The sequence below is a fragment of the Bacteroides sp. K03 genome, assembly GCF_019734355.1.
Taxonomy (GTDB): domain Bacteria; phylum Bacteroidota; class Bacteroidia; order Bacteroidales; family Bacteroidaceae; genus Bacteroides; species Bacteroides nordii.
In genome coordinates this window covers 57672-115342 of sequence record NZ_JAASHC010000007.1, presented here as the reverse complement: position 1 = coordinate 115342, position 57671 = coordinate 57672, and the positions used below count along the sequence as shown (strand labels likewise).

At 44.2% G+C, this 57671-nt stretch carries 30 protein-coding genes and 1 tRNA gene (2 of these 31 cut by a window edge); 16 read left to right on the top strand and 15 right to left on the bottom strand.

The window, feature by feature from the left end:
- From HCG69_RS07650 to HCG69_RS07640, 3 genes are all read left to right on the top strand, one after another.
- Positions 1 to 463: the final stretch of an alpha-galactosidase gene (locus HCG69_RS07650; RefSeq protein WP_221649557.1), read on the top strand. 1529 nt of this gene lie to the left of the window's left edge; 463 of the gene's 1992 nt are visible here — the last part of the coding sequence; its start codon lies off the left edge, out of view; the stop codon is at positions 461 to 463.
- 12 nt (positions 464 to 475) lie between these two features.
- Positions 476 to 5812 (top strand): FG-GAP-like repeat-containing protein, encoded by a 5337-nt coding sequence (locus HCG69_RS07645; RefSeq protein WP_221649556.1) that lies wholly within the window; start codon positions 476 to 478, stop codon positions 5810 to 5812.
- A gap of 248 nt (positions 5813 to 6060) precedes the next feature.
- On the top strand, positions 6061 to 8403 hold the full coding sequence (locus HCG69_RS07640) for a GH92 family glycosyl hydrolase (RefSeq protein WP_221649555.1): 2343 nt from the start codon (positions 6061 to 6063) through the stop codon (positions 8401 to 8403).
- A gap of 147 nt (positions 8404 to 8550) precedes the next feature.
- On the opposite strand, the gene HCG69_RS07635 is transcribed toward HCG69_RS07640, so the two are convergent.
- Positions 8551 to 9042, bottom strand: a complete 492-nt coding sequence (locus HCG69_RS07635) for a metallophosphoesterase (protein WP_002562483.1) — start codon at positions 9040 to 9042, stop codon at positions 8551 to 8553.
- A gap of 54 nt (positions 9043 to 9096) precedes the next feature.
- Here HCG69_RS07635 and HCG69_RS07630 point away from each other — a divergent pair, with 54 nt between their 5' ends.
- The 3 genes from HCG69_RS07630 (at position 9097) to HCG69_RS07620 (ending at position 17236) form a co-directional block, all read left to right on the top strand.
- Positions 9097 to 11175, top strand: a complete 2079-nt coding sequence (locus HCG69_RS07630; RefSeq protein WP_221649554.1) for an RNA degradosome polyphosphate kinase — start codon at positions 9097 to 9099, stop codon at positions 11173 to 11175.
- A gap of 63 nt (positions 11176 to 11238) precedes the next feature.
- Positions 11239 to 13488 carry an inorganic phosphate transporter gene (locus HCG69_RS07625; protein WP_221649553.1) on the top strand — a complete coding sequence of 750 codons (2250 nt, stop codon included), beginning with the start codon at positions 11239 to 11241 and terminating at the stop codon, positions 13486 to 13488.
- Positions 13489 to 13849: 361 nt separating this feature from the next.
- The gene (locus HCG69_RS07620) at positions 13850 to 17236 is read left to right on the top strand and encodes a LamG-like jellyroll fold domain-containing protein (protein ID WP_255585516.1); all 3387 of its coding nucleotides are present in this window, start codon (positions 13850 to 13852) and stop codon (positions 17234 to 17236) included.
- A gap of 192 nt (positions 17237 to 17428) precedes the next feature.
- Here HCG69_RS07620 and HCG69_RS07615 read toward each other — a convergent pair whose 3' ends face one another.
- From HCG69_RS07615 to HCG69_RS07585, 7 genes are all read right to left on the bottom strand, one after another.
- Positions 17429 to 21433 carry a hypothetical protein gene (locus HCG69_RS07615; RefSeq protein WP_221649552.1) on the bottom strand — a complete coding sequence of 1335 codons (4005 nt, stop codon included), beginning with the start codon at positions 21431 to 21433 and terminating at the stop codon, positions 17429 to 17431.
- A gap of 5 nt (positions 21434 to 21438) precedes the next feature.
- The gene (locus tag HCG69_RS07610; protein ID WP_002562488.1) at positions 21439 to 22644 is read right to left on the bottom strand and encodes a glycoside hydrolase family 105 protein; all 1206 of its coding nucleotides are present in this window, start codon (positions 22642 to 22644) and stop codon (positions 21439 to 21441) included.
- 16 nt (positions 22645 to 22660) lie between these two features.
- Positions 22661 to 24823, bottom strand: coding sequence for a T9SS type A sorting domain-containing protein (locus tag HCG69_RS07605; RefSeq protein ID WP_255585512.1), 2163 nt, complete (start codon positions 24821 to 24823; stop codon positions 22661 to 22663).
- Between the two features lie 79 nt (positions 24824 to 24902).
- Positions 24903 to 26540, bottom strand: coding sequence for a choice-of-anchor Q domain-containing protein (locus tag HCG69_RS07600; protein WP_221649550.1), 1638 nt, complete (start codon positions 26538 to 26540; stop codon positions 24903 to 24905).
- A 24-nt stretch (positions 26541 to 26564) separates the two neighbouring features.
- Positions 26565 to 28055, bottom strand: a complete 1491-nt coding sequence (locus HCG69_RS07595) for a RagB/SusD family nutrient uptake outer membrane protein (protein ID WP_221649549.1) — start codon at positions 28053 to 28055, stop codon at positions 26565 to 26567.
- Positions 28056 to 28076: 21 nt separating this feature from the next.
- Positions 28077 to 31235: a TonB-dependent receptor gene (locus tag HCG69_RS07590; protein WP_195349740.1), complete on the bottom strand. Its 3159-nt coding sequence runs from the start codon at positions 31233 to 31235 to the stop codon at positions 28077 to 28079.
- A gap of 538 nt (positions 31236 to 31773) precedes the next feature.
- On the bottom strand, positions 31774 to 35814 hold the full coding sequence (locus HCG69_RS07585; RefSeq protein ID WP_221649548.1) for a hybrid sensor histidine kinase/response regulator transcription factor: 4041 nt from the start codon (positions 35812 to 35814) through the stop codon (positions 31774 to 31776).
- Between the two features lie 275 nt (positions 35815 to 36089).
- Here HCG69_RS07585 and HCG69_RS07580 point away from each other — a divergent pair, with 275 nt between their 5' ends.
- Complete coding sequence (locus HCG69_RS07580; RefSeq protein WP_255585511.1) at positions 36090 to 37376, top strand: DUF4861 domain-containing protein; 1287 nt, start codon at positions 36090 to 36092, stop codon at positions 37374 to 37376.
- A gap of 302 nt (positions 37377 to 37678) precedes the next feature.
- Here the strand turns inward: HCG69_RS07580 and scpA are convergent, their stop codons facing one another.
- Together scpA and mutA are read right to left on the bottom strand one after the other, a co-directional pair.
- A complete protein-coding gene (scpA, locus tag HCG69_RS07575; protein ID WP_002562495.1) occupies positions 37679 to 39826 on the bottom strand; it encodes a methylmalonyl-CoA mutase in 2148 nt (715 codons plus the stop codon).
- A gap of 41 nt (positions 39827 to 39867) precedes the next feature.
- Positions 39868 to 41766: a methylmalonyl-CoA mutase small subunit gene (gene mutA, locus HCG69_RS07570; protein WP_221649546.1), complete on the bottom strand. Its 1899-nt coding sequence runs from the start codon at positions 41764 to 41766 to the stop codon at positions 39868 to 39870.
- A gap of 230 nt (positions 41767 to 41996) precedes the next feature.
- Here mutA and HCG69_RS07565 point away from each other — a divergent pair, with 230 nt between their 5' ends.
- Positions 41997 to 43664 (top strand): putative transporter, encoded by a 1668-nt coding sequence (locus HCG69_RS07565; protein WP_221649545.1) that lies wholly within the window; start codon positions 41997 to 41999, stop codon positions 43662 to 43664.
- Positions 43665 to 43761: 97 nt separating this feature from the next.
- On the opposite strand, the gene HCG69_RS07560 is transcribed toward HCG69_RS07565, so the two are convergent.
- The gene (locus HCG69_RS07560) at positions 43762 to 44424 is read right to left on the bottom strand and encodes an AAA family ATPase (protein ID WP_221649544.1); all 663 of its coding nucleotides are present in this window, start codon (positions 44422 to 44424) and stop codon (positions 43762 to 43764) included.
- Between the two features lie 416 nt (positions 44425 to 44840).
- Between HCG69_RS07560 and HCG69_RS07555 the strand changes: the two genes are divergently transcribed.
- Positions 44841 to 46223: an MATE family efflux transporter gene (locus tag HCG69_RS07555; protein WP_221649614.1), complete on the top strand. Its 1383-nt coding sequence runs from the start codon at positions 44841 to 44843 to the stop codon at positions 46221 to 46223.
- A complete protein-coding gene (locus HCG69_RS07550; RefSeq protein ID WP_221649543.1) occupies positions 46210 to 46785 on the top strand; it encodes a Crp/Fnr family transcriptional regulator in 576 nt (191 codons plus the stop codon). Before HCG69_RS07555 ends, HCG69_RS07550 begins: the two co-directional genes overlap by 14 nt.
- An 11-nt stretch (positions 46786 to 46796) precedes the next feature.
- Here the strand turns inward: HCG69_RS07550 and HCG69_RS07545 are convergent, their stop codons facing one another.
- Both HCG69_RS07545 and HCG69_RS07540 read right to left on the bottom strand, forming a co-directional pair.
- Positions 46797 to 47729 carry an Rpn family recombination-promoting nuclease/putative transposase gene (locus HCG69_RS07545; RefSeq protein WP_221649542.1) on the bottom strand — a complete coding sequence of 311 codons (933 nt, stop codon included), beginning with the start codon at positions 47727 to 47729 and terminating at the stop codon, positions 46797 to 46799.
- A 98-nt stretch (positions 47730 to 47827) separates the two neighbouring features.
- A complete protein-coding gene (locus tag HCG69_RS07540) occupies positions 47828 to 49186 on the bottom strand; it encodes an MATE family efflux transporter (RefSeq protein WP_002562502.1) in 1359 nt (452 codons plus the stop codon).
- Between the two features lie 835 nt (positions 49187 to 50021).
- Here HCG69_RS07540 and lysS point away from each other — a divergent pair.
- The 3 genes from lysS to HCG69_RS07525 all read left to right on the top strand — a co-directional run bounded on the left by lysS (position 50022) and on the right by HCG69_RS07525 (position 54329).
- Complete coding sequence (gene lysS / locus HCG69_RS07535; protein WP_221649541.1) at positions 50022 to 51749, top strand: lysine--tRNA ligase; 1728 nt, start codon at positions 50022 to 50024, stop codon at positions 51747 to 51749.
- Between the two features lie 86 nt (positions 51750 to 51835).
- Positions 51836 to 52831: an NAD(P)H-dependent glycerol-3-phosphate dehydrogenase gene (locus tag HCG69_RS07530; RefSeq protein ID WP_002562504.1), complete on the top strand. Its 996-nt coding sequence runs from the start codon at positions 51836 to 51838 to the stop codon at positions 52829 to 52831.
- Between the two features lie 160 nt (positions 52832 to 52991).
- On the top strand, positions 52992 to 54329 hold the full coding sequence (locus HCG69_RS07525; protein WP_195350742.1) for a glucose-6-phosphate isomerase: 1338 nt from the start codon (positions 52992 to 52994) through the stop codon (positions 54327 to 54329).
- 71 nt (positions 54330 to 54400) lie between these two features.
- On the opposite strand, the gene HCG69_RS07520 is transcribed toward HCG69_RS07525, so the two are convergent.
- Positions 54401 to 54877 carry a DUF5035 family protein gene (locus HCG69_RS07520; RefSeq protein WP_025866719.1) on the bottom strand — a complete coding sequence of 159 codons (477 nt, stop codon included), beginning with the start codon at positions 54875 to 54877 and terminating at the stop codon, positions 54401 to 54403.
- Positions 54878 to 54979: 102 nt separating this feature from the next.
- Between HCG69_RS07520 and HCG69_RS07515 the strand changes: the two genes are divergently transcribed.
- Positions 54980 to 55702 carry an HAD family hydrolase gene (locus HCG69_RS07515; RefSeq protein ID WP_221649540.1) on the top strand — a complete coding sequence of 241 codons (723 nt, stop codon included), beginning with the start codon at positions 54980 to 54982 and terminating at the stop codon, positions 55700 to 55702.
- A gap of 76 nt (positions 55703 to 55778) precedes the next feature.
- Here the strand turns inward: HCG69_RS07515 and HCG69_RS07510 are convergent.
- Positions 55779 to 55850, bottom strand: a tRNA-Arg gene (locus HCG69_RS07510).
- A gap of 219 nt (positions 55851 to 56069) precedes the next feature.
- Here HCG69_RS07510 and asnA point away from each other — a divergent pair.
- Entirely contained in the window at positions 56070 to 57107 is a 1038-nt protein-coding gene (asnA, locus tag HCG69_RS07505) for an aspartate--ammonia ligase (RefSeq protein ID WP_221649539.1), read from the top strand.
- 14 nt (positions 57108 to 57121) lie between these two features.
- Positions 57122 to 57671: the 5' portion of a uracil-DNA glycosylase gene (locus HCG69_RS07500; RefSeq protein ID WP_221649538.1), read on the top strand. The gene runs 113 nt beyond the window's last position; only the first 550 of its 663 coding nucleotides appear in the window; the start codon lies at positions 57122 to 57124; the stop codon falls past the right edge of the window.

Genomic DNA, 57671 nt, shown 5'->3' with positions numbered 1-57671 from the left:
GATTGACCGTGTTTACCAATATAATGATGCCGACCACGTGGTGTTGAAGGATGCCACCGAGGGAGAAAATCGTGCAAGAATCACCTCAGCAGTCATCACCGGACTCTACATTGCAGGTGACGACTTTAGCGAAGGCGGCTCAAAAGAAGGTAAGGAACGTGCAACTAAATATCTGACGAACGAAGACGTCAATCTCATTGCCAACGGTGTATCCTTCCGTCCGATAGAGGGCATTGGAACTAATTCCGAGAATCAATTCATAAGACAGGATAATAACACACTTTACTATGTAGTGTTCAATTACGGAGAAGAAGAAATGAGCGTGAATGTACCGCTCGAAAGAATAGGTCTCAATCCTTCAGAGACTCTTAACGCCAAAGAACTTTGGAGTGGAGCAGAGATTGACTTGAGTAAAGCCATTACCATTCCGGGAAAAGATGTGAAACTAATCAGAATTCAATAAAACCCCAATAGCATGAGAACCAAATTCTTATTAACAGCTGTTTGCTGTCTGTCATTTCTCTGTTTCCCAACTCATCCGGTTTGCGCCGCAGATGTAACGGTAGGGAAATGGCGAATCGACATCAACGAAAACAATGCCAAAGTAAATGTATACCACAATAACACGCTCGTAGTCAATGAGAGTAGTTGTGCATTCAAAAACGGAGATAAAGAGTATTTCCAAGACCAACTGAGTGGATATGCGATTCAGACGGCAGAGATAGCCGACCCATTCGGCACAGGGAAAAGAGTAACCGTTACGGCCAACACAACCGATGGTATTACGGTCACTCAGGATTATTACTTATACAATGACTATATACTGACAGAGTTCAGTATCGCATCCGATCAGGAATTAGCATCCAATTATATGGCACCCGTACGAAGCACGACTGAAGTCAGCTTCCTGCCTGCCAATAAAAACAGAGCCTTGTTTGTTCCTTTTGACAACGATGGTTTTGTACGCTTCGGCTCCTATAACTTCAACTCCGAAGAGACAGCTGAGTCTTCTACGAGCTATGAAGTGGGCGGACTCTACAATGACGACACGCGGCAGGGACTGATTCTCGGCTCGGTAGAGCACACCGACTGGAAGACAGGGGTGGTGGCATATACAAGGAACAGCAACGAGGTTACCAATCTGGAAGTATACGGCGGAATAACCTCCGAATTTACCCGTGACACGTATTATAAAAACAGCGGAGACAAGTACACGGACAAAGGGTTCAATAATAACAAGACCAATACCCCTACCCCTCACGGAAAGCTGAGAGGTAAGATCATCAAATCGCCTAAAGTATTCATCGGTTACTTTGCCGATTGGCGCCAAGGTATGGAAACCTTTGGGGATGTAAACGCTATTGTTGCTCCCAAAGCCGTCTGGGACGGTAACAAACCTTTCGGCTGGAACAGCTGGGGAGTGCTGCAAGGAGATGTAAACTATCAGAATGCATCTGAGACGGCCGCTTTCATCAAGAATGAACTGAAAGAGTTCTCCAACGGAGCGAATGATGTGTATATCGGACTGGATGCCGGCGGCGGAAAGCTGGACGACGAAGGAAAGATGGAAGCTTTCATCAGCGAATGCAAAGCGAGAGGACAAAAGGTGGGAGGATACATGAATACGTTCGTTTCCTGGGGAGACGATCCATATGATGTTTGCCTGAAAGCCAATGGAGAATACATCCGCTTCGACGGTGCTTATGCACTCGACCCCACCCACCCTTCAGTACTTTCTGGCATAAAGAACGCCATTGAAAGCCATATAGCCAAAGGGTTTAGCTATGTAAAGATCGACTTTATGTCTCATGGTGCGGTAGAAGCAGACAGTTATTACGATAAGAGCGTACACACCGGTATACAGGCTTACAACAAAGGCATGCAGGAGATATACAAATATGCCGCCGGAAGAATCTACGTCAATCTGTCCATTGCACCCATTTTCCCTGCCCAGTATGCACAGAGCCGTCGCATCAGTTGTGACGCATGGGGCGATATTAACAACACTAAATACGTGTTGAACTGCTTGAGCTACGGCTGGTGGCTCGACCACGTTTATCAGTATAACGATGCTGACCATGTAGTGATCAAGGGTTATTCGGAAGCCGAAAACCGTTCGCGCATCACCTCCTCCATCCTTACGGGTATCTTTATATTGGGAGATGACTTCAGCGACAATTCCAATGCCGCTGTAATCACCGCCAAAGCACGTGCAAAGAAACTCCTCACTAACCCCGAGATCATAAGAATTGCAAGTCAGTGCAAAGCTTTCCGTCCGGTGGATTCTGCTCCGGCCGGAGGAAACCAGGATGCTGCCCGTAGCTTCTATGCCACTGTGGCAGACACCATGTATGTGGCTACATTTAATTATGGCACAATGATCAACCGGGCGATGGATTTCGATCGCCTGGGCTTAGAGCAGGGTACGGAATACGTCGTTCGCGAATTGTGGGGTAATAAGGAATCGATAAAGACCGGTAACTGGACTGAAAGTATACCCACAAGAGATGTGAAGCTATTCAAGATCTATCCCAAGAACCCCACTCCACAGGTTCTGAAAGAAGCTGTCTGGAAGTCAGGTGGCAGTTTTCCTGCCGATTGGGTGATCGACGGACGATTCATCTGGGGAGACTTCAACAATGACGGTTATAAAGATGCCTTCTACATCGCCGGACAAGGCGGTGGTAACATCGGGCTGTATATGAATGACGGTGGTGCTGGTTTTACCCTGCAAGCCACTACCCTGCCCGCCTTGAACTGGGCTTCTGCCGCTGCTATTGATTATGACAACGACGGCAATCTCGATCTGATCATCTCCGGAAGAACCAACGAGGTTTCCGGTAACCGGAAAATCGTAACGCATGTATACCGGAACAACGGTGCACCCGAATACACCTTCTCGGAAGATACGGAACGCAGTGCAGAGCTGATGGGCGTCACCTCCGGCAATGCTGGTGATAATGATCGCCCGGGACGCTTCCTGCAAGTATTCGACTACAATAACGACGGCTGGCAGGATCTGATCCTGACAGGAGTAACAACCGATGGGAGCAGCGTAACCGCTCTTTTCCGTAACAACCAGGGGAAATTTGAACGGATGCCCAATGTGGTGGACGGTAATGACTTCCGGGCAGTGAGTGGAGGATCGGTCCACGTGGGCGATGCAAATCATGACGGATATGCCGATGTCTTCGTTCAGGGATGGAACGGTGATTTCTACGCAGACCTGTATCTGAATCAGAAGAACGGTACTTTCTCCCGTTCGGAAGCACTTTCTCAGCTCTTTACTGCTTCACAGGCAGCAGAGACGGTCTTTGCTGACATCAACGGAGACGGATACGATGACTTTGTCGAAATAAACAGCAACGCTGCCAATCTGTTTATCAACAACCAGGACAATACGTTCACCAAATACGATGAAACGGTGACCGGTTTGACGAAAAGCGGAGCCACAAGCATTACCGCCGGCGATGTGAACAATGACGGACGGACAGACCTGGTGGTTTCCGGTTTCAACATCATGACCAAGATCTACTACAACAACGGCAACAACACGTTCAAAGGCGTGGATGTGCCCAAAGAGGTGACTGCCCGCTCAGGTAACTTAAACTTGGTAGACATCAACGGCGACCGGACCTTAGATCTCTCTAACTTTGGTTATGGTGACGGCTTTACAAGTGCTTATGTGCTGAATGACCTGTCTCAAAACACCCTCCCGGCAAACATTGCTCCCCGAGTTCCGGCTGGCCTGACCGTAACCTATACCGATGGAAAGTTTACACTGGCTTGGGAACCTGCGGCAGATGCCATCACTCCGAGCAATGCCATTCGTTATAACGTCTATGCCAAAGATGAGAACAGCGGCATTGTATACTTCTATTCTCCGGCAGATTTCACTACCGGCAAGCTGAAGACAGGAGGAGCCATCACAACCCTGATCAATCAGAACTCATTTGAATGGAACCTGCCGGATGGTAAATACACGTTCGGTGTACAGTCTGTTGACCAGGCAGACGTTGCCAGCGAATTCCTTACCGTTAAATACCCCGCGTTGAAGGTGGAAGAGGTAGTTTGGACAGTAGGTGGTACGTTCCCCCACTATTTAGAGTCGGGAGATGCCATTTGGGGTGACTTCAACAACGACGGACGAGTAGACATGCTCATCACAGGAGGTAGAGATTCCGGCACGCTGGCACTCTATGAGCAGACTCAAGACGGGAAGTTCAAAAGAGTTCAGAGCGACAATGCCGCCTTGGCAGCAATGTCCCGGTCGAAAGCTATCTTTATAGACTACGACAATGACAACGACCTGGATATCGTGGTGATGGGAAAAGGTTCGAGCGGAACCAGCCTGCCTCTCATTCTTGAAAATACGGGTGCGGAGAATCAGTATGCCTATGTAAAAAACACAACACTCGCTGCCGGATTCCTAAAACACTATTTCTTGAAAGACGAACACAGCGGACGCGGACTGATTGCTTTTGATTACGACAATGACGGTTGGACGGACCTTCTTGTTTCCAGCGATGTACCGTATAACAAAGCTACCGGAACTTCTGCCACTACCCTCTACAAAAACATGGAAGGAAAAGGATTTGTACGCCAGACGACGGTGGTTGACGGAGGAGAGTTCAGACACATCACACAGGGTTCCGTGCACGTAGGTGATGTCAACGGCGACGGTTATCTCGACATTTACAACCAGGGACGCGCGTTTCTGCCTTCAGCCGAAGATGTAGGTTACCTTTACATCAACAATCAAGACGGTACTTTCAAGCAGGTAGCCATGGACGGATTTGTTCCGAAGCCATTCTCTGATGCAGCGTTGGTAGACGTCAACGGCGACGGTTATTCAGATATTGTGGAAGTGAACGAAACAAGCGCCACTCTGTACCTGAACGATAAAAGCGGTAATTTTATCAAAGTCAAGGGTGCCGGCCTTATCAACGGTAAATGTGTTCAGGCTACGGCAGGAGACATCAACAACGATGGTTTCATGGATTTGATTGTGACCGGAGAAGGCATTGTAACCCGTGTTTTCTATAATTACGGAGACAATACATTTGCCTTGGGCGGTGTTCCGTCGGAAATAACAGAAAGATGCGGAGCCATCAACCTGGTGGACATCAACGGAGACGGTACATTGGATGTAGCTTCTTTCGGCTGGCAGAATGACTGGAAAAACGCGTATGCTTTCAATGATCTGAGCAAGAGTCATATTCAGGCAAACGCAGCGCCTGCAGCTCCAACCAATCTGAAAGTGGAGTCGGTGGACGGCAAAGTGATCCTGACATGGAGCAAAGCAACAGACGACCATACGCCGCAAGAGGCACTTCGCTACAATGTGTACGTAAAAAACAATGCCGACAACACTGTATATGCCTATGCACCGACAGATGTTCAAACCGGAGTATTGAAAGTCCGGAACCTGATTCCATTGATCCAGACCAACCGTTTTGAACTGAACGGACTGGCAAGCGGAAAGTATACTTTCGGCGTGCAGGCAGTAGACCAGGCGGACCTGGGAAGTCAGTTTGCCAGCATCAGCGAAGATATTATCACAGGCATCCACTCAATTGCCTTTGACGGGGTAGAAGCCTATGCCAACGCTCAACGACAGATTACCATCAAGAACAACGGGCAAGAACCGGTAGAGTATACCATCTTGTCTGCCAACGGCTTGATGATGTCAGCCGGTGTATGCGCTACGGCTGCCCAACAATCTTCTGCTGTTTTGGAACAAGGCGTCTATATTGTTCGCCTATCCTATGGCAATAACGAAGCATCTACGGTGAAAGTAACGATTCATTAATTAAGAATTCGTTTTTTATATCGGGATCGGTATTTCACCACAGAGTAACACGGAGTTCCACAGAGTTTAAATCTTTATTGAAACGCAGATTTTCGCAAAGGGAAACAAATATAAGATAAAGAAATACAGTCTTTTAATCTGTGTTTATCTGTGTTAATCCGCGTTTCATCGGATAAATAGTACTCTGTGGAACTCTGTGCTACTCTGTGGTGAGTTTTGCTCATTCTTTTTCAATAATATTATCTTTTATGAATAGAAAATTCATTCATTCAGCTTTTTCACTGGTATTGTTGGCAGGCATGAGCGCCTGCCAAAGCCGTACGGACGGTGCGGAAGACCTGTCATCCTACGTCAATCCTTTCATTGGCACCAGTGTCAAAGCCGATACGGAACAATCTTTCAACAGCATGGGGAAAACCTTTCCCGGAGCAGCGACTCCGTTTGGAATGACCCAGGTAAGTCCCAACACCATCACCGGAGGCGACTACGGATCGGGATATGGCTATCAGCATAAGACTATCGAGGGATTCGCTTTCACCCAAATGAGCGGCATTGGCTGGTATGGCGACTTAGGAAACTTCCTGGTGATGCCCACTACCGGCGAACTTCAGGTGGTTGCCGGCAAAGAGAGCGATCCGGAGAAGGAGGGATACCGCTCGGAGTACGACAAAGCATCGGAAGCCGCTTCTGCCGGATACTACACCGCACGCTTAACGAAGTATGACATCCTAACGGAGGCAACTGCCTCTCCGCACGGAGGTGCGCTGAAATTTACCTACCCTGCCAGCGACTTGTCGCGCATCCAGATCGATCTGGCAAGACGCGTTGGCGGAACCTCTACCACGCAGTACGTGGAAGTGGTCAATGACAACACGATCCGCGGTTGGATGAAGTGTACACCCGAAGGAGGTGGTTGGGGAGACGGATATGGCAACCCCGACTATACGGTATTTTTCTATGCAGAGTTCAGCAAACCTTTGGACAATTACGGTTTCTGGAGTGCCGACATTCCGGATGATTGGGAACGCAAACGCGAAAATGTGTTGAGCGACAATTATCAGGCTCGCATCGCCCAATCGAGTATTATCAGAGGCAAGAAGTCACTGGAAGGCAAACACGTAGGTTTCTTTGCAGAATTCCCCACCACCGATCAGGAAGAGGTCACCCTGAAAGCAGGTATCTCCTTCTCCGACTTGGAGGGCGCTGAAAAGAACTTCAAAGCAGAGTTGCAGGGACAAACGTTCGACGGGATGAAGAAACAGGCCAAAGAGTTGTGGAACAAGGAACTTTCGAAAATCTTAATGGAAGGAGGCACCCATGATGAGAAAGTCGCATTCTACACTGCCCTGTATCACACCATGATCGATCCGCGCAACATGACAGACGTAGACGGACGGTATCCGGGCGGCGACCATCAGATTCATCAGACGGCCGATTTCACGAAGCGAACCATCTTCAGCGGCTGGGACGTGTTCAGAAGCCAGTTCCCCCTGCAAACCATCATCAACCCCACGTTGGTGAATGACGAGATAAATTCGTTGGTGACGCTTGCCGAAGAGAGCGGAAAAGGATATTTGGAAAGATGGGAGTTCTTCAATGCCTATAGCGGATGTATGGTGGGCAACCCGGCCATCTCAGTTCTGGCAGATGCTTATGCCAAGAACATCCGGAAGTATGACATTGAGAAAGCCTACCGGGCAGCCGTACGTACTTCCGAGTTGATCGGGAACAAAGAAGAGTTAGGATACACACCCGTAGAGAAGGGATATTCTATCTCGGAGACACTGGAATATGCATACACAGACTGGTGTGTGGCACAGCTTGCCAAAGCATTGGGCAAAACGGACGACGCCGAGAAATATACCCGTAAGTCATTGTACTATAAGAACATCTTCGACTCGGAAGACAAAATGTGGTTTCGCCCCAAACGCAAATCCGGTGCCTGGGAAGAGTGGCCCGCCAACGGCCGATTGACGGAATGGCACGGCTCCATCGAATCGAACCCCTACCAACAGGGATGGTTTGTACCTCATGACATCGACGGAATGGTAGCACTCATGGGTGGCGAAGAGAAGGTGTTGAACGATCTGGAAGACTTCTTTGAGAAAACACCCAAGCACTTCCTGTGGAATGAGTATTACAACCACTCCAACGAACCGGTGCATCAGGTTCCCTTTATGTTCAACCGGCTGAATGCCCCATGGCTGACGCAGAAATGGACCCGGTGTATCTGTGAGAATGCCTATCGAAATGACATTGAAGGACTGGCAGGAAACGAAGACGTCGGTCAGATGTCTGCCTGGTATATACTTGCAGCAGCCGGCATCCACCCCATTTGTCCGGGAGAAACCCGATACGAACTGACAAGTCCGGCTTTTGACAAAGTAACTTTCCGGCTGGAGGATGGCAAAACATTCAGCATCGTTGCAAAGAACAACTCAAAGAAGAACATCTACATCCAGCGCGCATGGCTCAACGACAAAGAATATAACCAATGTTTCATTGATCATGCCGACATTGCAAAAGGGGGTACACTGACTATTGAGATGGGAGCGGAACCGATGAAGTCATGGGGTACAGTGACTAAATAGACCTAAATGCCCGGCTCCGGGGAGCCCTCTCCTCCCCGGAGCCGAGCACCTTCCTCCCCGGAGCCGAGCATTTCCCTCCCCGGAGCCGAGCATTTCCCTCCCCGGAGCCGAGCATTTCCCTCCCCGGAGCCGGGGAATATTCCCGGTTTACCCTGCTAACTCTATTACTTCCAAATCCTTAAACGCCCCGTTCTCTATCACAAAACGTACCATGGTACGAACTTTATGAAAACCGGACATCCCTGCCGCACCGGGATTGATGTGAAGCATATCCAATGTTTTATCATACTTCACCTTCAGGATATGCGAATGCCCACTGATAAATAACTTAGGCGGACGCGCCATCAGGCTACCTATTATAGAGGGATCGTACTTCCCCGGATAACCTCCGATATGTTTTATCAAGACCTCAGCACCTTCTACCGTAAACCGATTGACCTGCGGAAACATCTTACGGATTTCCTGTCCGTCAATATTTCCATAAACAGCACGCAAAGGGCGGAAAGCCGCTAACTTTTCGGCTACCTCCACCGAACCGATATCTCCTGCATGCCATATTTCATCACAAGACTCAAAATATTCCAGGTATTTCTCATCCCACCATGCATGCGTATCCGATAATAATCCAACTTTCATCATAGTTTCTTTGTTTATATGCACAAAGGTACTTATATTTGGGAAAATCTTAACGCAATGGAAAGCAATTATCAGTATTTTAAAAGAGACATAAGCTGGCTGTCATTCAATTATCGCGTACTGCTGGAAGCTAATGACGACCGACTTCCACTGTATGAGCGCATCAACTTCATATCCATCTACTCTTCCAACCTGGAGGAGTTTTACAAAATACGTGTAGCCGATCATAAAGCAGTGGCATCGGGTGTCACCCAAAGCGATGAAGAGTCCGTACAATCGGCTGCCGAATTGCTGGAAAATATCAACCGGGAAGTAAACCGCCAACTGGAAGACCGTATCCGTATCTACGAACATAAGATATTGCCTGCCTTACGCAAGAACCACATTATTTTTTATCAAAGCCGGAATGTAGAACCGTTCCATCAGGAGTTCATCCGGAACTTCTTCCGTGAAGAGATATTCCCCTTCCTCCAACCGGTGCCGGTATGCAAAGATCGCGTCGTGTCATTCTTGCGGGACAACCGGCTTTATCTCGCGGTGCGTCTCTTCATGCACGGCACGGAGCAGACCGACCCGGATCATGTGCAATATTTCGTAATGAAGATGCCGTATAGCAAAGTACCCCGTTTCATCGAACTTCCCAAACAGGGGGACAACTATTACCTGATGTTTATCGAGGATATCATAAAGGCCAATATCGGCCTCATCTTCCCGGGATACGATGTGGACTCCAGTTATTGCATTAAAATCTCCCGGGATGCCGATATACTGATAGACGATACTACCAGCACCGCCGACCTTGTGGAACAGGTGAAGAAAAAAGTGAAGAAACGCAAAATAGGAGCTGTATGCCGTTTTGTATACGACCGCGGCATGCCATCGGACTTTCTGGACTTCCTCGTAGATGCCTTTCAAATAAACAGGGAGGAACTGGTTCCGGGCGACAAACATCTCAATCTTGAAGACCTGCGTCATCTGCCCAACCCGAACAAGGCATTGAAGTCACTGGAAAAGCCCAAACCTATGAAGCTGAATTGCCTGGATGAAAAAGAATCCATATTCAACTATGTGAAGCAGAAAGACCTGTTGCTTTATTATCCTTACCACTCGTTTGAACACTTTATACACTTCCTGTATGAAGCTGTACACGATCCGCAAACGAAAGAAATCATGGTAACGCAATATCGTGTAGCCGAAAACTCTGCGGTCATCAATACACTGATAGCAGCAGCGCAAAACGGAAAGAAAGTAACCGTATTCGTAGAACTCAAAGCCCGCTTTGATGAAGAGAATAACCTGGCTACAGCGGAGATGATGAAATCCACCGGAATAAAAATCATCTACAGCCTGCCGGGGCTCAAAGTGCATGCCAAAGTAGCCCTTATCCGCCGGAAGAGTAAAGGTGACGATCCCAAAACCTGCGACTTTGCTTACATAGGTACCGGCAATTTCAATGAAAAGACAGCCATGCTTTATGCCGATTGCGGACTATTCACCTGTAATCCTAAAATAACCAAAGACCTTTATACACTCTTTTGTACTTTGCAGGGGAAGGAGAATCCCAAATTCAGCACACTGCTTGTAGCACGTTTCAACCTGATACCAGAACTGAACCGCCTTATCGACCACGAAATAGAACTGGCCGAAAAAGGACAGGGCGGAAGAATCATATTAAAGATGAACGGATTGCAAGACCCTGCAATGATCGACCGCTTGTATGAAGCCTCACAACGAGGGGTACAAATTGACCTGATCGTCAGAGGTATCTGTTGCCTGATACCGGGACAGCCATACAGCCGCAACATTCGTGTCACCCGTATTGTGGATACATTCCTTGAACATGCCCGCGTGTGGTATTTCGGTAACGCCGGTCATCCGAAAATCTATTTCGGTTCACCGGACTGGATGCGCCGCAATCTCTATCGCCGGATCGAAGCTGTGACCCCTGTACTGTCCCCCGAACTACAGCAGGAAATGATCGACATGCTGAACATACAACTTTCTGACAATCGCAAAGCTTGTTTCGTAGACGAGAGGTTGTGCAATGTGTTCAAGAGTAAGTCTAAAGGAGAGGGTATCCGGGCACAATATACTTTCTATAATTACTTGAAAAGGAAAAATGAAACATCTTTGTAATATGTATGACACTTCTCTGCAATACGAAAATCCGTCCTTTGCAGCCAGAAACAGAATACATTTATGGAGACAATCTATCTTTGCATCGTCATCTTCTTATTTGTGCTTGCAGTATTCGACCTCATGGTCGGAGTGAGCAACGATGCCGTTAACTTTTTAAATTCCGCCATCGGAGCGAAAGCAGCTTCCTTTAAAACAGTATTATTCATAGCAGGCATCGGTATATTTATCGGTGCTTCGTTGTCTAATGGTATGATGGACATCGCACGACACGGCATTTATCAACCCGAGCATTTTTACTTCGCCGAAATCATGTGCATACTGCTTGCCGTGATGCTGACGGATGTCGTACTGCTCGATGTGTTTAACTCAATGGGTATGCCTACCTCTACCACCGTTTCGATGGTGTTCGAGCTATTGGGAGGTACCTTTGCACTGGCACTTATCAAAGTCCACAACAATGATATGCTGGGGTTGGGCGACCTGATCAATACGGATAAAGCATTGTCCGTCATTATGGCTATCTTCGTTTCAGTGGCCATCGCTTTCTTCTTCGGTATGCTGGTACAATGGTTGGCACGTATCGTCTTTACTTTCAACTATAAAAAGAAGATGAAGTACAGCATTGCGCTGTTCGGTGGTATCGCAACTACAGCCATCATCTACTTCATGCTTATCAAAGGATTGAAAGACAGCTCATTTATGACATCAGAGGCCAAACAGTGGATACAGGATAACACAACAATGCTGATCGGATGTTTCTTTGTCTTCTTCACTATATTGATGCAAATACTCCACTGGTTGAAAGTGAATGTATTTAAGGTAGTGGTATTGTTAGGTACATTCGCATTAGCACTGGCATTTGCAGGCAATGACCTTGTCAATTTTATCGGTGTCCCCCTGGCCGGCTACTCTTCTTTTATTGACTATACAACCAACGGTATGGCAGCAGGTCCGAATGATTTTCTCATGTCGTCTCTGCTGGGCCCTGCCAAAACTCCCTGGTACTTCCTGATAGGTGCAGGAGCGATCATGGTATATGCCCTTTGTACATCGAAAAAAGCCCATAACGTTATCAAGACTTCCGTAGACCTCTCCCGCCAGGACGAAGGAGAAGAGACTTTCGGTAGTACCCCAATCGCCCGTACGCTGGTACGCATCAGTATGACACTGGCAAATGGTGTTTCAGGAATTGTACCGGAAGGTGCAAAAAAATGGGTCAACACCCGCTTCCGTAAAGACGAAGCCATCATTGCCGACGGAGCTGCCTTCGACCTTGTTCGTGCATCAGTCAATCTGGTATTGGCAGGATTGCTTATCGCACTGGGCACTTCTTTGAAGCTTCCGTTGTCTACCACCTATGTCACTTTCATGGTAGCCATGGGTACCTCACTGGCCGACCGTGCCTGGGGACGCGACTCTGCCGTTTACCGCATCACCGGTGTTCTAAGCGTTATTGGCGGTTGGTTTCTTACCGCCGGAGCGGCTTTCACCATCTGCTTCTTCGTAGCCATGATTATCTACTTCGGAGGTACAATTGCTATCATCGCTCTTATCGCTCTGGCAATACTCTCGCTTATTCGCAGCCAGGTAATCTATAAAAAGAAAAAAGAGAAGGAAAAAGGCAACGAAACACTGAAACAACTGATGCAAACCAGCAACAGTGACGAAGCCTTGCAATTGATGCGCCAGCACACCCGCGAAGAGTTAGGCAAAGTACTCGAATATGCTGAAACCAACTTTGAATTGACGGTCACCTCCTTCCTTCACGAAAACTTGCGGGGATTGCGCCGCTCAATGGGTTCCACCAAGTTTGAGAAGCAGCTTATCAAGCAAATGAAGCGAACGGGAACCGTAGCGATGTGCAAACTGGATAATAACACCGTACTCGAAAAAGGTCTTTATTATTATCAGGGAAATGATTTTGCCAGCGAACTGGTATACAGTATCGCCCGCCTGTGCGAACCCTGTCTGGAACACACAGACAATAACTTCAATCCGCTGGATGCCATTCAGAAGGGAGAATTTGGAGACGTAGCCGAAGATATCACTTATCTGATACAGCAGTGCCGCAAGAAACTTGAATCCAACGATTATAATGATTTTGAGGAAGAAGTACGTCGTGCCAATGACCTTAATGCCCAACTTTCACATCTGAAACGTCAGGAGTTACAACGTATTCAGAATCAAACAGGTAGCGTCAGAGTAAGTATGATATATCTGACAATGGTGCAAGAAGCACAAAATGTGGTAACTTATACAATCAATCTGATGAAGGTAAGCCGTAAATTCCAGCTGGAAACGGACGCTTAACCGAAAGGGAAACAAGCTCATAACTAACTGATAATAAACACTTATAAGATTGTACACTTTTGTCATGCAAGAGTGTACAATCTTGTGTAATAAAAGTGTACAACCTTGCATAACCAAAGTGTACAATCTTGCACTCTACCCCTATTTTAACCAAAAAAGTCTATCCGGATACTTTTTTTTTCGATATAGATACCCCTGTCAACGGCTATTTGCATACTAACCTTATTCTTAATTTAGTAACTATCACCATTAAATTGTATTAATATAAACAATACTATTTAAAGAGCCCAAAGCAAGTAATGAATGTACATGCTCCAAGCAACTAATAATAGTTCTATTTTATAACTTTAATACAATACTTATGAATTTAAGAAAACTACTTGCTATGGCGGCGCTCACAGCGTTATTGCCATCAGTTCTGGCCAATAACCAGGCAACCAATGGTAATGACTCCGCTACTAATTCCAAATCAACGGTTGAAACCAAGAATTTAATAGGTGATACTCCTACATCATTCATTGAGTTCAACGGTTCCAATCAGTATATGGTGATTCCCCATCATGCCGATTTTAACGTTACGACTTCTGAGTCATTCACTGTTTCATGCTGGGTAAAACGAAATGTTCTGGCCAAAGACACTCGCTTCATCGTAAAACGTGTGAAAAACAATGCCACTGTTAAATCGGGGTATGAACTATGGGGAGATGACGTTAGTAATAAATATTTCGCGGTAAATAGTCCCAACAATACAGGAGACCATACCAACTCCGTATCGGTTTATTCAACGATAACGGGTAATGCCGGCGAATGGCATCATGTGGCTTTCGTTATTGACCGCACAGCAGGCGTTATGTACGAATATCATAACGGAACACAGGTGGCGAGCAGTGGAAGTAAAAACATTGCCCCCTGGGAATGCAGCAATACGTATGACGTACTTGTCGGAGCAGGATTCTCAGAAGAGAATACTCCTAATTACTTCCTCAATGGCTCTATTGCCGGTTTACACTTTTACAAACGGGCTCTCTCGGCAGAAGAGATCGCTGCGGATGCAACAGCCCAAGTAGGAGCTGAAACAGAAGGCTTGGTGGCTGCTTATGATTTTCAGAACATCACTGGTCTGAAAGTAACAGACATCAGCGGAAACGGACATACCGCCACACTGGTAGGATTTACAACCAATCTTCCGGAAATTGCATCCGTTACTCTTACCCAGAATACCAAGTTCACCGGTCGTGGAAACCTGCACGATCAAATTCTTAAAGCCACTGTAGTAATGGGTGGAACAGATGCAACACAAGTATTGCGTTCTGTGAAAATGAACTTAAACGGTACTACCAATTTAAACGATATTGCCAAGATCAAATTCTATAAGACATCCCAAAATACATTCGACGAACGTACAGCCAAGGATGCTGTTCTGTTGGGCGAATTTGTTCCGGCCGAAGGTGAGATGACATGCGAATTTACAGATGCAACCATTCAGTCCGGAACATGTTATCTGTGGCTTTGTGCCGAAGTTTCGGAAACAGCTGCCGAAGGTGCGAAAATAGATGCAGAATTACATGAAATAACTACTGAAAGCCAGACATTCGAAATTGAAAACCCCGCTCCAACCGGAAGCCGTGAAATATTGCTGAAACGTCGTTTGGTATTTGCTCCGGGCGACTATAATTCAACAAACTGGCGTATACCGGGATTGTTGCAACTTTCGGACGGAACCTTGCTGACTACTACTGATAAGCGTAAATATAACGAAACGGACCTCCCGGAAGACATTGATATCGTTTCACGTTACAGTACCGATGGTGGTTTTACCTGGAGCGAACCCGTAACCATTGCCGAAGGAAAAGGACGTAAAAAAGGATACGGCGATGCAGTCATTGTAGAGGCAACCAATGGTGACGTAGTATGTGGTTTTGTGGGTGGAAACGGACTTTGGAATTCTTCTGAATCCGATCCTCAATGGTCGTATATCGCTATCAGTCATGATAAAGGACGTACGTGGGGAGAACCTAAGAACATTACAGATTTACTGTGGGGAAGTAAGTGCGATAATATAGAACGCAGAGCCTTTGCTCATTCATTCTTCGGTTCCGGTAATGGTTTGCGCCTGATTCGTGGAGAACATGCAGGACGCATCGTGTTTGTAGCAGCAATGGGCTCCGGAAACCAGTTGCACAACTATGCCGTCTATTCGGATGATAACGGTGCTACCTGGTCGGTATCAGAGCGTGCATTCACCAATGGAGATGAAGCCAAAGTAGTAGAACTCAACGATGGCCGCGTGTTGATGAGTATTCGTCAGAACGGTTATCGTGGCTATAGTATCTCTGCAGATGGCGGAGAGACCTGGAGCGCCCAATCGAGCTGGAACGAAATCAACACCAATGCCTGCAATGGTGATATTATCCGCTATACGGCTACAGACAAGGGTTTCAACAAAGATCGCTTGCTACATTCTCTTCCCAATGCCTCTTCCCGCCAGAACGTAAGTATATTTATCAGCTATGACGAAGGAGAAACATGGCCGGTTGTAAAATCGATATGTCCTTATAACTCCGTATATTCATCTCTTACAATACTTCCCGACGGTACAATCGGAGCATATGTAGAAGAAAATCCGGAAGGTGCTTGCTCACTCTATTTCATGAATTTCTCTTTGGAATGGCTGACTGGCGGTCAGGATATATACACCCCTGCAGGTGAGGTGCTTGAGCGGGTGGAAACTCCCGTTTTTGACCCGGCTGATGGTCGGCTGGAAGAAGGAGAGACAGTTAAAGTAGCCATTACATGTGCTACTCCGGATGCTGTAATCCATTATACACTGGATGGAACGACCCCCACTGAGCAATCTGAAGTATATATGAACGCTATTTCGGTTTCGTCATCAACTACAATCAAGGCAATAGCAGTTAAAGAAGGCATGCTCAATAGTAAAGCAGCAACAGCCGAGTTTATTTATCCGGCTTATTGCACTCCCGATCTAAAAACAAATCATGCCCGCTATCTGACCTCTGTATCTGTGACCGACGATGATACAAATTCATTTACGAGCAGCCAAATCCAGACATCGGCAACACCTCGTGCCGTATATGTTGACAAAACAGATGAAATAATTAAAACCAAGGCCGGTGCTACCCTAAATGCAAGTACCGTATGGGGCTTCGAATGGATGCATGCTTATGTATATATAGATTATAATAAGGATAAAGAATTTGATGTAACACTCAATGCCGATGGTAATAACAAAGGAGAACTGGTTTCATACACATTCTATGCAGAAGACGGAGGTAAGTATGGTACAAACAGTTTAGGCGAAAGGAAAGAAAATAATGTCGGCGCTAACGGTGCTCTTCCCCGCTTCATCATACCTCAAGACCTCGCTGCAGGAGATTATCGTATCCGTTTTAAAATCGACTGGAATGATATCAGTCCCTGCGGAAGCGTTATTGCAGGAAATGGAATTGCCAATAATGGCGGTACTATTGCCGACTTTACCCTGCGGATCGAATCATCGGGAGGCGTTGGTATCAAAGATGTAAACGATGCTCCGGAAACAGTATTTACCGGTGTAGCCGGAGGTATTGCGATTGAAGGGCAAGATTGTGTAGCCGAAGTATTCGACGGACAAGGCCGTTTAATAGTGAAAAAAGCAGTTACGAGCGGTTCATTCATTTCACTTCCGGCTGGTTTCTACATTATCCGTAATGGAAAAATCAATGTGAAAGTGATTGTAAAAGCATAAAAACAGAATCCTCAAAACGAGGATAAGAAGTTAATCTGTTTTATATTAAAAGTTATATTTTCTCCTTATACTATCTGACAAATAATGAGGAGAATTCACCACAGAGTCACACAGAGTTTCACAGAGTTTTTTTATTAGTAATCAGATAATAGTACTCTGTGAAACTCTGTGTGACTCTGTGGTGAAATATATTTAATCGGGATAATACTTCCCGGGAACTGCATTAGCCGGAACATACGGTTCCATCCAGAATGCAGAACGGCGTTTGAACTTCAGTTCAGTAGATGGATACCAGTTTGCCCATGAAGCAGGATCACTGTTCACCACCGGAGCCATTGCACTCTCTCCGTTTCCATTTAAAGCGGTCACAGTATACTCGTATACAATAATTCCACTTCTATCGGCATCAGCATTATCCAGGCTACCAGGCAGACTAAAGGCAGGAACAACTCCCTGAAGCTCTTCATCCGCAAAAGAAGTAGCTTTTCCCTCATAAACCTTCAGGAAATCTTTCTCACCCAGCTTTCTTCTGTAAACCCTGTAAACTTCAGTACCTAATACTTGCCCCCAGGAGAGATCAATCCGACCGGAATCAAGTTGAAGTTTTAAGCCTTCCGGATAATGAGAAGGAGACTTACTTATATAAACCGGATATTCACAGGCAGAAGCAGCCTCTTTCTTTCCGTTGACAGAGACAGCACGTACATGATACTTACCATCTGCCAGTTTGGGCAACATATATATAGTTTTTGTGGTTGTGCCCGATACTTCCCAACTTTTGCCTCCATCTCTCGAGAGTTCCATACGGACCTTTGACACCGATTGGGGCTTTGACAAATAAACCATGTTGCCGGCTTTTGCATAAACAACATCCTCAATCGTTGTGGGCACAGGAACAGGTTCTTTGGCTGTATATTCAATGGAATGTTCTCCGGCGGGTAGTTTCACTCCGGCTATATCCCCTTTGTACATCACTCCGTCGATATAGAGTTTTCCCCCTTTCACACCTGTCAAAGTCAACGTCGCCTGACCGTCCGACTTCAATCTCCCCTTGCAATCTCCACTTACAAAGCGTGTCAATGCGATGGCTGTTTCTGTCTCACCCGTAAGATGAATGCCCAAACCGTCAGCAGCAATCTCAGAACCTTTGAACAGGGCCAGTTGCAGATCTCCGTTCTTCATCCGGCGAACCATCCCTGCTTCTCCTTTGAAAGTCACAGAATCCGAATGCCAGGTAATGGGATCGCTGTCCCTGAAAATAATATCCCGGCTCTTATCTGTAGCGACCTGCACTACCCCCTTCGGCCTCCCGTTTTTATCCGGAACGAATTCATAAACATCATTTCCTTCCAGTAATGCCGGAACAGTGAGTTTGCCATCCAAAACACGTACCGATTCTTTCTTGTGGGTAACCAGCGTCAGCAAAGAACCAACACCATCCCGGTAAAAGCCTTTCGACTTCGCAGTCCCTGCTGTTGTCCAATACTCCGGACGTACTTTATCCATAAATACAATCTTCGGAAATTCATCTTCTTTCCGGGTGAACCATGAGAAACGGTTGAAAGCTCTCCAATTAGTCCCGGTCTGATCGTAAATCAGAAAATAATCGGTCCCTACCAGAAGAATACTGCGGGATACATATTCGGGCCATGTAAAAGAATCTTTTCCCTCTGCCGAACGTACTTCAGCCATCTGAGCTATCTCCAGATCATATAAAGGGGCAACCAGCTCATTCATTCCGATATTACAGAAAGTACCGTTTTTCATGACTCCGAAATTGGTTACGCCATCCGTATTATTCTGGGTATGATCTCCTACCGCCTCATTTTCATGACCGGTATAAACTTTGTCTTGTGCATAGAAATAGATACCGCCTGCATTACCTTGCCCCTGATGTCCCCAGCGGTAATTAGGCCCCTTGTCTACCTGATTCAAATGGATAGAAAGTTCTTCATCCGAATCAACTCCGGCACGAAGTACAATCCCATGCCCGGTATATTTGCAACTTTTCAGATGCGGATTCGTACCTGTATCTTTCGTCTGATGCGTATTCTTATGCACCTCTACCCATTTCGTATCATTCGCCTTTTCTTCCACATCTTCTCCTATCGCTCCCAACCATCGTAAATTTTCGGCTACCAGCGGATCATAATACTGCAACCAGTTTCCTAATTCATAAACAGGCGCATAGCGCGGCACCAATCTGCCGCCACCGTGTGCACCATGAGGTGGATAAGCTCGTCCCGGCGTTACCATATCAACCATCCAGCGGGCTCTTTGCGCCATATGAGAATCTGCAAACCGATTTTTACCATCAAACAGTTCCAGGGCTATATTCGAATGTACGGTAGGACGCAGATAAGCCCAATTGTACACTCCCAGACTTTCTACCCAACGTCCTCCCTTAGACTCATAGGAGCTGACTTCCGGACGGGTATAAAACAAACCATAAACTTCAATCGACTTCTCAAAGAAATCGGCCCACTCCTTTGCCATCGGATGTTCCGGGAAAAGAAAAGCCGTTTGTCCGGTCACTGCCCATCCATCGGCAGCCATGTTGGCAGTACCTGCCAATGAAGTACGAATGGCATTCATCGGTTCAAGCATATTCACATAACCGGCCAATAAGAAAAGAGCCTCAACAGTCTTACGTTGTTCGTCTGACAAATCTTTGTAGTAAGTCAGATAATCCTGTACCCACTGTGAATAAACCGGGCGGTGAGATATAGAATGAATGCCCGGAAAACTATTCATCCCGGTCATATAATACGCCATCGGAGAAGTGACCATCTGCTTATAAAACCGATCGGCAGAAGTTTCTTTGGGTCTTTTGACAAAAGGATTTTCGGGGCGTTTCGCTTCTCGTGGATATTCCAGTACCCAGTTCTTCACCTTATCCAGATTCAGTAACGCATATTGCCGGTGAAGCATCATCGTATACCGGAATACCATTTCGGCCGAATGGTCTTTTCCGCCATTAGCCGCAATATCATCAATACTCTTATTGAAAGCTTCCACTTTGGGGTGTGTATCACCGACCCGGGTAAATGCTATTGCTGTAGAGCGCGTACCATTTTGTACCGGATACTTAAAATAGAGTTTCTGATCCGCATATCTGAAATAGACAGACAGATCGGGAGTAGGCTGCCAAATACCGTATTGCCGGTCATTCCAGCGATTGTGGTCATAAACAAATACGCCCAACTCACGGGCATCCTTCCCACTTTCCCAAAAGGTCATCACAGGAAATTGCTCCCGCGTAGAGTTTCCTCCGAAAGGCAACAGACGATATACCATTTCTTTGTCAACCTGTTCTATCCATCCTTCACCTGTCCAATGCGGATCTTCCTGGCAATAACTGGTATAAAGAGGTTGTTCAACAGGTACTCCGTCAGCAACGGTCACATCTTTCTGACGGTCCCAGTTAGCATATTTATGAGTCGGATGGAAGCCGGTCCACTCCATATCTACAAAAACTCCGTCTTGCTTTTCTATTCCGCTCATCTCTTCATCGAAGATTACGAACGGATAGCCTTGTACCACCTTAACAGAAGTCCGATACTCGGCTCCTCCCTCCAAACGATAAAGTACCAGACACTCGGCAAACAGCTCTCCACTCTCTTTTACGGAAGTCTCTACGGACACTATTTTCTTATGACCGGAGTACAACCTGTTACGACCGGAAGCTCCTTCTCCCTTTGAAACAGAAAGAATTGGAGCCGGAGCGATATTGTCATTCACGGTAGCAGTTACAGGAATGGCAACACTAAAATCCGTATTCCCAAGTATCCAACAGTCCGTTTTTCGTTCGATGTATACCGGATGATCAGACTTCATCTTCCGGCTGCCCAACCGCAAAGTATACTTAAAACCTCCCCCGGCAGACATGGAGGCGAAAAAATGGATACGTGCAGAGCAAATACGATTGTTATCGTACTTCTTATCCGAAAGTTGAAAAGCAACCGGATTTCCGGTCCGGGTATCTATCAACTCCAAACGGTTCTCAACGTTACTATCCGGAGAAAAAGTAACCGGATAGCTGATCAGAGTCTCCGGCCAACTGTATATAGACAAAAAAAGCGGATTCTCTTTTTCAAAAGTAACAGCCGGATGGTCCGTAGAAATACGATATTGTTGTGCATGGGTATCAAATACCCAGCACAACAACACAATAAAACTAATAACAGTATATCTCATCAATTTTAAATTTTTTCAGCTATCAAAGCATAAGCACACCACAATGCCGGAGCTTGCCCGTGCAGATCGCCCGTCAGTGGCTTACGGTTACGGTAATGTTCACTCGTATTTCCCAGCATAGTACCCTCGCATACACCTTCCACATCGCCCATCTGGTTCACATAAGAAGTGAGTGCAATCCACGCCTTACGGGCGGCAGGACCATACTCGTCTTTATCAAGCCATCCTTTTTTCACACCTACGATCATTGCATACGCAAACATACCCGTACCGGATGTTTCTTCCCACATAGATGCATCATCTACAACTTGTTTCCACATACCTTTTTCGTCCTGCATCTCTTTCAGGCGTACCATCATTTTGAGGTAACCCTGCATGATAGCTTTCCTGTCCGGGTTATCTTCCGGAAGAATACGCAGTAACTCTGCCATACCTACAGCCATCCATCCGTTGCCTCTCCCCCAACAGAAACGAGCTGTCGGAGCATGATAAAACAAGCCTGAAGGTTGTTGTATGGAATCCAGGTAAAGCACCATTTCACGGGCGGCACGATCGATGTATCTCCGTTCGTTCGTTACCCTGTAAGCCTGTGCCTGTATAGCAGTAATCATAAACATATCATCCAGCCAGAAACGTGTCTGCCAGGAGTATCCTTTATCTGCCCACTCCTTTTGCTGGGGCAGACAGACATCTGCATCTACAAAATCACCATACATACTGCTCTTGCATGTATCCTGATGATCGAGCGTCCAGTCTGCCGGCAACTCCCATTGCGAATCGGCATACATCATCCCCATTTTCTTATACCGTTCATCACCGGTTTGCAAATAGAATTCTAAAGGCAACGCTCCGAATACATTGTTATCAACATGGTTCGGTTTCGGTTGAAGAAATGCTTCTGTAGTAAACAAAGGTTCGAAGCGTTCGGTCAACCGTTGTGTTAATTCCGCATTGCCACATTCCTTAGCAAACCACAATCCTCCCAACCAGGTGCAAACGTCCGGATAAGTAATCTGAGTACGTGGTTCGTTTATACGTAAAGGACTGCCATACTGCGAATGCCCCTGAGCCAAGAAGCGGTAAGTTATTTTAGTACCAATCTCAACGGGATCAGCCCCCTCCGGGAAATTATCAAAATAACTCACTTCTTGCCTTGAGCATGATGCCAGCCCCAGGATTACCAATGCAAAGAAAACAATATTCTTCTTCATAACTAATACTATATAATCAAATCTTTAAAAACTTCAGCATACATACTTTTTTGCCATTGTCAACACGAAGGAAATAAAGTCCTTCATACAAGCCCACAGCCGAAAGAGTAACTGTCTGCTCATATTCTTCCTGAATATTCCAATGCCTCACTACCTGTCCGGATAAGCTGACTATCGACACACGTTCCGGTTTATCTTCCTGCGGAAAAGAAAGATGGAACTCATCCTTTACCGGATTGGGAAAAAGGTGGTAACCTGCTTCTTCTCTGGCATTCTCAATCCCAACAGACGAATCATTCCAGCTGATAGTCTTTTCCAACACACCATTTTTATAGACGAAAAGTTCATCTGCGTCATTCTTCTGCTGTACATAGGGACTATTGAAGAGGTATTCTTCAGAAAGGGCCAACGGTACTCCGTTCACCTTGTAATTATCCTGATAAGCTTCGGTAGGCGGAAAGAATTGCAGCTGCAAAACATCACCACTCAGTGAAGTATACTTCACTGCCGGCTTACTTGTAGTATAATCCTGTTTTTCTATCTTTGTCTTGGTAAGAACCGCATTCTTGAATAACTCCAGTTCCTCACTACGGGTAGCCGCTTTATATTCCGGTTCTATTTCTGAGGTTTCCAGCACCCAGGCTCCTTTTCGGCAAGAGGTATCTTCCAAAGTAAGAACATCGTGATTGCTGACTACAAAATCTGTATTCGCCCACGTATAAGGTTCCAATGTTTTAAAGGCGAAAAGCATCGTTCCGGTATGACAAAAGATCCAGCCATCTGCCTCGATACGTTCTTTAATACCTCTTTTTGTGAAAGGCACATAGATACGGTAACGCTTTCCCTGAATATAAGTAGTCGGTACATTATACACCCCAACCGCTGCTTTTTCATATTGCATCACCCTGTGATAAGGGTTCTCTCCGTATCCTTCAATATTAGCATTTGTATTGTCGGTAGGACGGGCAGGATTGTCCTGACAAACAGAAAACACACTCTCTACAACATCACTTTGCCAGGCCAGATAAGTACGTTTGGTCTCTTTGTAGGCATAGCAGGAAGTAGCTTTTGACAAATCATAAGGAATTTCTGTTTGAGTAGCCAAACCGTAATTATTGCTTTGGTATGTATATTTAAAACGTTTCCAGTTCAACACATCTTTGTTTGAACCATTCACTCCTATATCATTAATGTAACTGGTATATACATAAGGATATTCCTTCGAGTCGTAAACCTGCAACAAAGCCGGGTCGGGAGCCACATTACGTTTATAAGCCAACCAGAAATTCATACTTGCCGTATTATTGGTTACGGTCAGTCCCGGAATAAAAAGGTACTTATTCTCCTGATTACCGAAGTACAACCAGGCAAGCGCCGTTATATTCGAATTGGAAGCACGGGCACCTGTATATAATTGGTCCCAACCCTTACAACGAGGTGGATTGGCCACATACAGTCCCTGATTCCAGGCCGAAAGTAAACTGGCAATCATTTGCTGGTAAACCACATTAGCCTTTTGATTGATTTCCTCATCCTGACAGAACTCAGCCAACATACGTACATACATTATATTCGTAGAGAAATAAATGAATGCATCTGCTTCACTACAATTATTGTGGAAGAATTTATTCAGCCAATTCAAAATACGGGGACGATTATAATCTCTGATCTGCTTCGTTGTACGTCCGTACCGATCTGTAAAATCACTCCATTGCTCAGTAGCCATAAAGCCGACCGTATAACGTATCATATCCAAATTAAGAGTAATTCCTCTTGAATTATAATCACCTAACTGAAGAAACGTCTTTATTTTGGCTTTCAAAGACTCCGGCATATTGTCCTTTGTCAGCAAATAACCATGTAGTGTGGCATGAGCATAAAATTCAACGCCCGAACCCGTAGAGTTGTAATACAAATCAGGATCGGCTATATATTTGTCATACATAGCCTCCAGGTTGTTTATCGCCCGTGACTTATCGTAATTAAGATATAAACGTGCAAAATAATACGGACCCGTATATTTAGGATCACCTCCGGAAGGTGACGTACCCTTTGCCATATACTGAATCATAGCATCACACCGCTTCTCGTAGGTAGCCCCCGAAATCATAGACTGCGCTCTACTTTCAGCACTTATCATAAATAATAAGACACACAGCCAGATAGAAAGTTTTTTCATTGGTTCACTCATAAAATTACCGGAAAAAGTTCCGGACTACTTAAACTCAAGACTAAGTAGTCCGGATGTGTTTTTTTAATTAAAACAGGATTTTGCCTGATTGTGAAGTCTCACCTTCGGAGACAGACAGGAAATACACTCCACGCTCGATAAGAGAGATGGTTTCTCCATTACCCAGTTGTACGGATTTAACCAATGCGCCTGAAGTATTGTACACATTTACCTTAGCAAGCCCTTCAATACCATATACGGTAACTCCATTGCTGTTAGCAACCAATGTGAAGCGACTCTGCTCTTTCTGGTTAGTAGTAATACCAGTAGCACCACTACCTAATTCGTAAGCACCTAAATCATACTTCTGACCTACCGGACGGGCATTACCACAAATGTCGGTCGTCGCAATCGTATAATCAGGAATGGTATTAACACCTTTATCTACCAAGTCTGATGCATTCAAAAGTCCCCAGTTTGCTTTGGCTATTGCTTCCAGCGTTCCTTCCAGAAATTCGTAACCAATACCGGCGTCTACTGTCGGACGAATGAAACGAGGAGCAAGTCCTTCTGTTACCTCTTCAGTAAAGTCATTGCTTTCAATCAACTGGTAAGAAGTCGGGTTTGTATTCAGGTTCTTATTTTCCATCCAGATACCTGCACCCTGGATTCCGCAGTATGCAAATGTCTCTACATATCCGGCCTGATTCAGGTTGAGATTATTCGCATTCCCCTGTTCGTTCACATTGCCCCAAAATACAGAGTTGTAAATAGTGGAATTTCCATTAGAGAAAACACCGCCACCAGCTTTAGCACCCATATTTTTTACTACGGTTGTATTAATCAACTTTCCGCTACCACTATGGATATAAACACCACCACCGCGAAAAACAGAAGAGTTATTATATATCACACAGTTTTCTGCTACTGCACTGTTATTTAAAAAGATACCACCGCCAAATGCGTTTTTACCGGAAACAACCTGGTTATTCCGAATAACAGAATTGCTGATAACACTTTTATTACCTTGTATATTAATACCGCCGCCATAAGAAGAACCGTCGGAATCGTCATTCTGATTCGTACAATTCTCAATCAAACAACTCTTAACCAAACCGGCACCATCCACAAATACACCGGCTCCGTTTACAGCGCTATTCTTACTGGCTTCCGCTTTAATATTACGAACGATACAATTACTCAGAACAGCATTATTTTTCAGGTAAGCCCCCGCCCCATGATCATTTACATTTGTATTATCACAGATCGTTATACCATCTACCACGTCTCCTTCTGCATTCATAGTGAATATGCGATAGCTGGGATCAGTATCGGTATTTCCCTGGAATTGTGTTTCGTATTCAAACTCCCAAGGCTCTACAATGCCATTTTCATCCTGATCTTTCAATATACGCTGTTCCAATGCGGTTTCATTTCCTTTAAAACCACCATATATCTGTACTCCTGCACGGTCTTCATTCAGATTGATGGAACCTGTCACCTGATAAATACCTTTCGCAACCCACACTCTATCTTTGGCAGCAATATTGCTCAATATACCATTAAACTTTCCATCGGTAATCTCTACAACCACATTGTTTTCATCCTGAGTAATATGACTCCAGGCTTCTGTATCGCTACTTAATTTCACATACACGTTCTTTGCATCTAACTGGTTGGAACAAGCCATTGCAATCATCAAAGATGCTAATAAATGTTTTTTCATAATAACTATTTTTTTAATAATACATTAATAACCTTCATTCTGCCACATGATATTCACATCGTTATAAGCTGCCATTTCGGCGAAAGGAATCGGTAGCAGCAACTGATAATCCTGAACTGTATACTGTCCGGAACCTTCGTCACGATGCTTAAAGTGCTCATTCATTGTAGAAACTGCTATTCCCCAACGAATCAAATCACACCAACGCAGGCCTTCAAAAGCAAACTCAACTCTTCTCTCCTGGATAATTGCATTGCGGAAAGTGTCTTTATCATACAGTTCTACAGGAGTCAATGCATCCAGTCCGGCACGAGCCCGTACGGCATTCAGAATTTTAAAAGGTTCACTGTTAATATCAGCCACATAGCCCAACTCGTTAAGAGCCTCAGCATACATCATCTTCACATCTGTATACCGCAGGATAGGGAGATTGTTTGCCCAGTCATTTTTCTCTTTCGGTGTGTAAGTATCCCACTTGCAATATTTGTATACCAGCTTGGACTGTGTATCATAGGTTCCGTTAATCTTCACATTGGTAACTACGGACAGAGCTTTACGTTTATCCACTTTCGGAGAGGTTTCGTAAGCATCCCATAAATTCTCCGACGCTCTCATATTTCCGCTATATCCGGTGAAAGGAGCCACATAAGCAGTGTTAGGTAATGTCAGTTTTTCAGGAATAAAACCGGTAATAAATGAATTACCTTCACCAATCTGTCCCCCGATAAACTGAACTTCCCAAACACGTTCTTTTCCATTGTCTTTGGAGTCAATGAAGCAGTCCTCATATTTTTTCTCCATTTCATAGCGTACAGATTCCTGATCTACTACCATTTTCAGGTAAGTCCGGGCATCTTCAAAATTATTCTGGAACATGTATAACCGGCCGAGCATTCCGGCAGCAGCATAGCGGGTAGCACGTCCGATATCATTCGTCCCCCATTCTTCGGGAAGCAATCTGATAGCCTCCTTATAATCGGATATAGCCTGTCCGAGAGTTGCCTCCTGAGTAGAACGCGGTATTTTGCGGATCTCCGCCAAAGGAGTTGTCTTTGTGATCAAAGGAACGCCTCCCCACTGCCAACCCAAACTCCAATAAGCATAAGCACGCAGAATATAAGCTTCTCCTTTAATGTAATCACGTCTTTCCTCATTTGTGAATTCTGCATTATCAATCTTATCCAGAATCAGATTACAGCGGTCAATTATAGACCAGTAAGTTTTCCAGGAAGTAGTCCAGATACTCTCGTTAGGTGAATCAACAAACCGGCCCACGTTATTTGCATTTCGCGAATCATCACTACGGTGGTTGATATACATAAACCAACAGGAGTTCGTATCATACAGAAGTTGTTGTTTTCCGTAAACAGCCGAGATAGCCTGCTCAAAATCCGATTCTTTTTTATAGCCTTCTTCCACCGTATAATCGGACTGTGGAGTAATGTCCAGAAAAGCATCACAAGCTCCCAACACAAACGACAACGATAACAATAATATGAATGTTATTTGCTTCATTTTTTCATTGTTTTTATAGAGTTAGAATACAAGATTTACACCAAGGGTATATTTTCGGCTCATAGGATATGTACTATAATCCACCCCGGCTCTTGTTGTAGAATTACCATAACTATTCGTTTCAGGAGATACACCCGGATAATTGTCAAAGGTTGCCACATTATCCAATGAAACATATACTTTAGCTTTCTTCAGGAAAGACTTTTTCAATAAGTCATTGGGTAAGGTATATGACAAGGTGATATTCTTGATTCTCAAGTAAGTAGTATCGTAGATACGTAAGTCTGAATTATTCTCATAAGTAGAATTACGGTTATAGATGTTGGGGGTTGTACCATCCCATGACATATCTACACCTAAATAGTAAGGAGTAGGATCTCCGCGATCTCCGTAAACAGCCTGATAATCGGGTTTCCAGCAACGTACCCAATGCGAGAACTGGTTAACTCCCGGAGAACCATAGTCCAAAGAACGTTGTCCAAGGAACATAACATCACCACCAATCTGTCCCTGAATCAAGACACTCAACTCAAAGTTCTTATAAGAGAAACGGTTTGTTATACCATAAATGACATCAGGGATATTATTTCCGTAAGGCACCAGATCGTCTTCTGTGATTACTCCGTCACCTACCAGTTTTCCGTCAACCATTTTAGTAGGTTGGTCCACCATCTTCACATTACCAATACGCTGACCTTTGTACACAGGTACCAGAGGTTTGTTTTCATCCGGAGTGCCATCAGCTTTTTTTTCAAAATCATCTGCAGTCAAGATACCATTCGTGCGGTAACAGTAGAACTGTGATACCGGTCCGCCTACGCGGGTTATGAACTTGCCATCCCACATTGAATCGGTGAAACTATCGATACCTCCCATATCCAGCACTTTATTCTGGTTGCCGGAAAGGTTCAGAGAAGTAGACCATTTGAATGTTCCTGTCAGATTGTGACTTGTTATGTCCAACTCCCATCCTTTATTCTGAATGGATCCCAGGTTGGTACGGATTCTGTCATAACCGCTTGTCATTACAATAGGCAGATTAAACAACAGGTTATCGGTCTTGTTAATATAATAGTCAAAATTGAACTGCAAACGGTTATTGAAAGCTGAGAAATCCAATCCGAAATCAAGGCTGGCTGTACTCTCCCATTTCAAATCTTCATTCTTCAGATTTTTAGGAGCCATACCAGCCTGAAGTGTATTGCCATAAGCCGAGTTATCAGTAGTCAGCACTGACAGATAATCGTAATATCCAATGCGGTCGTTACCCGATTTTCCCCAGGATGCTCTAAGTTTTAATAAAGAGATCCATTTTACAGAACTCAAGAATGACTCTTCATTGAGTTTCCATCCTGCCGAGAATGACGGGAACCATCCCCAACGATTGTTTGCACCGAAACGTGAAGAACCGTCATTACGTACGGTTGCATTAAGCAAATACTTTTCTTTATAATTATAACTTACACGACCAAAGAAAGAAGCCGTACGCACCTGGTATTTTTCCGTAGAAGCCCTTTTTGCCAAAGTAGCCACATTCAATGTCGGAATGTTCTCCAACGGCCATCCGGTTGCTTCACCATCAATACGATACTTATCAGTTGCATCGGCACTCTGTCCCAACATAACATTCAGGGCATGTTTGTTACCATACAAAGCATCATAAGTCAGGGTGTTCTGAATAGACCAGCTATTATTGCTTTGAGAATTACTTTTTCCCAAAGTTACATTATTGTTATTGTAGGTAACATTGCCCGGAACATAGTACTCATATACCCTACCGTCATAACTATAATTATACTGTGACTTGAACACAAGGCCTTTCATAAAAGTAATCTCAGCCCAGGCGGATGCTGCTGCCTTATTCTGCACTGTTTGATCCAGTGTTTCTTTCAAACGCTCCAAAGGGTTAGGATATACGGTAATACCCAGATTCGGATATCCCCAGTCACGGGTAGCTTCATCCAGTTTTACAATCGGTGCCTGCATCAAAGCGTGCTGAATAACAGTCTCTTTGCCCTGTGCCTCTTTATTATCCTGCTTACTACGTGAAGCGGAAATATTAGCGCCTACTTTTAAATAATCCGAGAGATTCAATGTTCCGTTCAGGCGGAAGTTAATACGGTTATAGTAGGTCTCTTTAATGATACCCTTCTGATCATAATAACCTCCTGAAAAATAGATCGTTCCCATCTTATGTTTACCCGATGCAGACAACTGATAGCTCTGTACAGGCGCAACCTGAGTAATTGCTTTTTGCCAATCTGTAGTCACCAAGTCCGGGTCTAACCAGGAATCCGGAATCTTATTTGCATCGGCACGTGCGCTCATAGGGTCACTCATTGAACCTCCACTACGCAAATGGTCGTTGTTTCTCTTCCAGATATTGAAAGCCAGCCATTCTTTGGCATCCATCATACTTACATATTTCTCCGGATCTTGCAGACCATAGAAACCGTCAAACGTAACAGCCGGTTTGTCACTGCCTTGCTTCGTTTCGATCAGGATAACCCCGTTTGCACCGCGGGCACCATAAATAGAAGTAGCCGAAGCATCTTTTAAAACCTGTATGGATGCCACATCAGCAGGATTGATATCACTCATGCTTTCATAGGGTACACCATCAATAACATACAGCGGATCACTGCTACCATTGATCGTATTCACACCACGAATACGTATTTGCAGTTCTTCGCCGGGAACACCGCTTGTGCTTTGGGCACGAACACCTGCCAGATTACCAGCCAATGCTTCTCCCAGTGTAGCTACAGGACGCTCCTTGACAGCTTCGTCTGTCATTTTAGACACCGATGAAGTAAGATTCTGCTTTTTTACACTACCGTAACCAATAACGATTACTTCGTCCAACGCTTTACTATCTTCACTCAAAACCACTTTGATATTGTTCTTACCGGAAATCTTAATGGTTTTAGTTAAATAGCCGATGTAAGAAACAACCAGAGAACCGTTTTCCGGGGCATTTACCGTGAAATGTCCGTCTAAATCCGTAATGGCTCCCATGGATGTTTCTTTCACCAAAACATTTGCACCTATAACAGGCTCACCAGATGGGTCAGTTACTATTCCGGTAACCTTCATTTGTGCAAAAGCTACATTACAGATTAATAACAGTGCAGTTACCCAAATGAATCTGGAATTTGTTAGCAAAATGTGTTTTTGCATACTTAAGTTTGATTTTTGTTTTGATTAAACTTATTCTTGTTTTAATAATATAATAGATGCTATAATACATCTGATAGATAGAAGATATCTTTGAAGATATTCTGAAAGGTGGTCAGGTTAACTCGTTACTTTTTCCATACGCATTATATTTTAAGATTTCTATTAATTTCTGTTGCAAATGTATCCGCACGGCACCAATAACAGTAGGAGAATCGTATCAATCCTCTGTAGAATTGTGTCATACCTGAAAATATTTTGTAATCTGGTAAATTAGTATCACCACTGGTAGTTTTGTATAAAGGAGGTAGCAAGCCGCTTTATACAAAAAAGGAAACCGATCGTTCCATTTCGTTTCATATTCATGAGAGTTTTGTTTCATCAGGATGAAACACTTTGTTTCAACCTATTGAGAATTTTGTTTCAATGCTTTGAGAAAAGTTTCTCAATACGTTGAGAATTCTTTCTCAAAGCATTGAGAGTTTCTTCTCAAAGCATTGAAACACCCCTCCGCCCCAAGGCAGGAACAGCAAAAGTTATGCTATTTCATATTCTTCTGATATTCCTTAGGAGTGATCTGGAATACAGACTTAAATACTCTGGAAAAATAAGACGGATCAGAAAATCCGGTCTGGTAAGCAATCTCTGATATAGTATATTGATTCTCACGAAGCATATCAGCAGCCATTTTCATTCGTATATTCACGATCAATTTATTAGGTGAAATCCCGGAAACAGCTTTTATCTTTCTGAAAAATTGTATTCGCCCATATCCCATTGCTTCATACAAATCGCTTACTTGCAATTCAGAATCAGAAGCTTTTTCTTTTATCAGTTCTATCAGCTTATCCATAAAAGGATCCACTGCAGCAATCTCCGGCATCGGAACTTCAATAGCCGACATTTTTTCGCCAAAGAGCCGGCGGAGTTGTTCCCTGTTCTTAATAATACTTTCTACTTTAGCTTTCAAAACAGTTATATTGAATGGCTTCAATATATAGTCATCGGCCAGCACGCTATATCCCTCCTTTATATGTTCATCCAACACCTTTGCCGTGAGCATGACAAAAGGAATATAAGCAAGCTTAGGATTCGACTTTACTTGTTCACAAAATTCCAGTCCATTCATTTCCGGCATCATCACATCACTCAATATGATATCCGGGAACTTTTCGAGTGCCAGTTCTAATGCGACACGCCCATTGGCAGCTTCAATCACTTTATAAGAAGCCGACAATTGTAATACGAGATATTTTCTCAGGTCTTCATCATCCTCTGCCACCAGCACAACAGGCGCTTCGTCCGTTTCATTCGGATTCGTATCCTCCCACAAAGGTTCGCCGATTGGTTTCAGACTCTCTTTCTCTAATGCAAATGTCTTATCCACCGAATCTCCTTCGACATAAACCACGTCATCTTTTGTATACTGCTCTTTCCCCAATTGAAGCTCTATGAAAAAAGTGGTTCCCTGCCCGACAACACTTTCTGCCCAAATCTTACCATGATGCAGGCTTACTACATACTTTGCCAGGTTAAGCCCGATGCCACTACCGAACATATTGGACATGCTCCCCTGTTTTACCTGGAAAAATGGATCGAATATCTTATCTATATTCTCCTGTGATATACCTTCACCATAATCCTGAACGGACAGGAGCAGTTTGTCACCTTCTACGGAAGATACCACCTTTATAACACTGTCATCCTTTGAATGCTTTATGGCATTGGACAAAAGATTAAAAATCACTTTCTCCATCAAATCGGCATCAATCCACCAGTTACTTCCGTAGTAATCATTGGTATACCGGATCACAATACCCCGTTTCTGTAATAATTCCGAGAAACTGTCTATTCGCTCTGTCATAAAAGAGACCATATTCACATTAGACAGATTCAGCTGCATGGCTCCATGTTCCATCTTCCTGAAATCCATCAGTTGATTCACCAGCAAAAGCAACCTGTTCGAGTTCTTCAATATTTGTTTCACCGAATAAACAAACTTCCGGGGCAAGGCCTCATCATACAGTATATCTTCCGCAGGCCCTTTTATCAAAGTCAACGGAGTACGCAATTCATGAGAGAAGTTGGTGAACAACTCAATCTTCATCTTATAATCACGCTCAATATTCTCCTTTTTTATCTCTTCGATTTTCAACCGGTATTTAGCCGTCTTTTTCATATAATAATACCGCAAAATGAGATAGATCATGAATAAAACTAAAAGAGAATATAGCATTTTGGCCCATACCGACAACCATACAGGAGGATTAACAATCAAAGGCAGGCTCGTTATAGCGTCTCCCCATACTCCGTCACTACTACAAACTTTAACCTGGAACGTATAGATGCCGGCCGGCAGATTGGAATAGATCGCTTCATTTCTATTGACATAATTCCACTCCTTTTCAACCCCTTTCAAACGGTAGGCGTACTTCACACCATCCGGGAAAAGATAATCCATAGCCGAAAATTTGATCTGCACGGAAGAGTTTCCATAATTAAGTTCAATCTCTTTGAAAGCCTCGGCATTATCAAACAGAAGATGATTGGAGCCCGTAATAGAGTTCAGAGTCTCTACCTGAGAAATACGGGGTTGTAAGGCAATGCCGGAAGTATTGTACAACTCGTTCAGAAGTAATTCTACCACTCCTCCTCTACCACCCACAAAGATGTTTCCATTAGAGGCTTCCAAAAAGGAATGACCGGAAAGTTCATGAATAGGAAATCCGTTCTTATAAGTATAGTTCAAAACTTGTTGATCTCTGGTTATCCGGGAAATCCCCATTAAGGTGGCAACCCAGATCATACCGGTCTGTTTATCCTGAATAATATCATAGATGGTATTGTGTGCAATCTTATCCTGCCCGAAGAAATGAATCACCTCATTACTCTTCGAATCATACATATATAATCCGGAATCATACGTTCCAACCCATATATTCCGCTCACTATCTTCATAAAGCACACTCACATTCTTGTTTTCAAGTTCTTTTCCTCCCCAGGGTTCACCTTTAAAATATTTAAGCTCATCATCCAGGTTACGCTGGAAGCGCCACACACCTCTGGTACGTGTTCCTACCAACATATCTCTTCCAACAGGAAGAATGTCCTGAGTAAACATAAAACGGGTGGTACCATCGTAATTGGTTGATAAATCAACAGAACTTTTTCGCAGAGCAACATCAAATAATGATAATTCATCCTGCGCTATCCACAGCTTCCCATCCACATCTTTGGCAATAGACCGGATCTGGGAAGAAGCGGGTGAACCGATATCATAGCGTGATACCTTCCTGGTATCCAGATTCAGGACAAATGTTCCCTGATTCAGCAAATAGAATAATATTTGATTCTCTGACAGCCGATATACATAATAAATTTCAGAGTTGGTATCTATCTCCAATTGATTATCCAGATTTACACGATGCCACTGTCTGGAGATCAGATCAATCACAAAAATACCGGTATTGCATCCCACCCATATCTGCTGTTTGTATTCAACCAACTTTCCTACTACACGGAGAGGCTCTTTACGAATTTCCGAATGGAACAAATAGGATTTAAATTTCGTATATTTGGAGTTGAAAAGCATGGCTCCTTCATTGAAGGTTCCGATCCATAAAGACTCCTGCCGGTCTTTAAACAAACACATTTGCCGGTTCACTTTAGCCAATTCGGTAGGAAAAATACCAGAGACCGGATGAACTTTCAAAGAATTACTCACGTCCAACGCATACAATCCGTTGTCGGTAGCCAACAGCAAAGTAGAATCATTATACTCTAACAAATCATGTATCTGTGCTTGCTTAAACCCTATTTTCAAATCACTGGTATCTACTCTTTTTAAGGTATAACCGTCAGAATCAGCAATGAAAATATTTCCCAGATCGGCAGCACACCATATCCTTTGCTTTGTATCACGCATTATTTTAGAAGAGACAGGACGCTCTTCTTTATCTTTGAAAGGAGTGATAACGTTGGTTTTTATATTAAACTCCATTAATCCCTGCTGTACAATATCGATCAGCAAAGTATGTTCACCCGAAGCCGCCATCGCATTAATATACTTCCCCCGGAAGGCTTCCACACAGGAACTTGTATTGCTCCTAAGAAAATAAAGCCCCGATTTGGTTGCTACCCAGACAGTTGAATCATTCTCCATCCAGATATTTATAACAACTCCCCGTGGCAGTTCGCCCTGATAAGCCTGTGACAAATCTTTAAATTTACCAGTATACGGATTGAACAGCATTACTCCGTTAAAAGTTCCGATCCACATATTACCGGCCTTATCGGGAGTTATATTGATCACATCATTGGACTGGCCTACAAACTCTTCATTATGATTATAATAAGTTTTGGACTCATATCCGTCAAACCTGTTAAGTCCATTCTTAGTTCCCATCCAGATAAATCCGAGAGAGTCCTGATAAATAGCTTTCACCGAGTTATTGGAAAGCCCATCCATCACAGTCAATGTCCTAAAAGAATAGTCATTACCCAAAGCACTTATCGACAAAAAGCTCCACCACAAGCTAAAGCAAATGAGCCAGAACTTCCTGTTAATGACAATGTTTTTCATATTTCTTTCACACAATTGGTATAAATGTACGCAAATATAGGAATTAAATTAAATATCATGCGCACGCTACAAAGATAAACCTTAATAGATAAGAAACATGTGAAAATTATATCAAGTACTTGTACTTTCGTATAATAAACCTGTTTTTAGAAGCCGATAAAAGCGGAAACAATACAAATTTACCAGAATATGGATCAGATTTCATACCTTTTTAAACAGAATATTACCACTTTTGTAACCAACATTAAATAAGTTCTGAAAACATGAAAACAAGTATGAAATTCTTATTCATTTTGGGAGTAGCTGCTGTGGTCTGCGAAAGCTGTGCGGAAAGAAATGCAGATATAATCACACTAACCAATCCAACAGATACTTCCCGGCAAGACGAAGCCTGTGTAATCAAGCGCAAAGACCTGTGTGCGGAAAATCAGAAATTGGTTCCCGTACTAAAGGATAAAGGAGGACAGTATATTCCTTCTCAGTTAGACGACCTGGACGGAGACGGACTATGGGATGAACTGGCATTCGTATACAACATAAACGAAAAAGAGAAACTGACTTTACAATTAGAATGGATAGATGAAGCGAACTACCCGGCTTTCTCTGTGCGAACCAATGTACATTATGGCAAAATGAAGCTCCCGGGAGTGATAGAAGAGCTGACAATCGATATGCATGGAAAAGAAAACCTGGCACGAGGTGGAGACGATAACAATCCTTATCCCTACCAGACAGACGGCCCATCATGGGAAAATGACAAAATGGGATTCCGCCATTACTTTGACGGGCGAAACTGTAGAGATGTGTTTGGAAAAAGAATACCCGATCTTGTGCTCGATACAGTAGGTATCCGTCCCGACGGAACTCCGGGTGATACCTATCACGTTCTCCGCCCCTGGGGAAGAGACATTATGAGTGCTGCCAACTCTTTCGGACTGGGAGGTATAGCTGTTCAATTGCCCGATACCCTTTTACGTATGGGAGTTACTATAGAAGAAACTGTAGATAATGTGGACTCAACACGTTACACACTTGTTTGTAAAGGCCCTGTGCGCTCTATCTTTAAATTAGACTTTTATGGATGGCAAGTGGGGAATACCAAAGTCGATGTACATGAAACAATGACTATTTGGGCAGGAAAGTATGGATATGAAAATGAGATAACAACTTCTCCTCTACCCGATAACGCAGTATTGGTAACAGGAATTGTAGGAAACTTCAACGATATGCCTCAAAGACTGGAGACTTATGATCGGAAAGTTGTTTCTATGAGTACGCATGACCGGCAAACTTACAATAAGGAGTGGTATATGGGGATGAGTCTCATTATGCCGGTGAGCAACTATTCCGATGTCTTTAATGCGCCCGACAAGGGTTCGGATATCCTGAAAACGTGGTGTGTAAAAATGAAACCCAATGAAGAAGGAAAATACCTGTTCAATGCCTATGCTGCCTGGGAACTGGCAGACGAACAATTTACGAACAGGGATTATTATATGAATATGATTGATAGCTATGCCCGGAATATGGTAAATCCGGTTGTAGTAGAAATATCCAAATAAGTTTTTTGTAATCAGATTGTTTCAGGGATGTATTAGTGAGAGGTGACAAAAGTAAAACTCGCTATCATTAAAACGCAGATGATCGCTAATTGACGCAAAGAATAAATGAATATTTGCGATAAGTTACGTGAATCTGCGTTTATGATATTGTACATGGAAGCTTTCTCCGACTTTTGGGCACACCCTCCTGTTTATAAAATACCAACTTGAAACAGCCCTGTCTCTTCTGTACCGAATAAAAAAACAGGAGCAGTGCCAATTGGCTCCTACCCCTGTTCTTATTTCTTAAAAGCCTTATTGGCTTATTCTTCGTCCAGCAAAATCTCCAGTATCTGGCAAGCCGCTTTCGCTACCGGTGAACCCGGACCGAAAATAGCAGCCACACCTGCTTTATACAAGAAATCATAGTCCTGAGCAGGAATTACACCACCGGCAATCACGATGATATCTTCGCGCCCTAACTTCTTCAATTCGTCAATGATCTGCGGAATCAGTGTCTTGTGTCCGGCAGCCAATGAAGAAACGCCCACTACGTGAACATCGTTTTCAACAGCTTCGCGGGCAGCTTCAGCCGGAGTCTGGAACAACGGTCCCATATCCACATCGAAACCACAGTCGGCATAGCCGGTTGCTACTACTTTGGCACCACGGTCGTGACCGTCCTGTCCCATTTTTGCAATCATGATACGAGGTTGACGTCCCTCTTTCTTCGCAAACTTCTCGGCCAGTTCACAAGCACGCTTGAAGTCGCTGTCGTTTTTACTTTCTGATGAATACACGCCTGATATAGTTCTGATTACTGCTTTATACCGTCCTACAATCTTCTCGCATGCGTAAGAGATTTCACCCAGTGTAGCACGAACCCGGGCAGCTTCTACAGCCAGCTCCAGTAAGTTACCTTCTTTGGTTTCCACGCACTTGGTAATAGCTTCGAGGGCTTTCTGCACTTCAGCTTCGTTACGTCCTTCTTTCAAACGTTTCAGGTTCTCAATCTGCTCCAGACGAACAGCCGTATTGTCAATTTCAAGAATATCAATCGGAGCTTCTTTCTCCAAACGATACTTGTTCACACCTACGATAGTCTGTGAACCGGAGTCGATACGAGCCTGTGTACGGGCAGCAGCCTCTTCAATACGCATCTTAGGGATACCGGTTTCGATTGCTTTCGCCATACCACCCAACTTCTCTACCTCTTCAATCAGTTCCCATGCCTTATGGGCAAGATCATTGGTCAAAGATTCTACATAATAAGAACCACCCCATGGGTCAACGTTCTTACAGATATATGTTTCTTCCTGAATATAAATCTGAGTATTACGGGCAATACGTGCGGAGAAGTCTGTTGGCAAAGCAATAGCCTCATCCAGTGCATTGGTATGTAATGACTGAGTATGTCCCAGCGCAGCAGCCATTGCCTCGATACAGGTACGTCCTACGTTGTTGAACGGGTCCTGCTCGGTCAGTGACCAACCGGAAGTCTGCGAGTGAGTACGCAATGCCAATGATTTGGGGTTCTTGGGATTGAACTGTTTTACAATCTTGGCCCACAACATACGGGCGGCACGCATCTTGGCTATTTCCATGAAGTGATTGGTTCCGATAGCCCAGAAGAAAGACAAACGAGGAGCAAATGCATCGATATCAATACCCGCAGCCGTACCAGCACGAAGGTATTCCAGACCATCGGCCAGTGTATAAGCCAACTCAATATCGGCTGTTGCACCTGCTTCCTGCATGTGATAACCGGAAATAGAGATAGAGTTGAACTTCGGCATCTTCTGCGAAGTATATTCAAAGATATCAGAGATAATCTTCATAGAGAATGCAGGCGGATAAATATAGGTATTACGCACCATGAATTCCTTCAGAATATCATTCTGAATGGTTCCCGCCATCTCTTCCAACTGTGCACCTTGTTCAAGACCGGCATTGATATAGAAAGCCAGAATCGGAAGAACCGCACCATTCATTGTCATAGATACAGACATCTTGTTCAAAGGAATACCATCAAACAGGACTTTCATATTCTCAAGCGAGCAAATAGATACACCGGCTTTACCGACGTCACCTACTACACGTTCGTGATCGGGGTCGTAGCCGCGGTGCGTAGCAAGGTCGAATGCTACCGACAAACCTTTCTGGCCGGAAGCCAGGTTACGACGGTAGAAAGCATTGGATTCTTCGGCAGTAGAGAATCCGGCATACTGACGGATTGTCCAGGGACGAAGGGTGTACATCACTGAATACGGGCCACGCAGATAAGGAGGGAGTCCGGCTGCATATTCCAGATGCTCCATACCTTCAAGGTCTTCTTTTGTATAAACAGGCTTCACACTGATGTGCTCCGGAGTCTTCCAGTTACTTTCGATTCCGTTAGCCTTTTGCCACTCTGCACCGTTAGCGGGCTGAAATGCAGCATATATATCTAAGTTCTTAAAATCTTTTCGCATGTTCTTATTTACAATTTACGATTGACAATTTACGATTGAATTTACTTCAAAAGCTGGGCGTTAAACTCTTTAAGTGTATCGAGTACGTTGACACGCACATGAATGAAGTTTTCAATACCTGCGGCTTTCAACTCGTCCATGCAAGCAGGAGCACCGGCAACAATGAACATCGCACGGCCATTCACTGCTTTGAAGGCAGGAATAGCATATTCTGCATATTCATCGTCACTGGAACAAAGTACTACAATATCAGCCTTAGCAGCCATTGCAGCCTCCACACCAGCTTCAACCGATTCAAATCCTAAGTTATCAATTACCTCATATCCGGCACAAGCCAGGAAGTTACATGAATATTGTGCACGTGCCTGACGCATAGCCAAGTTACCAATGGTCAACATGAATGCTTTAGGACGTTTTCCGGAAGTCTCCGTTTCAAGACGCAATGCCTCAAACTCACTGGCAGCACGGTCAAAGTTCAGTGTAGCCACCTCTTTTTCGCAGGTATCGTGTCCGCCACAGCAGCATTTTGCTTCTACCGGCTTCTTTTCACCTGCTTTTTCGTTGAAGTTCGGGAACTGATTGGTACCCAACAGGATCTCACGACGCTGTGCTACAGCTTTGTGACGGGCTTTATTACTTTCATTCACAGCAGCCTGTACCGTACCGGCCTTGAGAGCAGCATAGAATCCACCTTCTTCTTCTACAGCCAGGAAAAGTTCCCATGCTTGTCTGGCAATGGATACTGTCAGATTTTCGATATAATAAGAACCTGCAGCCGGGTCAACCACTTTATCAAAGTGAGACTCTTCTTTCAGCAACAATTGCTGATTACGGGCCATACGCTCAGAGAATTCATCCGGAGTTTCATAAGTTTTGTCAAACGGAACAACCGTCATTGAATCTACACCTGCCAAAGCAGCACTCATCGCCTCTGTCTGTGTACGCAGCAAGTTCACATGAGCATCAAACAAAGTGAGGTTGAAAGTAGAAGTTTCGGCATGTACTCGCATCTTAGCAGCGCAACGACATTCGCCGTTTGCCCCTTTATTATCGCAATCGCGCAGACATTCGGGATTATAGAAAGCTACAATATTGGCCCATAGCATACGGGCAGCGCGGAATTTAGCTATTTCAAGAAAGTAATTAGAGCTAATGCCGAAGTTAAATTTGATCTTCTTAGCTACTATGGCAGCAGGTACTCCGGCCTCAGTGAGCTGATTCATATATTCATTACCCCATGCGAGTGCGTAACCCAGCTCCTGAGAGATATAAGCACCTGCATTATTCAGCGAAAGCGCATTTACATTGAGTACGCGATAGAAGGGTAACGGCTGAATAGCTTCAATCAAGGCTTTCGCCGTCTGAACCATATCCCCTTTCTCCTTCCCCCTAGAGAGCATTTTGTTGAAATAGTCAAAGTTGATAGATCCCTGCAACTTCTTCACATCATAATCTTTCTTTTGGAAATAAGCAACCAGAAGATTAGCCAGTTCTACTACATGTCCCTGACAGGTAGAGAAGTTGAGTTCAACACATTCTGCGCAAATATCGTTCAGCAAAGTCTCAATATAAGCTGCATTAAGTTCTTTTGCTTTTACATGGAAAGAGAGAGAGTCGATACCCTTATTCAATATATCAAGTGCCTTGGTATTTGCTTCTTGGGGGGATTCTACTTTAATTTCCTGACGAACCAGCCATTCGTTACTGTCTTTTTTCGTTCCTCTCAGATAAGGAAATTCTCCGGGAAGTGCATCGGTTGTTTTCAATCCTTCAAGGTCTTCCATACGATAGAAAGGTTTTACCTTGAATCCTTCGTTTGTTTTCCAAACGAGTTTCTTCTCAAAATCAGCGCCTTTAAGGTCTGCTGTGACTTTCTCCATCCACTTCTCGGTGGAAACAGGAGAAAAGTCTGAGAAGAGCTTTTCTTTACTGTCTGCCATAGTTTATTGTAAGTTTAAAACAAGATTAATATTATCTTTATCTTAATGAATCTTTCTAAGTGCTGCCAATAGCCTTACAAAGATAGACAAATACTTCTAATGCAATACTTTTTTTAGGGAAAATTCGCACTGCCGGATAGCAAGGTGTCACCAATAAATAAAAGAGAGAATTTGTTTGATTACCTGCTTTGTTATGACTAATTTTGCGGCAATTTTAATAAAAAACTACTATGGATTGGATACAAAGTTTATTATGGGATCCCAGCTCCGTAGCACACATCGTCTTTCTTTATGCCTTTGTGATAGCTGCCGGAGTACTCTTAGGGAAGATTAAAATCTTCGGAGTTTCATTGGGAGTTACCTTTGTTTTGTTCACCGGTATCCTGATGGGACACTTCGGATTTACCGGCGACATACACATTCTGCATTTCATCCGCGAGTTCGGATTGATATTGTTCGTGTTCTGTATCGGCTTACAGGTGGGGCCCAGTTTCTTCTCTTCATTCAAAAAAGGAGGAATGACACTCAATCTGCTTGCTGTAGGTATTGTGGTATTGAATATTGCCGTGGCGTTGACTATCTATTTCATTGCTAACGGCCGTATTGAATTGCCAATGATGGTGGGTATCTTATATGGTGCCGTAACGAATACACCGGGACTTGGTGCTGCACAGGAAGCATTGACACAACTCAACTACAACGGGCCTCAGATAGCCCTGGGATATGCATGTGCTTATCCGTTGGGTGTAGTTGGTATCATTGGTTCCATCATTGCCATTCGTTACCTTTTCCGTATCAACCTTGCGAAAGAGGAAGAAGAACTCAAAAATCAGGATGCTGAACATATGAAACACAAGCCTCATCTGATGAGCCTTGAGGTACGTAATGAATCGATAGACGGCAAAAGACTGATTCAGGTTAAAGATTTCCTTGGACGTCCTTTTGTCTGTTCACGCATCCGGCACGAAGGGCATGTCAGTATTCCCAATCATGAAACCGAATTTCATATGGGTGACCAGGTCTTTATTGTTTGTTCAGAAGAAGATGCAGAGGCTATCATTGCTTTCATTGGAAAAGAGATACAGGTAGACTGGGAAAAACAAGACATGCCGATGGTATCACGCCGTATCCTGATTACCAAATCCGATATAAACGGTAAAGAGTTAGGGGATATGCATTTCCGGAGTATGTTCGGAGTGAACATTACCCGCGTCAACCGTTCGGGTATGGACTTGTTTGCCGACCCGCATCTTACTTTACAGGTAGGTGACCGCGTCATGGTAGTAGGCCAGCAGGATGCTGTAGATCGCGTGGCAAGTGTACTTGGTAACTCTCTGAAGCGTCTGGATCATCCGAATATCGTGACTATCTTCGTAGGTATTTTCCTGGGTATCTTCCTGGGTAGTCTGCCGATTGCTTTCCCGGGTATGCCAACGCCGGTAAAACTTGGTTTGGCAGGTGGTCCGCTGGTGGTAGCCATTCTGATCGGCCGTTTTGGATACAAACTTCATCTGGTTACTTATACAACGATGAGTGCCAACCTGATGCTGCGTGAGATAGGTATTGTATTATTCCTGGCCAGTGTAGGTATCGAAGCGGGAGCAAACTTCGTACATACGGTGGTAGAAGGAGACGGTTTATTGTATGTGGGCTATGGCTTCCTCATTACCGTTATTCCATTGCTGATTATCGGTGCAATTGCACGTCTATATTATAAGGTGAATTATTTCACACTAATGGGGCTTATTGCCGGTAGTAACACCGACCCTCCCGCATTGGCTTATTCCAATCAGGCTTCAAATAATGATGCACCTGCCGTGGGATACTCTACTGTCTATCCGCTAACTATGTTCCTGCGTATTCTGGCGGGGCAAATGATATTACTGCTGATGATGTGATTATTTAATTGACAGTGGACAGTTGACAATTGACAGTTACTATGCAGCATGATAACGCAGCTAACTGTCAACTGTCAACTGTCAACTGTCAATTCGACTATAGTTTCAGTTTCCTGGCAACGAACTCTTCTATAAACCTTACCGTTTCTTCAACGCCTAACACAGAAGAATCAATGCAAAGATGATAGGTTGCTGCTGCTCCCCAGGTTTTATAGCTATAATAGTTATAATATTCCGAACGCTTCTTATCCGCCTTCTCCATCATTCCTTCAGCATCTTCTTCACTGATGCCATGTATGCTTCGAAGCCGCGCGATACGGTCTTCTTTCGATGCAGATATAAAGATGTTGACACAACGAGGATGTTCACGCAGAATATAATCGGCACAGCGTCCGACGAATAGGCAGGATTTGGTTGCCGCCAGATTACGGATAACATCACTCTGAATTTTAAAGAGAGCATCATTGCTCAGACAATTGGTACAGGGCATAGCCCCGTCACTGATAAAAGGAAAGCGCATCCCAAACAATCCGCCTATAATGCCTTGCGAAGCCTTCTCATCGGCTTTCTCGAAAAACTCCCGACAAAGTCCACTCTCTTCCGAAGCGAGATTAATCAACTCTTTATCATAAAAGTCGATTCCTAACCGGGCTGCCAGCCTCTCGCCTATATCTTTTCCGCCACTACCTAACTGACGACCGATATTAATAACATAATTACCACTCATAGTATATTTGTATATTGGTTCTGAAGCAAACATACGGAATATTTCTGAAAAGAAGAAAAATAATGTGCTAATTATTCAATGTGCCAATATGCCAATTGGCTGCGCTGTGGCGGAGCATTGCTTAGTGCATAAGTGATCCGAAATGAATCAGTTCACCACAGAGGACACGGAGGGCACAGAGATATTATTTTCTCTGATAAAACGCGGATAATCACAGAATTCTAAGACCTGCGCAAATATTTGTGCAGGTCTTAGAATTCTGTGTTTCAATAAAGATTTAAACTCTGTGCCCTCTGCGACCTCTGTGGTGAAATACCATACAGAAATGAACTATAATTTACCACATCTTGTTTTTCACTATCGATTCGGATTATTTATTACCAAATGGTAACTTTTCTCTCCATTTCTTGCCATACCTTTGCAGCATGAAAAAGAAAGAGAATATAGAAATGAAGGACAGTATCGACTTTGGGAGCATGGATATCTCCAGGTTGTTCCGTAAGTTATTAATACCAACAGTATTAGGGATGGTTTTCTCCGCTGTATTTGTAATAACAGATGGGATCTTTGTAGGCAAAGGTATAGGAAGCGACGCACTGGCAGCTGTAAATATTACTGCCCCTCTGTTTATGATTACTACCGGAGTAGGGTTAATGTTTGGGGTGGGAGCTTCTGTAGTTGCATCCATCCACTTATCGCACGGTAAACGTAAAGTAGCAGGTATTAATATCACACAGGCACTTGTGTTTTCATCTTTGCTGATACTTATCTTATCGGCACTTTGTTACTATTTCGTAGAACCGGTAGGCAGATTATTAGGAAGCTCGGAACGACTGTTGCCGCTGGTAGTAGAATACATGAACTGGTATGTCCCGTTCCTCACCTTCTATCTGTTGCTCAATGCAGGTATGTTCTTTGTGCGCCTGGATGGAGCGCCCAACTATGCCATGTGGTGTAATGCCATTGCGGCAGTTAGCAATATCGTACTCGATTACGTCTTTATTTTCATCTTCGGATGGGGATTGATGGGAGCGGCATTTGCCACAAGTTTGGGAACAATGATAGGAGGATTGATGATACTTATTTATCTGCTACGTTTCTCGCGAACCTTCAAGCTTCATCCCGTCAAATTGAGCCGGAAAAGCAGGCAGTTGACTTTCCGCAACATCGGTTATATGGTAAAACTGGGTTCTTCGGCATTCGTCAGTGAGGCTTCGATAGCCTGCATGATGTTTCTGGGCAATTATGTATTCATCCGTCATCTGGGCGAAGACGGAGTAGCAGCCTTCAGTATCGTTTGCTATTTCTTCCCCATTATATTTATGGTGTACAATGCCATTGCACAATCAGCGCAACCCATTATAAGTTACAACTTCGGAGCAGGCAGCAGCAAGCGGGTACAACAGACCTTCCGCCTCTCTATAAAGACCGCTCTTTTCTGTGACGTCTGCTTCTTTATAGTAACCGTTTTGTGCAACCACAACATCGTGTCGCTATTTATCGACCGCAGTTATGGTGCTTATGACATCGCCGTAGCGGGAATACCATACTTCGCTATCGGATACCTCTTTTTTGCCTTCAACATTGTAGGCATTGGTTATTATCAAAGTATCGAACGGGCACACCGGGCTACGATTATCACCCTGTTGCGTGGTGTGGTATTTATGCTCATCGGCTTCTTAGCATTGCCTCATTTCTTTGGGGTACCGGGCATTTGGCTGGCCGTTCCGTTGGCCGAGCTATTGACTTTTCTCTATATTGTAGCAATTTATCTGAAAGATCGTTTCTTGTCCCACCGGGGAAATGTATCTTTGCAGCATGGAAACGTTTGAAGAGAAATTCCGGAACAGATATCAACTGTCTGAAGCAGATATATCAGCATTGCTGAGCCACATGGAAGAGGTACGGTTTAAAAAGAAAGAGGTAATTGTTCAGGAAGGAACAAAGAATACAAATCTCTATCTTATAAAAGAAGGTATCTGGCGGGGGCATTATCTAAAGGATGGCGTAGATACCAGTATATGGTTTGCCTCGAAGGGAGAAGCAGCTTTCTCTGTATGGGGATACGCAGATAACTCTTATTCACAAATAAGCATAGAGACGATGTCTGACAGCATCGCCTATTGCATTTCAAAAACTGCATTAAATGAGTTGTATTCTACTTCTATCGGTCTGGCCAACCTGGGCAGACGGCTCATGGAACACCAGTTGCTGACTACGGAAAACTGGCTGATCAGCGCCGGCAGCCCAAGAGCCAAAGAACGGTACCTGACACTCATAAAAGAAACGCCGGAATTGTTGCTGCATGTACCGTTGAAGTACATTGCATCGTATCTATGGATCACACCACAATCATTAAGCCGAATAAGGGCGGGGATAGGAAAGGGGAAATAAGAACCTCTTTATTAAAGCTGTTCTATCTCTTCTCTTGTTAAGCCGGATATTTGGGTAATGGTTTCGACGGGTAAATTGAGCGCTTTCATATTACGCGCAATAGCTCTTTTCTCTTCCTGCCGTCCTTCCAACCGTCCTTCCAACCGTCCTTCCTGCAAGCCTTTCTCTCTTCCTTCCTGTAAGCCTTCTTCTCTTCCTTCCTGCAAACCCTCAAGTTTAGCGGTTCCCAACACATCATTTTGTATCATGATTGCGTCGATATGCCTGTCATAGGCTTGTCTGTCGGCTGGCTCCATATTATAATAGATCAGTTTCTTTCGTGCCTCTTCCAATCCCGGTGCTTTGGTGTCGGGACGGATATTGCCCGTTTTGAGATACTCTATCCACTCTTCCAGCGGAGTGACAGCTACTTTATTGAACTCATTGACACGGATAAGGAAATACTCCGGGAATATTTCGGCCGGTAGTTTACGCACAATGGCCCCTTTCTCTTTAGTGGTCACTTGCAGAAAGTCTCCGGTATGTACACCTACAAAAGCGTTCTGACCATGATAGAGGTAGTCATTACCCTGTCCTATGTCAAAATAGAGAATACTGATAGAGTATACTTTTTTGACGTCGGAGTAGATACTGCCCAGCTCAATGTGTTCGGTTATGGCTTTCGCCACTCCATATAGAATGCGTTCCAAGTAGTAGAGTTCACGAGTGTTTTGTATCTCAACAATGATAATCTCATCCTTACTGTTGCGGGCTTTGATGTCTACCCGGTTGAATTTATCTTCTTCACTTTGCTGGTTGCTTTCGCTTTCAAGTATCTCCAGAATATGAATATCCTCGCCCAATAGTACGGTAAGAAACCCTTCGAGCACGCCAAAATTGGCTTTGTTCCTGAGTAAGCGCTTCGCTGCCCAGTCAAATCGGATGTATCTGTCTTTCTGTCCCATAATGATCCTTCTTTTCACTTTCTACAAAGATACGCATTAATCGGAAAGAATGCAGAAGAAGAGAAGAAAAAAGAGACGAACGGAGTTTTTCAACGTTTCTATCCAAGGCTCATCTTTCTGAATTGACGGAACTGCCACCAAAGCATAATCCCCGAAACAAGGCTCGCTGCCAGATCGGATACCGGCATGCTTACCCATACGCCTGTCTGCCCATAGTATTGCGGGAGAATAAGCAAACAGGGAATGAGGAATAACATCTGCCGGGTGAGCGACAAGAAAATAGCTTTGCCTGCCATACCGATACTCTGAAAGAAATTGGATGCAACCATCTGGAACCCCACAATAGGGAAGAACATCACGACAATACGGTATCCTTCTGCCGCAAGCTGTATAAGCTCGGCGTCGGAAGTAAAGATGGAGGCAAGCAGATCGGGGATAAACATGCCAAGCAGAAAACCGGTAGTGGTAACAATAGTCGCTCCTATAATAGTCAGTTTCAGTACGCGGGTGACACGCGGATATTGCCGGGCACCAAAGTTATAACCGGCAATGGGCTGCATCCCCTGGTTCAATCCTAACACAATCATTACAAAGACAAAAACCAGCCGGTTGACTATACCAAAGGCTCCGATAGCAAGGTCGCCTCCATGACGTTTCAGCCCCTGATTGATAAGAATCACAATAAAGCAGGAAGCGAGATTCATCAGGAAGGGAGACATGCCGATGGCAAGAGAATCGAATACGATCTTACGCTTCAGACGGAAAATGCCCCGGTGGAAATGTAGCAATTCGTTCTTATTACTAAATAACCTGAACTGCCACAACAACGAAATAACTTGTGCTACAATCGTAGCAATGGCAGCTCCGCGAATCCCCCAATCAAAGACAAAGATAAATACCGGATCGAGTATGGTATTAATGACTACTGTAGCAATAGTGGCATACATCGCTTTCTGAGGATGCCCCGCAGAACGAAGCACCGCGTTCAAACCCAGATAAAGATGGGTAATGACGTTGCCCAGCAGAATCACCTCCATATAATCACGGGCATACCCGATAGTAGCCTCACTCCCTCCGAAGAAGTAAAGGATGGGATCGAGAAACAGTAACGTGAGAACGGTAAATGCCAGACCGATTATGATATTCAGCACCAGCACATTGCCAAGAACCCGTTGGGCTGTGTCATAATCTTTCTGCCCGAGTTTCACAGAAACCAGCGTGGCAGCCCCTACCCCTACCAACGAACCGAAAGCGGCCGCAAGATTCATCAACGGGAAAGTCAGCGCAAGGCCGGAAATAGCCATACGTCCCACTCCATGCCCGATGAAGATACTGTCTACCATGTTATAAAGAGAAGATGCAGTCATTGCGATAATAGCCGGAATGGCATACTGCATCAAAAGTTTTCCAATCTTTTCAGTACCCAACGCTGTGGGTGCCTTTTGTCCTGTTGTCATACCTGTTTCTTATATTCAGGGTGCAAAAGTAGTGTTTTTCAAAGAGGTGTACAAACGGAAGTTCACTTTTTGAAACTACGTAAAAGAGGTTATGTCTGTTTCAGTCTCACCCCGGACAATTCGCCCATTTAACACTTGTCACAAGAAAGCACAAAACACTATCTTTATAACACAAATATCCCTTATTTACTAACAACACCCGAATACAAAATAGTATAACCAGAGAATCCGCATGAATAATACGCGCAAGAATATGCAAATTATCGCACAATAAAAGAATATACATGCAACATTCCTGCATATAAAGCCTCCTTTTGCTACCGGCAAAACTTCTGTTCCCCACCGGGGAAGGCTCCGCTCCTCACCGAGGAACACCTCGTTCCTCACCGGGGAACAACTTCTTCCTCACCGAGGAGCAATCGAAAGAGCAAAAAAAGAACTTTCTGACGCCTTTTTCGCCTATCTGACACAACAAAAAGGTACACTCACCTCTGTCATAATGAAAGAAATAGCGGAGAAATACCGCACAATAGCCCTACTTTTTCATTCATAAAGAGACAAACACACCATTATGCATCAGATAACAAGCAAAACAAATACTCCTAATCACCCTACAATCGAAAAAATAGCACCCACCCTCCGGCACACCACAACCAGCGTCTTCCTACCCCTACTTATATACATTTTGTCAATTTGACAATCTGTAATCACCGGTTTTCCCCCCTTTCATTCCCCCCTCCTACCCCCCTTCGGGCAAATTAGCAGCCGGTTCATGCCGTAATATTAAAAATGTTTCGTATTTTTGCCACCAAATATTGAGTTAATACGTAACGAAATGAACCTATTAGAACTAAGTGAACAGGAAATCATCCGACGCAACAGTCTGAATGAGCTTCGTGCGATGGGCATTGAGCCTTATCCCGCAGCAGAGTATGTAACCAATGCTTTCTCTACCGATATAAAACAGGAATTCAAAGACGAAGACGAACCCCGCATGGTATCCATAGCCGGACGTATGATGAGTCGCCGCATTATGGGCAAAGCATCTTTCATTGAATTGCAGGATTCCAAAGGACGTATACAGGTGTACATCACCCGTGACGACCTCTGCCCGGGAGAAGATAAAGAGATGTATAATAGCGTATTCAAACGCCTGCTCGACTTAGGTGACTTTATCGGAATCGAAGGTTTTGTATTTCGTACACAGATGGGCGAAATCAGTATCCATGCCAAAAAGCTGACTGTACTGGCCAAGTCTATCAAACCGTTACCTATTGTAAAATACAAAGATGGTGTGGCGTACGACTCTTTTGAAGATCCCGAACTGCGCTATCGCCAACGCTATGTAGACTTGATTGTGAACGAGGGTGTAAAAGAAACATTCCTGAAACGTGCCACCATCATCAGAACCATGCGTGCCATACTGGATGAAGCCGGATATACCGAAGTAGAAACTCCGACTCTACAATCTATCCCCGGTGGAGCAAGTGCCCGTCCCTTCATCACTCACCACAACTCCTTAGACATGGACCTCTACCTGCGCATCGCTACCGAACTTTATCTGAAGCGACTGATTGTAGGCGGATTTGAAGGTGTGTATGAAATCGGGAAAAACTTCCGTAACGAAGGTATGGACAAAAACCATAATCCTGAGTTTACCTGCATAGAGTTGTACGTACAATACAAAGACTACAACTGGATGATGAGTTTCACCGAAAAATTACTGGAACGCATTTGTATTGCAGTAAACGGAAGCCCGGAAACTACCATTGACGGCAAAACAATCAGTTTCAAAGCTCCATATCGCCGTCTGCCCATTCTCGATGCTATCAAAGAAAAAACCGGATACGACCTCAACGAAAAGAGCGAAGACGAAATCCGCCAGATATGCAAGGAGCTGAACATGGAAATTGACGATACAATGGGTAAAGGCAAGCTGATAGACGAAATCTTTGGCGAATTCTGCGAAGGAACGTTTATCCAGCCCACTTTCATCACCGACTATCCGGTAGAGATGAGCCCATTAACCAAAATGCACCGCAGCAAGCTAGGGTTGACCGAACGCTTCGAACTCATGGTAAACGGCAAAGAACTGGCCAATGCATACAGTGAGCTGAATGACCCGATCGATCAGGAAGAACGCTTCAAAGACCAACTGCAACTAAGCGAAAAAGGCGACGACGAAGCTATGTTCATCGATCAGGACTTCCTCAAAGCTCTGCAATATGGCATGCCTCCGACATCAGGTATCGGTATCGGTATCGACCGCCTGACTATGCTGATGACCGGAAAGCCTTTCATTCAGGAAGTGCTGTTCTTCCCGCAGATGCGCCCGGAAAAGGTCATCAAAAAAGACCCGGATTCCAAATATACCGAATTAGGCATCCCTCAAGACTGGGTAGCAGTTATCCAAAAAGCCGGATACAACCTGGTAGAAGAGATGAAAGAAGTGAATCCGCAGAAGTTACATCAAGATATTTGCGGCATCAATAAGAAATATAAATTGGAATTGACCAATCCTTCCGTGAACGATGTCACCGAATGGATACAGAAACTTAATTAAAAATGAGAAATTAGAAATTAAACAGGGAGGGGCATCTCTCGCCTCCTCCCTTTAATTTTTAATCTTCAATCTTTAATTTCTACAATATGAAACTACCCGGTAAGATAGCGATAATGGGAGGCGGAAGCTGGGCCACAGCCATAGCCAAGATGTTCCTTGCACAAGAGGACTCTATCAATTGGTATATGCGCCGTGACGATCGTATAGCCGACTTTAAACGACTTGGACACAATCCGGCTTACCTCACTGGTGTGAAGTTTGACATGAAACGCATTAATTTCAGTTCAAACATCAATGACATCGTGAAGGAATCGGATACACTCGTCTTCGTCACCCCCTCCCCTTATTTGAAGACTCATCTCAAAAAGCTGAAAACACGCATAAGAGACAAGTTCATTATTACCGCTATCAAAGGAATTGTGCCCGACGACAATCTCATCGTATCGGAATACTTCACGAAAGAATACGGCGTTCCTCCCGAGAACATAGCAGTGTTGGCAGGTCCCTGCCACGCCGAAGAAGTAGCTTTGGAACGTCTTTCCTATCTGACCATTGCCTGTCCGGACACGGATAAAGCCCGCATCTTCGCCCGCAGGCTGGGAAGTAATTTTATAAAGACTTCCATTAGCGACGACGTATCAGGTATCGAATACAGTTCCGTACTAAAGAACGTATATGCCATTGCCGCCGGCATTTGCAGCGGATTAAAATACGGCGATAACTTCCAGGCTGTGCTTATCTCCAATGCCATACAGGAAATGAGACGATTTCTCGACACCGTACATCCATTGAACAGAAACGTAGACGAATCTGTTTATTTAGGGGATTTGTTGGTAACGGGATACTCTAATTTTAGCCGTAATCGTACGTTTGGTACCATGATCGGCAAAGGATATTCGGTGAAGAGCGCACAGATAGAGATGGAGATGATAGCAGAAGGATATTACGGTACGAAATGTATCAAAGAGATCAATAAACACCACCATGTGAATATGCCGATACTCGATGCAGTCTACAACATTCTGTACGAACGTATATCACCAATGATCGAGATCAAGTTGCTGACAGATTCATTTAGGTGAAAAGAAGTAGCTTAGTAGTAAGTAGTCAAGTAGGTAAGTAGTAAGTAGAAGATAGTACTTGCTACTTGTTGGCAAGTAAAACCATCTCCTACTTACTACTTACCTACTTGACTACTTACTACTAAATCACTACTAAAAGAATATTTAAAACATATACATTATGATTAGTTTGAACATTGAAAAGACTTTGGGATTTATCTCTAAAGAAAAGGTTTCTGCCTACGAAGCTCAGGTAAAAGCCGCACAAGAAACACTGGAAAACGGTACCGGTAAAGGAAATGATTTTCTGGGATGGCTGCACTTGCCTTCTTCTATCAGCCCGGAACATCTGGCCGACCTGAAAGCTACCGCACAGGTATTGCGTGACAATTGCGAAGTAGTGATCGTAGCCGGTATCGGTGGCAGCTATCTCGGAGCCCGCGCAGTTATCGAGGCATTGTCAAACAGCTTCACATGGTTACAGGACAAGAAAACCGCACCGGTTATCATCTACGCCGGACACAATATCGGCGAAGACTATCTGTATGAACTTACCGAATTCTTGAAAGACAAAAAATTCGGTGTTATCAATATCTCCAAATCAGGTACCACTACTGAAACCGCCCTTGCCTTCCGCCTTTTGAAAAAACAGTGCGAAGACCAGCGTGGCAAAGAGATGGCAAAGAAAGTGATTGTAGCCGTTACAGATGCTCAGAAAGGTGCAGCACGCATCACTGCCGACAAAGAAGGATACAAATCATTTATCATCCCCGACAATGTAGGCGGACGTTTCTCCGTACTGACTCCAGTAGGGTTGCTACCTATCGCAGTGGCCGGATTTGACATTGAAAAACTGGTAGCCGGTGCTGCCGATATGGAAAAGGCTTGCGCGCTGAACGTACCCTTTGCAGAGAATCCTGCTGCTCTCTACGCTGCCACCCGCAACGAACTGTATAAGAACGGTAAAAAGATCGAAATACTCGTAAACTTCAACCCCAAATTGCATTACATTGGCGAATGGTGGAAACAGCTTTACGGAGAATCAGAAGGAAAAGAAAACAAAGGTATCTTCCCGGCTGCCGTAGATTTTTCTACCGACCTTCACTCGATGGGACAATGGATCCAAGAAGGCGAACGTACCATCTTTGAAACCGTTATCTCTGTAGATAAAGTAAACCACAAACTGGAAGTACCTTCGGACGAAGCTAACCTGGATGGATTGAACTTCCTGGCAGGCAAACGCGTAGACGAAGTGAACAAAATGGCCGAACTTGGTACTCAATTGGCTCACGTAGACGGTGGTGTACCCAATATGCGCATTGTTCTTCCCGAATTGAGTGAATATAACATCGGCGGACTGTTCTACTTCTTTGAAAAAGCTTGTGGCATCAGCGGTTATCTGCTGGGTGTGAACCCATTCAATCAACCGGGCGTAGAAGCATACAAAAAGAACATGTTTGCGTTGTTGAATAAACCCGGATACGAAGAAGAATCAAAAGCGATACGAGCAAAGCTATAAATAAAAGGCTATAAATCAGAAAGGCGGAACTTTAAAAGTTCCGCCCTTTCTATTTATATACAGTTCAAAGATTACTTTTTCGTTTCCGTTTTCAATTCTATCTTTTCCTGAGCACTTTCACATTCAGCTTTCGAAGACAGGTAGAAAGCCAATATGGCATCCGCATCGGCCACTGTCTTTACACATACCTCTACCTTTAGTTCCGTATACTGTATCCCATCTTTAAACGTAATAACACCATTCTCCGGCTTCGACAAATCCGATTCGGAAGAAACTCCACCCGGTAAATCAAACCCTTTTATACCAAGCTGTTCTGCTGCTTCCTTCACTATAAACGTATTCAGATCCTCTCCGTTTCCATCCAGTCTCAATGAAACAGTCATTTCATCGCCTACTTTCAAAGAAGGCATCGAAGCCATATCTTTACTATAATCCTTCGTATCATCTCCAATGAAAAACCCCGTTATTTCAATAACAGGGCTCTCTGCCGAGCCAGAACACGAAACTAACAGCGGTAATAATAATGATACAAGAAGTAGCTTTTTCATGTTATGTAGTTCTCTTGATTATGCCACAAAAATACATAATATATCCGAATATGCAAAAAAAGCGTAACTTTGTAGCACAAAAAATCAATAGGTATCAAAGATATGTCTCAGAAAGAAATACACTTAAAAGCCGTACTATTCGATATGGACGGCGTTCTGTTTAATTCCATGCCCTATCATGCAGAAGCCTGGCATAAAGTAATGCAAGCCCACGGGTTCAATCTCAGTCGCGAAGAAGCCTATCTGCACGAAGGTCGTACCGGAGCCGGAACAATCAACATTGTCAGCCAGCGTCAACTGGGTCGGGAAGCCACTCCGGACGAAATAGAAAACATTTATCACGAAAAGAGTGAAGAGTTCAACAAATTCCCCGAACCCGAACCGATGCCGGGAGCCTGGGAGTTATTGCAAAAAATAAAAGAAGCCGGATTAATTCCTATGGTAGTTACCGGTTCTGGACAGCGATCACTACTGGACCGCTTGGAACACAATTTCCCCAACACATTCCACCCGGAATTGATGGTGACAGCTTTCGACGTAAAACACGGCAAACCACATCCTGAGCCCTACCTGATGGCTCTCGAAAAAGGTGGTTTCAATGTCAACGAAGCAATAGTCATAGAAAATGCTCCACTCGGCGTACAGGCAGGGGTAGCAGCCGGTATCTTCACAATAGCAGTCAATACAGGCCCGCTGGATAACAAAGTATTACTGGATGCCGGTGCAAATGCTCTGTATCCTTCCATGCAAGCTCTTTGTGACGGATGGGCCACCTTTACCAACAGCTTACAAGGAAATAAAAAAGCAGATGAAAAGCGCAAATGAACCGTAGAACAATAGTAGAACATTTGCTTCATACATAAAAAAAAGGCTGTGCTTATTAAAAAGCACAGCCTTAAAGTAGCCCCGAAGGGAATCAAACCCTTATCTTAGGTACCGGAAACCTACATTCTATTCGTTGAACTACAGAGCCGGGTTGCATTTGCGACGACAAAAATAGATAAAAACTTCTTATCTTCCTAATCTTTCAGACATTTTTTCATTCTTCTTTCTATCCCCGCCTCCGAAAATGTGTTATTTTGAAACCGACATCAAGGAAATCTTTATCATATTGACATTCTTTTAGACGAAAAGCAATACATATTATAGATATTATTCCTATCTTTGTCGACAATTAACATATAATAAACCTATGAGTTATCTTATAAAACCTCAAAATTACAAACCTCTTCTTGACCTGAAGCAGACGGAACTTGGCATCAAACAGATAAAAGAGTTCTTCCAGATGAATCTATCGTCAGAACTGCGCTTGCGTCGTGTCACCGCTCCTCTCTTCGTACTCAAAGGGATGGGAATCAACGATGACCTGAACGGGGTGGAACGCCCGGTATCCTTCCCTATCAAGGATCTGGAAGATGCACAGGCCGAAGTTGTACACTCACTTGCCAAATGGAAAAGGTTAACACTTGCCGACTATCATATTGAACCCGGATATGGTATCTATACAGATATGAACGCCATACGTTCAGATGAAGAATTAGGCAACCTGCACTCATTATATGTAGATCAATGGGACTGGGAACGCGTCATGACAGCAGAAGAGCGTAACGTGGAATTTCTCAAGGAAATCGTAAATCGCATATACGCCGCAATGATCCGCACCGAATATATGGTATACGAAATGTATCCGCAAATAAAACCTTGCCTGCCGCAAAAGTTACACTTCATTCATGCAGAAGAACTCCGCCAGCTATATCCCACCCTGGAACCTAAATGCCGTGAGCATGCTATCTGCCAGAAGTACGGTGCTGTATTTATCATCGGTATCGGTTGCAAACTTGGTGACGGGAAGAAGCATGACGGACGCGCACCCGACTATGACGATTATACCACAAAAGGACTCAATGACTTACCGGGATTAAACGGGGATCTTATGTTATGGGACGATGTTTTACAACGTTCTATAGAATTATCCTCTATGGGTATCCGCGTTGACAAAGAAGCTTTGCTACGTCAGGTAAAAGAAGAAAAACAAGAGCAACGCCTCGAACTCTATTTCCATAAACGCCTGCTGGAAGACACTTTACCTCTGTCTATCGGTGGTGGTATCGGTCAATCACGCCTGTGCATGTTCTACCTCCGCAAAGCTCATATCGGAGAAATCCAGGCAAGTATCTGGCCCGAAGACATGAGAAAAGAATGTGAAGCATTTGACATACACCTTATATAAAAGCATCTCATACTATGAATGTACAAATAGAAGAGAGTTGGAAAGCTCACCTCCAACCCGAATTTGAAAAAGACTATTTCCGTACACTGACAGAATTCGTGAAAAGTGAATACAGTCAATACGCCATCTACCCTCCGGGAAAGTTGATTTTTAATGCTTTTAATCTCTGTCCGTTCGACAAAGTAAAAGTAGTTATTATCGGACAAGATCCTTATCACGGTCCCGGACAGGCACATGGCCTTTGTTTCTCTGTGAACGACGGAGTACCCTTCCCGCCATCATTGATCAATATCTTTAAAGAGATAAAAGCAGATATCGGTACCGACGCTCCTACTACCGGAAATCTAACACGATGGGCCGAACAAGGAGTGCTACTACTCAATGCCACCCTGACTGTACGTGCCCATCAAGCCGGTTCACATCAACGACGTGGCTGGGAAGAATTTACGGACGCTGCTATTCGTGCATTAGCCGAAGAGCGGGAACATCTTGTTTTTATTCTTTGGGGAGGTTATGCACAACGCAAAGGGGCGTTCATTGACCGTAATAAACACCTCGTGCTCA

Excerpts from the sequence above, each read along its gene's own strand:
- HCG69_RS07645 (WP_221649556.1), top strand. The coding sequence starts at position 476 with ATGAGAACCAAATTCTTATTAACAGCTGTTTGCTGTCTGTCATTTCTC.
- HCG69_RS07640 (WP_221649555.1), top strand. The coding sequence starts at position 6,061 with ATGAATAGAAAATTCATTCATTCAGCTTTTTCACTGGTATTGTTGGCA.
- HCG69_RS07635 (WP_002562483.1), bottom strand. The coding sequence starts at position 9,042 with ATGATGAAAGTTGGATTATTATCGGATACGCATGCATGGTGGGATGAG.
- HCG69_RS07630 (WP_221649554.1), top strand. The coding sequence starts at position 9,097 with ATGGAAAGCAATTATCAGTATTTTAAAAGAGACATAAGCTGGCTGTCA.
- HCG69_RS07625 (WP_221649553.1), top strand. The coding sequence starts at position 11,239 with ATGGAGACAATCTATCTTTGCATCGTCATCTTCTTATTTGTGCTTGCA.
- HCG69_RS07620 (WP_255585516.1), top strand. The coding sequence starts at position 13,850 with ATGAATTTAAGAAAACTACTTGCTATGGCGGCGCTCACAGCGTTATTG.
- HCG69_RS07615 (WP_221649552.1), bottom strand. The coding sequence starts at position 21,433 with ATGAGATATACTGTTATTAGTTTTATTGTGTTGTTGTGCTGGGTATTT.
- HCG69_RS07610 (WP_002562488.1), bottom strand. The coding sequence starts at position 22,644 with ATGAAGAAGAATATTGTTTTCTTTGCATTGGTAATCCTGGGGCTGGCA.
- HCG69_RS07605 (WP_255585512.1), bottom strand. The coding sequence starts at position 24,823 with ATGAAAAAACTTTCTATCTGGCTGTGTGTCTTATTATTTATGATAAGT.
- HCG69_RS07600 (WP_221649550.1), bottom strand. The coding sequence starts at position 26,540 with ATGAAAAAACATTTATTAGCATCTTTGATGATTGCAATGGCTTGTTCC.
- HCG69_RS07595 (WP_221649549.1), bottom strand. The coding sequence starts at position 28,055 with ATGAAGCAAATAACATTCATATTATTGTTATCGTTGTCGTTTGTGTTG.
- HCG69_RS07590 (WP_195349740.1), bottom strand. The coding sequence starts at position 31,235 with ATGCAAAAACACATTTTGCTAACAAATTCCAGATTCATTTGGGTAACT.
- HCG69_RS07585 (WP_221649548.1), bottom strand. The coding sequence starts at position 35,814 with ATGAAAAACATTGTCATTAACAGGAAGTTCTGGCTCATTTGCTTTAGC.
- HCG69_RS07580 (WP_255585511.1), top strand. The coding sequence starts at position 36,090 with ATGAAATTCTTATTCATTTTGGGAGTAGCTGCTGTGGTCTGCGAAAGC.
- scpA (WP_002562495.1), bottom strand. The coding sequence starts at position 39,826 with ATGCGAAAAGATTTTAAGAACTTAGATATATATGCTGCATTTCAGCCC.
- mutA (WP_221649546.1), bottom strand. The coding sequence starts at position 41,766 with ATGGCAGACAGTAAAGAAAAGCTCTTCTCAGACTTTTCTCCTGTTTCC.
- HCG69_RS07565 (WP_221649545.1), top strand. The coding sequence starts at position 41,997 with ATGGATTGGATACAAAGTTTATTATGGGATCCCAGCTCCGTAGCACAC.
- HCG69_RS07560 (WP_221649544.1), bottom strand. The coding sequence starts at position 44,424 with ATGTTTGCTTCAGAACCAATATACAAATATACTATGAGTGGTAATTAT.
- HCG69_RS07555 (WP_221649614.1), top strand. The coding sequence starts at position 44,841 with ATGAAGGACAGTATCGACTTTGGGAGCATGGATATCTCCAGGTTGTTC.
- HCG69_RS07550 (WP_221649543.1), top strand. The coding sequence starts at position 46,210 with ATGGAAACGTTTGAAGAGAAATTCCGGAACAGATATCAACTGTCTGAA.
- HCG69_RS07545 (WP_221649542.1), bottom strand. The coding sequence starts at position 47,729 with ATGGGACAGAAAGACAGATACATCCGATTTGACTGGGCAGCGAAGCGC.
- HCG69_RS07540 (WP_002562502.1), bottom strand. The coding sequence starts at position 49,186 with ATGACAACAGGACAAAAGGCACCCACAGCGTTGGGTACTGAAAAGATT.
- lysS (WP_221649541.1), top strand. The coding sequence starts at position 50,022 with ATGAACCTATTAGAACTAAGTGAACAGGAAATCATCCGACGCAACAGT.
- HCG69_RS07530 (WP_002562504.1), top strand. The coding sequence starts at position 51,836 with ATGAAACTACCCGGTAAGATAGCGATAATGGGAGGCGGAAGCTGGGCC.
- HCG69_RS07525 (WP_195350742.1), top strand. The coding sequence starts at position 52,992 with ATGATTAGTTTGAACATTGAAAAGACTTTGGGATTTATCTCTAAAGAA.
- HCG69_RS07520 (WP_025866719.1), bottom strand. The coding sequence starts at position 54,877 with ATGAAAAAGCTACTTCTTGTATCATTATTATTACCGCTGTTAGTTTCG.
- HCG69_RS07515 (WP_221649540.1), top strand. The coding sequence starts at position 54,980 with ATGTCTCAGAAAGAAATACACTTAAAAGCCGTACTATTCGATATGGAC.
- asnA (WP_221649539.1), top strand. The coding sequence starts at position 56,070 with ATGAGTTATCTTATAAAACCTCAAAATTACAAACCTCTTCTTGACCTG.